Annotated in this window: 43 protein-coding genes, 1 tRNA gene and 1 pseudogene (2 of these 45 running past the window's edge); 23 read left to right on the plus strand and 22 right to left on the minus strand. The window is 37.9% G+C overall.

All coding sequences use genetic code 11. The features are described from left to right. A protein-coding gene (gene msrB, locus V5M36_RS09265; RefSeq protein WP_338564129.1) for a peptide-methionine (R)-S-oxide reductase MsrB crosses the window boundary here: on the minus strand, positions 1-218 show its 5' portion. The gene continues 202 nt to the left of window position 1, outside the view; the window shows 218 of its 420 coding nt (coding positions 1-218); the start codon lies at positions 216-218; its stop codon lies off the left edge, out of view. Positions 219-368: 150 nt separating this feature from the next. Here msrB and V5M36_RS09270 point away from each other — a divergent pair, with 150 nt between their 5' ends. The 11 genes from V5M36_RS09270 to V5M36_RS09325 all read left to right on the plus strand — a co-directional run bounded on the left by V5M36_RS09270 (position 369) and on the right by V5M36_RS09325 (position 17,671). Continuing rightward, complete coding sequence (locus V5M36_RS09270) at positions 369-1,604, plus strand: pyridoxal phosphate-dependent aminotransferase (RefSeq protein WP_338558203.1); 1,236 nt, start codon at positions 369-371, stop codon at positions 1,602-1,604. Positions 1,605-1,992: 388 nt separating this feature from the next. After that, on the plus strand, positions 1,993-3,051 hold the full coding sequence (locus V5M36_RS09275) for an asparaginase (RefSeq protein WP_445206266.1): 1,059 nt from the start codon (positions 1,993-1,995) through the stop codon (positions 3,049-3,051). A 615-nt stretch (positions 3,052-3,666) separates the two neighbouring features. After that, complete coding sequence (dnaE, locus tag V5M36_RS09280; RefSeq protein WP_338558206.1) at positions 3,667-7,233, plus strand: DNA polymerase III subunit alpha; 3,567 nt, start codon at positions 3,667-3,669, stop codon at positions 7,231-7,233. A gap of 15 nt (positions 7,234-7,248) precedes the next feature. Then, the gene (locus V5M36_RS09285) at positions 7,249-8,091 is read left to right on the plus strand and encodes an RNA methyltransferase (RefSeq protein ID WP_338558209.1); all 843 of its coding nucleotides are present in this window, start codon (positions 7,249-7,251) and stop codon (positions 8,089-8,091) included. Continuing rightward, a complete protein-coding gene (cysE, locus tag V5M36_RS09290) occupies positions 8,084-8,896 on the plus strand; it encodes a serine O-acetyltransferase (protein ID WP_338558212.1) in 813 nt (270 codons plus the stop codon). The genes V5M36_RS09285 and cysE overlap by 8 nt, the downstream gene beginning before the upstream one ends. Before the next feature lie 110 nt (positions 8,897-9,006). Continuing rightward, positions 9,007-9,927 (plus strand): ABUW_2363 family tetratricopeptide repeat lipoprotein, encoded by a 921-nt coding sequence (locus V5M36_RS09295; protein ID WP_338558215.1) that lies wholly within the window; start codon positions 9,007-9,009, stop codon positions 9,925-9,927. 116 nt (positions 9,928-10,043) lie between these two features. Beyond that, on the plus strand, positions 10,044-12,047 hold the full coding sequence (locus tag V5M36_RS09300) for an alpha/beta hydrolase (protein ID WP_338558217.1): 2,004 nt from the start codon (positions 10,044-10,046) through the stop codon (positions 12,045-12,047). Between the two features lie 264 nt (positions 12,048-12,311). Then, entirely contained in the window at positions 12,312-14,945 is a 2,634-nt protein-coding gene (mutS, locus tag V5M36_RS09305) for a DNA mismatch repair protein MutS (RefSeq protein ID WP_338558219.1), read from the plus strand. Positions 14,946-15,676: 731 nt separating this feature from the next. After that, entirely contained in the window at positions 15,677-16,000 is a 324-nt protein-coding gene (gene fdxA, locus V5M36_RS09315) for a ferredoxin FdxA (RefSeq protein ID WP_338558223.1), read from the plus strand. A 124-nt stretch (positions 16,001-16,124) separates the two neighbouring features. After that, positions 16,125-16,844: a peptidase M15 gene (locus V5M36_RS09320; protein ID WP_338558226.1), complete on the plus strand. Its 720-nt coding sequence runs from the start codon at positions 16,125-16,127 to the stop codon at positions 16,842-16,844. 161 nt (positions 16,845-17,005) lie between these two features. After that, positions 17,006-17,671, plus strand: a complete 666-nt coding sequence (locus V5M36_RS09325) for an O-methyltransferase (RefSeq protein ID WP_338558228.1) — start codon at positions 17,006-17,008, stop codon at positions 17,669-17,671. A 360-nt stretch (positions 17,672-18,031) separates the two neighbouring features. Here the strand turns inward: V5M36_RS09325 and V5M36_RS09330 are convergent, their stop codons facing one another. The 11 genes from V5M36_RS09330 to V5M36_RS09380 all read right to left on the minus strand — a co-directional run bounded on the left by V5M36_RS09330 (position 18,032) and on the right by V5M36_RS09380 (position 29,472). Next, positions 18,032-18,874 carry a universal stress protein gene (locus tag V5M36_RS09330; RefSeq protein WP_338558230.1) on the minus strand — a complete coding sequence of 281 codons (843 nt, stop codon included), beginning with the start codon at positions 18,872-18,874 and terminating at the stop codon, positions 18,032-18,034. Positions 18,875-18,995: 121 nt separating this feature from the next. Then, positions 18,996-19,613 carry an acyltransferase gene (locus V5M36_RS09335; protein ID WP_338558232.1) on the minus strand — a complete coding sequence of 206 codons (618 nt, stop codon included), beginning with the start codon at positions 19,611-19,613 and terminating at the stop codon, positions 18,996-18,998. Beyond that, entirely contained in the window at positions 19,606-20,202 is a 597-nt protein-coding gene (locus V5M36_RS09340; protein WP_338558234.1) for an IMPACT family protein, read from the minus strand. The genes V5M36_RS09335 and V5M36_RS09340 overlap by 8 nt, the downstream gene beginning before the upstream one ends. A gap of 128 nt (positions 20,203-20,330) precedes the next feature. Next, positions 20,331-21,518 carry an HlyD family type I secretion periplasmic adaptor subunit gene (locus tag V5M36_RS09345; protein WP_338558236.1) on the minus strand — a complete coding sequence of 396 codons (1,188 nt, stop codon included), beginning with the start codon at positions 21,516-21,518 and terminating at the stop codon, positions 20,331-20,333. Next, positions 21,515-23,650 carry a type I secretion system permease/ATPase gene (locus V5M36_RS09350; RefSeq protein ID WP_338558239.1) on the minus strand — a complete coding sequence of 712 codons (2,136 nt, stop codon included), beginning with the start codon at positions 23,648-23,650 and terminating at the stop codon, positions 21,515-21,517. Before V5M36_RS09350 ends, V5M36_RS09345 begins: the two co-directional genes overlap by 4 nt. After that, positions 23,647-25,092: a TolC family outer membrane protein gene (locus tag V5M36_RS09355; RefSeq protein WP_338564135.1), complete on the minus strand. Its 1,446-nt coding sequence runs from the start codon at positions 25,090-25,092 to the stop codon at positions 23,647-23,649. The genes V5M36_RS09350 and V5M36_RS09355 overlap by 4 nt, the downstream gene beginning before the upstream one ends. A 975-nt stretch (positions 25,093-26,067) precedes the next feature. Next, positions 26,068-26,814 (minus strand): LPS export ABC transporter ATP-binding protein, encoded by a 747-nt coding sequence (gene lptB, locus V5M36_RS09360; protein WP_338558241.1) that lies wholly within the window; start codon positions 26,812-26,814, stop codon positions 26,068-26,070. After that, positions 26,814-27,380, minus strand: coding sequence for a lipopolysaccharide transport periplasmic protein LptA (gene lptA / locus V5M36_RS09365; RefSeq protein ID WP_338558243.1), 567 nt, complete (start codon positions 27,378-27,380; stop codon positions 26,814-26,816). Before lptA ends, lptB begins: the two co-directional genes overlap by 1 nt. Further along, a complete protein-coding gene (gene lptC, locus V5M36_RS09370) occupies positions 27,367-27,912 on the minus strand; it encodes an LPS export ABC transporter periplasmic protein LptC (protein WP_338558245.1) in 546 nt (181 codons plus the stop codon). The genes lptA and lptC overlap by 14 nt, the downstream gene beginning before the upstream one ends. A gap of 39 nt (positions 27,913-27,951) precedes the next feature. Continuing rightward, the gene (locus tag V5M36_RS09375) at positions 27,952-28,491 is read right to left on the minus strand and encodes a KdsC family phosphatase (protein ID WP_338558247.1); all 540 of its coding nucleotides are present in this window, start codon (positions 28,489-28,491) and stop codon (positions 27,952-27,954) included. Between the two features lie 3 nt (positions 28,492-28,494). Further along, complete coding sequence (locus tag V5M36_RS09380) at positions 28,495-29,472, minus strand: KpsF/GutQ family sugar-phosphate isomerase (RefSeq protein WP_338558248.1); 978 nt, start codon at positions 29,470-29,472, stop codon at positions 28,495-28,497. A gap of 214 nt (positions 29,473-29,686) precedes the next feature. On the opposite strand from V5M36_RS09380, the gene cysS reads away from it, so the two are divergent. From cysS to V5M36_RS09400, 4 genes and pseudogenes are all read left to right on the plus strand, one after another. After that, positions 29,687-31,108, plus strand: coding sequence for a cysteine--tRNA ligase (gene cysS, locus V5M36_RS09385; protein WP_338558249.1), 1,422 nt, complete (start codon positions 29,687-29,689; stop codon positions 31,106-31,108). A 62-nt stretch (positions 31,109-31,170) separates the two neighbouring features. Beyond that, positions 31,171-31,246: transfer RNA gene (locus V5M36_RS09390), tRNA-Gly, on the plus strand. Positions 31,247-31,605: 359 nt separating this feature from the next. Beyond that, positions 31,606-32,220, plus strand: a pseudogene (locus V5M36_RS09395) (transposase). A gap of 1,504 nt (positions 32,221-33,724) precedes the next feature. After that, on the plus strand, positions 33,725-34,543 hold the full coding sequence (locus V5M36_RS09400) for a M48 family metallopeptidase (RefSeq protein ID WP_338558251.1): 819 nt from the start codon (positions 33,725-33,727) through the stop codon (positions 34,541-34,543). Positions 34,544-34,652: 109 nt separating this feature from the next. Here V5M36_RS09400 and V5M36_RS09405 read toward each other — a convergent pair whose 3' ends face one another. The 4 genes from V5M36_RS09405 to V5M36_RS09420 form a co-directional block, all read right to left on the minus strand. Next, positions 34,653-35,480, minus strand: a complete 828-nt coding sequence (locus V5M36_RS09405; protein ID WP_338558253.1) for an SDR family oxidoreductase — start codon at positions 35,478-35,480, stop codon at positions 34,653-34,655. Between the two features lie 843 nt (positions 35,481-36,323). Continuing rightward, positions 36,324-37,100, minus strand: coding sequence for a lysophospholipid acyltransferase family protein (locus V5M36_RS09410; protein WP_338558255.1), 777 nt, complete (start codon positions 37,098-37,100; stop codon positions 36,324-36,326). 26 nt (positions 37,101-37,126) lie between these two features. Continuing rightward, positions 37,127-38,242 (minus strand): beta-ketoacyl-ACP synthase III, encoded by a 1,116-nt coding sequence (locus V5M36_RS09415; protein ID WP_338558258.1) that lies wholly within the window; start codon positions 38,240-38,242, stop codon positions 37,127-37,129. A gap of 47 nt (positions 38,243-38,289) precedes the next feature. Next, positions 38,290-42,210 carry a DUF3418 domain-containing protein gene (locus V5M36_RS09420; protein WP_445206330.1) on the minus strand — a complete coding sequence of 1,307 codons (3,921 nt, stop codon included), beginning with the start codon at positions 42,208-42,210 and terminating at the stop codon, positions 38,290-38,292. Between the two features lie 321 nt (positions 42,211-42,531). Between V5M36_RS09420 and V5M36_RS09425 the strand changes: the two genes are divergently transcribed. Together V5M36_RS09425 and ahpC are read left to right on the plus strand one after the other, a co-directional pair. Next, positions 42,532-43,479: an IS30 family transposase gene (locus tag V5M36_RS09425; protein WP_338558263.1), complete on the plus strand. Its 948-nt coding sequence runs from the start codon at positions 42,532-42,534 to the stop codon at positions 43,477-43,479. A gap of 404 nt (positions 43,480-43,883) precedes the next feature. Then, entirely contained in the window at positions 43,884-44,447 is a 564-nt protein-coding gene (gene ahpC, locus V5M36_RS09430; protein WP_338558266.1) for an alkyl hydroperoxide reductase subunit C, read from the plus strand. A gap of 58 nt (positions 44,448-44,505) precedes the next feature. Here ahpC and V5M36_RS09435 read toward each other — a convergent pair whose 3' ends face one another. Both V5M36_RS09435 and V5M36_RS09440 read right to left on the minus strand, forming a co-directional pair. Continuing rightward, positions 44,506-45,669 (minus strand): low temperature requirement protein A, encoded by a 1,164-nt coding sequence (locus tag V5M36_RS09435; protein ID WP_338558268.1) that lies wholly within the window; start codon positions 45,667-45,669, stop codon positions 44,506-44,508. A 573-nt stretch (positions 45,670-46,242) separates the two neighbouring features. Next, the gene (locus V5M36_RS09440; RefSeq protein ID WP_338558270.1) at positions 46,243-46,458 is read right to left on the minus strand and encodes a DUF1653 domain-containing protein; all 216 of its coding nucleotides are present in this window, start codon (positions 46,456-46,458) and stop codon (positions 46,243-46,245) included. 297 nt (positions 46,459-46,755) lie between these two features. Between V5M36_RS09440 and ahpF the strand changes: the two genes are divergently transcribed. From ahpF to V5M36_RS09460, 4 genes are all read left to right on the plus strand, one after another. Beyond that, positions 46,756-48,321, plus strand: a complete 1,566-nt coding sequence (gene ahpF, locus V5M36_RS09445; protein ID WP_338558273.1) for an alkyl hydroperoxide reductase subunit F — start codon at positions 46,756-46,758, stop codon at positions 48,319-48,321. A 369-nt stretch (positions 48,322-48,690) separates the two neighbouring features. Next, on the plus strand, positions 48,691-49,023 hold the full coding sequence (locus tag V5M36_RS09450) for a hypothetical protein (protein WP_338558276.1): 333 nt from the start codon (positions 48,691-48,693) through the stop codon (positions 49,021-49,023). Between the two features lie 311 nt (positions 49,024-49,334). Continuing rightward, the gene (locus tag V5M36_RS09455) at positions 49,335-50,036 is read left to right on the plus strand and encodes a VIT1/CCC1 transporter family protein (RefSeq protein ID WP_338558279.1); all 702 of its coding nucleotides are present in this window, start codon (positions 49,335-49,337) and stop codon (positions 50,034-50,036) included. Between the two features lie 155 nt (positions 50,037-50,191). Continuing rightward, a complete protein-coding gene (locus tag V5M36_RS09460) occupies positions 50,192-51,403 on the plus strand; it encodes a YeeE/YedE family protein (protein ID WP_338558281.1) in 1,212 nt (403 codons plus the stop codon). Positions 51,404-51,893: 490 nt separating this feature from the next. Here V5M36_RS09460 and V5M36_RS09465 read toward each other — a convergent pair whose 3' ends face one another. From V5M36_RS09465 to V5M36_RS09475, 3 genes are all read right to left on the minus strand, one after another. Then, positions 51,894-53,186, minus strand: coding sequence for a dicarboxylate/amino acid:cation symporter (locus V5M36_RS09465; protein ID WP_338558284.1), 1,293 nt, complete (start codon positions 53,184-53,186; stop codon positions 51,894-51,896). Positions 53,187-53,834: 648 nt separating this feature from the next. Next, positions 53,835-54,614, minus strand: coding sequence for a TIGR03915 family putative DNA repair protein (locus tag V5M36_RS09470; RefSeq protein ID WP_338558287.1), 780 nt, complete (start codon positions 54,612-54,614; stop codon positions 53,835-53,837). Continuing rightward, positions 54,615-55,874: a putative DNA modification/repair radical SAM protein gene (locus tag V5M36_RS09475; RefSeq protein WP_338558289.1), complete on the minus strand. Its 1,260-nt coding sequence runs from the start codon at positions 55,872-55,874 to the stop codon at positions 54,615-54,617. It abuts the gene before it with no gap. Between the two features lie 203 nt (positions 55,875-56,077). Between V5M36_RS09475 and V5M36_RS09480 the strand changes: the two genes are divergently transcribed. Both V5M36_RS09480 and V5M36_RS09485 read left to right on the plus strand, forming a co-directional pair. After that, positions 56,078-57,124: an NAD(P)H-dependent flavin oxidoreductase gene (locus V5M36_RS09480; RefSeq protein WP_338558291.1), complete on the plus strand. Its 1,047-nt coding sequence runs from the start codon at positions 56,078-56,080 to the stop codon at positions 57,122-57,124. Between the two features lie 45 nt (positions 57,125-57,169). After that, positions 57,170-57,412, plus strand: coding sequence for a hypothetical protein (locus V5M36_RS09485; RefSeq protein WP_338558293.1), 243 nt, complete (start codon positions 57,170-57,172; stop codon positions 57,410-57,412). Between the two features lie 86 nt (positions 57,413-57,498). Here V5M36_RS09485 and dusB read toward each other — a convergent pair whose 3' ends face one another. Further along, positions 57,499-57,671 carry the end of a tRNA dihydrouridine synthase DusB gene (dusB, locus tag V5M36_RS09490; protein WP_338558295.1) on the minus strand. It continues 850 nt past the right edge of the window, so only the last 173 of its 1,023 coding nucleotides appear in the window; its start codon lies off the right edge, out of view; it ends in the stop codon at positions 57,499-57,501.

Consider the following 57,671-nt stretch of genomic DNA (forward strand, 5'->3'; position numbering starts at 1 on the left):
GCTCGATAAAAGCTGGGCCAACCACAACCGCTGTCGTATTTTGTTTCTGAAGAAAATAACGCTTCTCCACAACAACGGCAGATATATGTACCATCTTGCTTGGTATTCCAAAACTTACCAGTGAATGCTGCTTCCGTACCTTTCTGACGGGTAACCCGATATTCCTCAGGCGATAACTCTCTTTGCCACTCTCGGTCTGTTTTATTGAGTTTTCCCATGATTAACTCCTTTAAATCTTTGACATTCAGTGTCATGCTTCAGTACCTTCATATTTACGCTAGAGCTCACTAAATTTCTAGCTAAATTTCTACATAGATTGTGATAATTGGTAATCTATATTCACTCACCCAGAATAATTGGATGGAAATATGTCCGTTTTAGGTAACACATCACCACGACAAATAAAAAAATCGTCAAAGCTCGAGCATGTTTGCTACGACATTCGTGGACCTGTGTTACGCGCCGCCAACGAAATGGAAGAAGCAGGACATAAGATTATTAAGTTGAATATTGGCAATCCTGCTCCTTTCGGTTTTGAAGCACCCCAAGAAATTATCAATGATGTTGCTTTGAATTTACCGAATGCGATTGGTTATACCGACTCTAAAGGTATCTTCCCTGCGCGTAAGGCAGTTTGTCAGTATTACCAACAGAAAGGCATTTTTGATATGGACGTCAATGACGTATATATCGGCAATGGTGTCTCTGAACTGATTGTAATGTCTATGCAAGGTTTATTGGATGATGGCGATGAAATGCTGGTTCCAATGCCTGACTATCCGTTGTGGACTGCGGCTGTAAACTTATCAGGTGGTACTGCGATTCACTATAAATGTGATGAAGAAGACAACTGGTATCCGGACATTCAAGACATGGAAAACAAAATCACGCCAAATACGCGTGGTATTGTGATTATTAATCCGAATAATCCGACTGGCGCTGTTTATCCACGCCATGTTTTAGAAAAAATAGTCGCTTTGGCGAAAAAATATGATCTGATTTTATTTGCAGATGAAATTTATGACAAAATCGTTTATGACGGTATTGAACATGTCTCTGTAGCCGCACTCGCAGGCAATCTACTGTGCGTATCATTCAACGGGTTATCTAAATCTTACCGAATCGCTGGTTTCCGTTCGGGTTGGATGGCAATCACAGGCGATAAATCCCGTGCTGCAGATTATATTGAAGGTTTAGACATGTTGGCCTCTATGCGTTTATGCGCTAACCATCAAGCCCAATATGCCATTCAAACTGCTCTTGGAGGTTATCAATCGATTAATGATTTGATTCGTCCAGGCGGCCGTCTTTATGAACAACGTAATATTGCTTGGCAAATGCTCAATGAGATTCCTGGCGTATCTTGTGTTAAACCTGAAGGTGCAATGTATTGCTTCCCTAAACTTGACCCAGAAATTTATCCGATTCAGGATGATGAACAGTTGATGCTAGATTTCCTAAAAGCAGAAAAAGTGCTTTTAGTTCAAGGGACAGGTTTTAACTGGCCAACACCCGATCATTTCCGAGTGGTATTCTTACCTGCTGAAAATGAACTTCGAGAAGCGATTAATCGTCTGGATCGATTCTTGTCGAAAATGCGTTAATCATGACTTGATTGATTCTTGAGTATGCCCTGAATGATTCTTGAATGAATGTTGAGTGAGTATTGAAAAGCTTAGACTTTAGGGTTTAAGCTTTTTTTAAATAAATTTTATTAATTCATAATTTCAAATTTACATAATCTATTTAAAACAGCTTTATCCGCTTAGACACGAGCACTATCAATTTAAATGATCTAACGCAGATTCCTATTTATTATTAGATATATTCAATTTCATATGATTCGTTTACCTTACGACATGGCATAGAAAATGCTTTAACTTGAAGCTAAAGATATATTTGAACTTAAAGTTGAATGCATTAAAACGAGATGCTTAGTTTGAAAGCTAAAAATTGAATGTTAAAACCAAAAGAAACTTTAAAGGATGAATCATGAAAAAAACACTAAGCGTACTGACACTTTCTCTTGGTCTACTTTTACCCTTAAGCAGTTTTGCAAAAAATAATGTGGTCGTGGTCGCGACTGGCGGTACGATTGCTGGTGCTGGCGCAAGCTCGACCAATAGCGCAACGTATACCGCTGCGAAAGTCCCTGTAGATGCATTACTGACCGCTGTACCGCAAATTCAAGATTTAGCAAATGTCAGTGGCGTACAAGCCATGCAAGTTGCCTCTGAAAGTATTACAGATAAAGAGCTTCTCTCATTGGCACGACAAGTAAACGACTTAGTTAAAAAACCTGATGTGAATGGTGTGGTCATTACTCATGGTACAGATACCTTAGAAGAAACTGCTTTCTTTTTAAATTTGGTCATTCATACAGACAAACCTATTGTCTTGGTGGGCTCAATGCGTCCTTCGACAGCTCTGTCTGCTGATGGCCCTTTGAATTTATACAGCGCTGTGGCCCTTGCAGCTGACGATACGGCGAAAGGCAAAGGTGTTTTCATTTTAATGAACGACAGTATTTTTGCTGCCCGTGACGTGACCAAAGCAATTAACTTACATACCCACTCTTTTGGTAGTCAATGGGGCGCTTTAGGGACCTTAATTGAAGGAAAGTCTTATTGGTTTAGACAGTCTGTAAAACGCTTCAATAATCGCTCAGAATTTAACATTGAGAACATCAAAGGTGATGCTTTACCGCTGGTACAAATTGTTTATGGTTCGAGCAATATGGTTCCTGATGCTTATACTGCCTATGCTAAAGCGGGTGCAAAAGCGATCATTCATGCAGGTACAGGAAATGGCTCAGTCGCTAAAAACATTGTGCCAACACTGAACGAATTACAAAAAAATGGCGTTCAAATCATTCGATCTTCACGCGTTCCTCAAGGGTTCGTATTACGTAATGCTGAACAACCTGATGATAAATATGGTTGGGTGGTTGCGCATGATTTAAATCCACAAAAAGCAAAACTTTTGGCAGCCTTAGCGCTCACTAAAACCAAAGATGCTAAAGAAATTCAACGTATGTTCTGGGACTACTAATCTGTCTAAAATAGAAATGTTTCATACATTTCATTTAGCACATTAAATTCTTATTTAGCGTATTTAGTCCATTTTCAAATGCATTACTGCTCAACTCAGCCGTAATGCATTAAAATAATCTCTTTAGACACATGATTAGAATTAGACTTATTTAAAACTAAATCTTTGCATGAGTCATTTTTTAAAAACAAGTTCACCATCAGTCTTCTCTCAATAATCAATTATTCTAATCCTCTCCAAAATAGAAATAGAAATAGAAATAGAAATAGAAATTCACATATAAATTCATCGCCACTTAGAGAACTTTTTAGATTGATGAAAGAGGCCTATTGATACATTTTGTTTTGAATCGTTTTATGTCTACAATTTCAGTTCATACTTAAAAATAATCATTTTTTGTTTTAAGAATTATCGACTCACCGCAATTAAGAATCATACAAGCAATTAAATTAATCATTCGAGATTTGTCAGATTGTGCTTTCATTTTGAATAAATGTACGCAAAATATTCAAAGACTTCTTTTGGTTCAGCTAAAAATTATAAAACAGCGGTTTTGCAGTCACGGAACAACGAGAGCATGTTAAAATAGACTTAGACTTAGCGAAGGATTCATTTATGCAGTTTGTACATCTTGGTATTCATACAGAATTTTCGATTACAGAATCGATTGTACGTATACCCGAGTTAATGAAATCTGCATTAAAAGATGAAATGCCGGCTTTGGCGATCAATGATTTGTCGAACCTACATGCGGCCGTTAAGTTTTATACAAAATGCTTAAACAGTGGCATTAAACCTATTTTAGGCAGCACGATTCGCTTAAATGATGAATCTCATCGTGTCACTTTATTAGCCATGAACAATACAGGCTGGCGTAGTTTGACCGAAGTTGTTTCACGAGGTTTTATCGAAGGCCAACAACTCAGTATTCCGTGTGTTCAAAAACAATGGGTCCTCGAGCAATCTTCAGATCTTATCGTCATGTTGGGCATTAAAAGTGACGTTGGTGAAATGCTTTGTTCGGGTAATCCACAAAAAGCAGAACCGCTACTAGAAGAATGGATCGAAAAGTTTGGTAATCGTGTCTATCTTGCTTTAACACGAACAAACCGCCCTCAAGAAGAAGATTTTATTCATGAAGCAGTAAAACTCGCTGAAAAATATCGTATTGGTGTTGTCGCACATAATGATGTGCACTTTATCCATGCTGAAGATTATGAAGCGCATGAAGCTCGTGTCTGTATCGCAGATGGTTTTGTACTCGGTGATAATCGCCGTCCCCGTACTTATAGTTCAGAACAGTACTTCAAAACATCTGAACAGATGATTGAATTATTTTCAGATATTCCGAGTGCGATTGAAAATACAATACAAATTGCCAAGCGTTGTAATACCACTCTTCGATTAGGCTTTAATGACTTACCTGATTATCCAATTCCTGAAGGTCATACGATCGATACATTTTTTGCCCATGTGTCGCAAGAAGGTTTGGAAGAACGTTTAAACTTTCTCTATCCTCCAGAACATCGCGATGAAGATTGGGCAGAAATTCGTAAACCTTATGATGAACGTTTGGCATACGAAATTAATATCATTAATGAAATGGGCTTCCCAGGCTATTTTCTCATTGTCATGGACTTCATCGGATGGTCTAAGAACAATGGCGTTCCTGTAGGTCCTGGCCGTGGTTCAGGCGCAGGCTCATTGGTGGCCTATAGCCTAAAAATTACTGACCTTGATCCTTTACGTTATGACCTGCTGTTCGAACGTTTCTTAAACCCTGAACGTGTTTCAATGCCCGATTTTGACATCGACTTTTGTATCGCAGGTCGCGATAAAGTTATCGATTATGTGGCACGTCACTATGGTCGTGATGCAGTTTCTCAGATTGCCACTTTCGGTACGATGGCTGCAAAAGGTGCGATTCGTGATGTTGCACGTGTACTCGGCAAGTCTTATGGTTTGGCAGATCGAATTTCAAAAATGATTCCAACCAAACCATTAGGTTTGACTTTGCAAGAATCGATTGAGGCTGAGCCACAACTTAAAGATATCGTGACCAACCCGTCCAACCCTGACAATGATGATGCTGCTGAAATTTGGGAAATGGCATTAAAACTGGAAGGTATTACACGTAATACCGGTAAACATGCGGGCGGTGTGGTCATTGCACCAACCAAAATTACTGATTATTCGGCAGTCATGTGTGAGGCAGATGGCTCAAGCCGTGTGGCTCAATTCGATAAAGATGACGTTGAGGCTGCAGGTCTAGTCAAATTTGACTTCTTGGGTCTACGAAATCTCACCGTCATTGAAGATGCGGTTCAGCATATTAATGCACGTTTAAAATCAGACACGCCACTGGATATTGCTCGAATTGAATTAGATGATCCTAAAGCGTATTCGATTTTCGCGGATGCCAATACAACCGCGGTTTTCCAGTTTGAATCCGTGGGCATGAAAAAAATGCTCAAGGAAGCCAAGCCAAGTAAATTTGAAGAAATTATTGCCTTTGTGTCCTTGTATCGTCCAGGACCTATGGATCTTATTCCTGACTTTATTCACCGTATGCATGGGGGTCAGTTTGAATACTTACATCCCTTACTGGAAGGTGTTTTAGAACCAACGTACGGCATTATGGTTTACCAAGAACAGGTGATGCAAGCTGCGCAATATTGTGCTGGCTATACGCTTGGTGGCGCGGACATGCTACGTCGTGCCATGGGTAAAAAGAAACCAGAGGAAATGGTTAAGCAACGCCAAATCTTTATTGAAGGTGCTGCGCTTAAAGAAATTGATGAAGGTACTGCTAACCATATTTTCGATTATATGGAAAAATTCGCAGGCTACGGTTTTAACAAATCACATGCTGCAGCCTATGCATTGGTTGCCTATCAAACCGCTTGGTTAAAAGCTTATTACCCTGCTGAATTTATGTCAGCCGTCCTCACCTCTGAAATGCAGAACACTGACAGTATCGTGTTCTTGATTGACGACTGTCGAAATAACGGTCTAGAAGTATTACCGCCTTCAGTCAATATGTCGATTTATCAGTTCCATGCCATTGATGTGGATACCATTGTCTATGGACTTGGGGCGATTAAAGGCGTGGGTGAGGCAGCGATGCAGTCCGTAATTGACTCTCGTAATCAACAAGGTCCTTTTAAAGATATTTTTGACTTTTGTCATCGTATTGATCTGAAAAAAATTAATAAGAGAACCTTAGAAGCCTTGATTAGATCGGGTGCTTTAGATTGTTTGGGCATGGAACGTGCCACGATTATGGCTCAGCTTCCTGAAGCCGTCCAAGCAGCGGATCAAGCGCGGAGTAATCGTGAGTCAGGTATTATGGATTTGTTTGGTGAAGTTGAAGAAGTTCAACGTAAACCAACCAAACCTGTCAAACCTTGGTCAGATGAAGTTCGCCTAAAAGGTGAAAAAGACACGCTAGGTCTGTATTTAACGGGTCACCCGATTGATGTTTATCGCACAGAACTCAAATCATTTGTGTCCTTAAAAATTAATGAACTTACGCCTACTCGTCGCGGTGTAACCACAGTATTTGCCGGGTTGGTGGTTGATATTGCAAACTTCCCAAATCGCATGATGGTCACTCTGGATGACGGAACAGCTCGAATTGAAATTTCAGCCAACCATGAGCGCTTCCAACGTTTCAAAGATATTATCGTCAATGAAAAAGTGGTTGTCATTGAGGGTGAGATTTATGAACGTGAAGGTTATGATCGACCAATGGGTCGTCTGACCAAGGCGTTTACTCTTGATGAGATTCGTCAAAAACGTGCTAACTGTATTCAAATTAAATTAAACCAAGAACATTTTAGTAAATCTTTAAATCAAGATTTACTCAAAATGATTAAGCCTTTTTGTGATGTGGATATGTGTAATCATATTCCCCTCCATCTTCTCCTCGACTATCCATATGCCACTGCTGATTTTCACTTAGGTCCAAATTGGAATGTTGCACCCTTAGATGCACTCCTCAGCCAATTGCGTGACTACTTCGGTAAAGACGCTTTACATGTGGAATATCAAGTCAAATCCAAAGCTGCAAAAAATAAAGCGATGGAATCACGTCCTACGACCATTGCTCCACCTCCCAGTGACATGAGCATGGACGACGCAATCGAGCTGTACCAATCTGAAGTCAGCCAATACTCTTAATCGTTTGGAATACCTATGAATATTATTGATAATGCTGCTGTTTTAGCGCATTTGGCCCATGTACGAATTGTCATGGTCAACACCACATTACCTGCAAATATTGGCAGTGCATTACGTGCGATGAAAACGATGGGCTTGGTTAAATTGGTCTTGGTTGCACCAAAAACGTATCCACATCCAGATATTGATGCTCTGGCTGCTGGTGCAACAGATTTGATCGATCAAATTGAAATTGTTAATACTTTAGAAGAAGCAATTGAAGATTGTCATTTAGTTTTTGGCACCAGTGCACGGAGTCGCACCATTCCTTGGCCATTATTAGATGCTCGTCCTGCTGCACAAAAATCGATGGATGCAGTTATTCACCATCAACAAAAAATTGCAGTCATCTTTGGCCGTGAAGACCGCGGACTCACCAATGAAGAGTTAGCCATGGCCAACTACCATGTCACAATTCCAGTGAATAATGAGTATGGCGTACTCAATGTAGCACAAGCGATACAAATCATTTGCTACGAAATGCGCATGGCAACTGTTGAAACCATGGATACTGTTGTAGATACAGAAGCGAATATGCAAGTGACTGATAGCGACAATATGCACTGGGATGAACCGCTGGTGAATCACGGTCAGATGGAACAGTTTTATCCTCATATGGAAAAAATGTTGTCTGATATCGAATTTTTAGATCCAGAAAACCCAAGATTACTGCCATTACGCTTGCGTCGATTATTCGGACGTATACAATTGGATCGTATGGAATACCATTTACTTAGAGGCATTTTTACACGTGTTCAAGCCTTAAATAATGGCACATGGAAAAAGTCCAAATCTGAAGAGAAAACTAACGATGCTTAAACAGCTTAAAGAAGACATTAGCGCTGTGTTCGCTCGAGATCCTGCGGCGCGCAATACATTTGAAGTTTTAACCACCTATCCTGGCATTCATGCGCTGATTATGCATCGTGTTGCACATGAACTATGGGTTAAAGAGTGTAAAACTTCTGCACGTATGCTGTCCTCTTTCAGCCGTTTTGCAACAGGCATAGAAATACATCCAGGTGCAAAAATTGGTCGCCGTTTCTTTATTGATCACGGCATGGGCGTTGTGATCGGAGAAACTGCCGAAATTGGTGATGATGTCACGCTTTACCATGGTGTTACGCTCGGTGGAACAACGTGGAATAAAGGTAAACGACATCCCACTCTCGAAGATGGCGTAGTGGTTGGCGCAGGCGCTAAAATCTTAGGGCCATTTACGGTACATAAAAATGCCAAAGTTGGCTCTAACGCAGTCGTGACCAAAGAAGTACCTGAAGGTGTCACTGCTGTAGGCAACCCTGCACGCTTTATTTTCAAAGATAAAAAAGTTGAAAATGAACAAGAAAGTCGCCGCCGTGATTATGCTGAAAGCATCGGTTTTGAACCGTATGCAACTACGCAAGATCAATCAGATCCGATGATTGAAGGAATGCGTGTACTGCTAGATCGCATACAGCAAAATGAACATAGCATGAACAATATGTGCCAACGTTTGTCACTTCTTGACCCAACATTTAAAAATCCTCAGCAGTCTCAACAACCATTTAGTGCTGAAGAGTTGAAAATTTTGGATGAAGTCAGACGTGAATGCGAGGCTCAAACCACAAAAAGCAATATTTAATGTATAAGTTTGAATAACAAAGAGCATTTCAAGTTGCATGTTCGACATTCTTTTCTTAGACTGAAGAGCATCCATATCTCGATATATAAAACAAAATATTGGAATCACTTATGACGATTAAACCTTTACTATGTGCAATTCTAGCGTCATCATTGCTTACAGCGTGTGCGACGACAAGCACACCAACAAACAAAGTAAAAAACAATGATCCTATCGTCTACACTGAACCGGATTTAACTGCCCCATTTTATGCTTTAAACCCTTTCGATTATTCGAAACCGCCTGTGTTTGAACTTGAGTTGAAAAAGGCTGCTGCTCAACCTGTTCAAAAACTGGAAGTGACCGATCCAAACAATCCCAATAAAAAGCTTATTTTAGACACCAATAAATTAATTATTCCGACAGTGAATAATTCTAGTCGTGCGATGAAATATGCTGCTTTAGCGGGTCAAAACGAAATTGATATCACTGAAATTGATGACTTTCTGCAGATGGTTGAAGGTAAAGCACGTCATTACCCACCTCGTTTTACAGACCGTCAAGAACGTAAAGGTTTTGAAAGCAAGCTAAAAGAAGTTTCGAGCCAGCTTGATGCTCTTGCAGCAAATGACAAAGCTTCTTTCGATATTCTCGTCCGTGCGTTTAAAGCCAGTATTTTAGGTCGTAACTTAGATTTAGGTTCTGCTTACACCACTAAATCTTTGAAATATGCACAACAAATTCTGAAGATCAATAAAGATGACGCTGAAGCAAACTTCTGGTTTGGTTTCTCTTTATCTGAAGGCGGTGGTCAAAAAGAAGCAATTCCTTACATCGACAAAGCCATTAAAGCAGGCGTACAAGAAGCTTATTTAGTTTCTGCAAATAACTTCATTGCGCTTTCTCAGAAAAAAAATGCGATTCAAACTTTGAAAAATTACAAAGTTAAATATCCTGATGAAGCTCAAGTGGCGGATCGCTTGATTGAAGAAATTGAAAAGCAAGGTCGTTATAATGTTTGGCAAATCCTGAACAATCCTGCTAAATCTTAATAAACCGCAAAATGCATCTCAAAATAGGCTGATAATTCAGCCTATTTTTTTATATTTATTTTTATATTTTCAAAAATAAAGTATGATTTTCAAACACTTTTAATTCGATTTTAAGTATGTCGCAACTGAAGAAAAATACGCTACTCGCCCTTCTCTTTTCTTTTCCAATATTGATCAGTGGCTGCCAAGTCGTCAGTGTTAAAAATCAAGCACTCAATGTCTCTATTGCAAATGAGCGAGATAGTATTTTAACTCGTAAAAAAATGAGTGAGGCCAGTTTAAATGTCCTCTCGATGACAGGCCGAGAAGCTAAAGCGTGTACCGACAATCCTTCAGAATGTATCGCTGATCTTGACCAAATTTCTGAAATTCAAGATGAGCAACTTCTCTCTACCGCCAGTGAAGCTTATCTAACCAAAGTATTAGAGCTCAGTAACTCTTCACAATGTAATGTTAGTTTAATCAATAAGTATCAATCTGAAGACAAACAAAAGAATCATCAACAACAATATCATCAATGTCTTGACCAACAAATGGCACTGCTCGATAAAAGTATTCGATATAGTTATGCGTATTTATTTAAAACGCAACGCCAGCCGCAAGAACGCCTCTTTGACAATAGACAAGTACAAATTCGAGACTTTTATAACCAGGCTTTGGCAAAGCTCATCACCAATTACGGTTTGAGATATACTGGTGAAAAAGTACCCAATGAAATTAAAATTGGCAAAAGTACCTATTTAATCAATTATGATCACTATCCTGAGATTGCAAATCAAAAACTTGAGAGTTTACTCAGTAGCTATAACTTAAACTTTTCCGGTCTCCGCTCGATTAACCGTAGAGATGGTTTTGGATCTGAATTTATTGCGACATTGCCCGCACCTGAATATAAAGATACTGGCAAATACATCGTCGATCCTTTAAATCACGCTTATGAAGGTGGAAAGAATCCAAATATTCATCATCCACGCTATTTATCAGTGACCATGACGGCAGTACCAAAATCTGCTGGCAGTGTAGATGACATCATTAACAATCCATATTTTCAACTGAATATTTATGATCCTTATAGTGTAGAAAAGCTCAAAATTGCCAATAAAGAGTATCCATTGGCAGCCAATTTTTCAGCTCCTTATGGACTATGGCTTGCAGAAAACAACTTAGGTACAGCAGCGTATTTAAGCTTAATCGATCGTGATAACAGTATCACCATGCCGCATTTGTATATGCTTGAACCCTATAATCCTAAAAAGAAAATTATCGTTTTAGTGCATGGTCTTGCAAGCAGTCCTGAAGCGTGGATCCGTTTAACCAATGACATTATGGGTGATGTGGTTTTACGTGAACATTATCAAGTTTGGCAGGTGTTCTATTCAACCAATATGCCTATCTTGGAAAGTCGCTTCCAAATTAATGCCGTGATTAATCAAGCATTTTCGAGTTTAGACTCAAATACAGCTTCAGCAAAAGATGCTGTATTGATTGGCCACAGTATGGGAGGAATAATTGCTCGCCTACTGGTCAGTGATGCAGACCTAACAACTCCTGCTTTAAAAATATTGAAATCACAGTCATTGAATCGCTTTAAGGACGAACCATTATTTAAAGCACGTCTCAACATGAAACCTGTGAAAAACTTCGATCGCGCTATTTTCATTGCTGCTCCTCATCGCGGTACGGACTATGCTGATCGCTGGTTTACACGTGCCGCTCGAAAAATCATAAAATTACCAGGTGCTTTCTTGGGTGCATTTGCAGACTCCCTCATTGAAAAAGACATCAATATGCAACATTTCGTGAAAGAGTTAGGTCATGGCCTTATTGAAAACGGTCCAAGTGACTTAAGTCATAACTCAAGATTTACTAAACTAACTGAAAATGTTGTACCGACCAAAGACATCACCTTTCACTCTATTTTGGGTAATCTGACCGATAGTGATGATCCAAATCTTATTAATGATGGTGTTGTACCCTATAAAAGTGCACATTTAAAAGGCGCAGCTTCTGAAATTATTATCAAAGGTGGACACTCTATTCAGGAAACGCCTGAGGCAGTCTTAGAATTAAGACGTATTTTAAGATTACATTTGATCGAGCATGGTATTTATAAACCCTAATTTTTGTTCATATTCATCTCTGGACATTACAATTCAAAACCTCTGCTGGCAGAGGTTTTTTTGATTGGCACAAAATATTCAATATTAAATGGAATTGTATTTTTTAAAGTCATTCATTGCTGAGTTTTACATTTTCAACGATTTTACATTTAACAGAAGATGTTAGAATTCAATTTAATCAAGACGAATTAATTAGCTTTAACGGGATAACATGTTGATACAGACTCATGATAATTTATGCGTATTCCAAGGATTTCAATTTTAATGAATACAGCAAATATTTCTCCCGACCTAAGTACGCTTACGCCAATGATGCAACAGTACATGTCCATGAAAGTGCAACATCCGCACTCACTGATGTTCTATCGTATGGGCGACTTTTATGAGCTTTTTTTTGAAGATGCGCATAAAGCTGCAAAAATTCTAGGCATTACTCTTACACATCGTGGTAAAGCGAATGGTGAACCGATTCCGATGGCAGGTGTTCCCTATCACGCAGCTGAAGGCTATTTGGCGCGTCTCGTTAAGAAAGGCGAAACGGTTGTTATCTGTGAACAAATCGGCGAAGTGACGGGTAAAGGTCCTGTAGAGCGCGGCGTGGTTCGAATACTCACACCTGGTACGCTTACAGATGATGCACTGCTCAATGCACATCAAAGTTCAAATCTTGTGGCGCTGTGTTTCCATCAAAACCAAATTGGTCTAGCACTTTTAGACCTCAGTGCTGGCATTTTTAAAGTTCAACAACAAGACTATAAACCAGAACAACTGCCTTTAGAATTGGCACGTTTAATGCCAAGCGAAATTTTGATTGATGAAGATTTGACTGATCCAAACATTATTGAGCAAATCAAAAAAAATATTGAATGTCCGATTACCAGACGTCCAAATGTTGATTTCAGTGTGAACAATGCGCTGAAAACACTATGTGATCAATTTGCTGTTTCGACTTTGGCTGGATTTGGGATTGATCATCTCCCGCTGGCTAAAGCCGCAGCCGCTGCTTTAATTCATTATGCTAAAGAAACGCAAAAAACAGCTTTACCTCATATACGCTCAATTAAACTTGAACAAAGTAGTGACTTTATTGCGCTCGATCCTGTAACTCGTCGTAATTTAGAAATTATCAATCCTTTGTTTGAGCATGGGACTTCATTGTTTAACTTAATCAATGATTGCCAAACAGCAATGGGCGGACGTTTATTAAGTCGGACGTTAATGCAACCGATGCGTGATACGGCTATTTTAGATCAGCGTTTGGATGCGATTGAAGTCTTACTTAAAGGCTATCACGAATCACCATTAAGACTTGTACTCAAAGAAATCAGTGATATTGAACGCGTATTAAGCCGTATCGCTCTAGGTAGTGCACGTCCACGAGATTTGGTTCAGTTACGTCAAGCCTGTGCGCAAATCCCTTATTTACGTCATGCGCTGCAACCGATTCTAGAGAAAGAACAATCTGTCTTAATTCAACAACTGAATGAGGAATTGGGTGATTTCCAAGGCTTATATCAAAGATTATTTGCTGCAATTGTGGAAAATCCACCTGTCGTTTTACGTGATGGAAATGTGATTGCAGAAGGTTTTGACACAGAACTCGATGAATTACGTAAAATTAGAGATCATGCTGGGCAATTCCTGATTGACCTTGAAATTAAAGAGCGTGAAGCCACAGGCATCAATACACTCAAAATTGGTTATAACCGCGTGAGTGGTTACTATATTGAGCTTTCACGGTCTCAATCAGAACAGGCTCCAGAACATTATATTCGTCGTCAGACCTTAAAAAATGCTGAGCGCTACATTACTCCTGAATTAAAATCTTTCGAAGATAAAGTATTATCCAGTGAATCCCGAGCACTGGCGCGTGAAAAATTATTATTTGAAATGCTTCTTGATGAATTGCGTGAAGATATTGCTCAATTACAAATGATGAGCAGTGCGATTGCGCAAATCGATTTAATCAGTAATTTTGCCCATCAAGCTCGCTTACACAACTGGAATCGACCTGAATATAGCCCAGAAATTGGTATTCACATTCAGTCAGGCCGTCATCCTGTGGTTGAGTCATTAATTAAAACACCATATACCCCCAATCATACCCAACTTGATTACCAGCATCGTATGGCAATCATTACTGGTCCAAACATGGGTGGTAAATCGACCTTTATGCGTCAAACAGCTATCATAAGCTTATTGGCATATTGCGGTAGTTATGTTCCAGCTCAAGCCGCTAAACTTGGACCGATTGATCGAATTTTTACTCGTATTGGTTCTGCGGATGATTTGTCTTCTGGTAAATCTACTTTTATGGTGGAAATGACCGAGACTTCGCAAATTCTTCATCACGCCACTAATCAATCTTTAGTATTGATGGATGAGGTTGGTCGAGGTACAAGTACTTATGATGGTTTATCTTTAGCATGGGCATGCGTACTTGATCTAAGCAACCGAATTAAATGTTTATGTTTATTCGCTACACATTATTTCGAACTCACAGAACTTGGCAAAGAAACTGCCATATATAATCTACACGTGGCAGCCAAAGAACTGAATGGAAATTTAATTTTATTACATAAAGTTCAACAAGGCCCAGCCAGTCAAAGTCATGGTTTACAAGTTGCTAAACTTGCAGGCATTCCAGCCACCGTGATTAAAGATGCTCAACATCGCTTAAAAATACTGGAGAAACAACAGCTCAAACAACCCGTTTCAATTCAAAATGATTTATTTGCAATGGATCAATCAAATGAGCCTGAAGTCATTGAGCGTATTATCGAAGTTGAGAAAGAATCTCCTGCATTAGAAATGCTGAAAAATTTAGAGGTTGATAATCTTTCACCACGTGAAGCCTTACAACAATTGTATGCTTTAAAAGACCTATTACTGATGTAATTTAAAGAGCTAAATATAAAAAACCTCGCATAATGCGAGGTTTTTGTATTTATTTTTTTATAAATATAGTCTTAAAACTGAGATTTTTATAGCTCAGGTTTTAATGACTCAGACTCAAATTTCAGAATTGAATTATTTGCGATAATTGCAACAGAAACAAAACATCTACTCAAACAGTTTTCTAAGTTGTCGTCTTCTTCTTATCAATCCCAAAATCTCTTTACGCTCATTAATTTCATCCAAACTAAAAGGCAACTGTAGTTGCAGCTCTTGATCGGCCAATGTGCTGTTCTCTATCAGATAGCTGTCTTGTGCTGTACTCCACCTGCTAGGTGGAAATTCAGGCTTTCGATATGGTCTTTTTTTCATACCCGCATTATATCAATGCTGCGTTATGAATTGTGTTGTCACTTTTATAAGATTTAGTGTCATCAATTGATAAGTTTACTGTTGAACTGCCGTTTTAATTCAACATTTTATTCAACGCATTGTTGAGCTTTTAATTTAACGATCAAAATCATTTGAAGTTCAACCAACGATACTAATAAAATACAATTTAAATATTTCAAATCATCAGATTTAGGCTTTTAACGGGCTATATCAAAAAATGAATTGTATTTCACACATATAAATAACAAATATCAATAAAAGGAATTGTTTGTTGAGTGCATTTTTGCCTAAAATACAGCATTCGTAAATTAGAACCATATTTTTTAGGTAGAGCTGTCGCCATGACCTTTGTTGTCACTGAAAATTGTATTAAATGTAAGTACCAAGACTGTGTTGAAGTTTGTCCAGTTGACTGTTTCTACGAAGGTCCAAACTTTCTTGTAATCAATCCAGATGAATGTATCGATTGCGCGCTATGTGAACCTGAGTGCCCGGCAAACGCTATCTTCTCTGAGGATGAACTTCCAGAAGGTCAGGAAGTATTTATTGAATTAAATGCTGAACTTGCAGAAAAGTGGCCAAATATTACACAAATTGGTGAACAGCCTGCAGACCGTGAAGAATGGAATGGTAAAGCAGATAAGCTTCAGTATTTAGAGAAATAAACTTAAAAGATCAGCTTCGGCTGATCTTTTTTATACCTAAAGGGTACATATATTTGCAATTTATGTGAATTCCATACCATAAATTAGACTAAAATAACATTATTTGATTTAGTACATATTTATAATGAGAGAAATTTTGAAGGGCCTAATATCAGTCAGTGTAATTGCATTGACTGCTATCGCTTGTACGTCCACCCCTCAAAAAGGTCAAAGAGTGTTTACGCCTACTGGCCAACGAATTTTTATACCACAAGAAAAAATAATAATTGAACGCCCAGCTCGACCTAAAGTTATGCCAAACTCTTACCGTAATTGGATCATGATGGATCAAAATCAATCCACTGTTCGAGAGTATGAGCGTTATTTAGAACGAAATAATGTTGGAAATATCATTCCAAGTTTTGAATTATTAAAATCTGCACGAGATTGGCAGCGTTGTGGTAAATCAGAATATATGATTCCAAGTCGTGAAATTTGGGAAAATCAATTACCGACACTTAAAGTATTTAAATATCTTGTTGCATCCAATGTACTGACTGATTTTGAAGTAACCTCTGTATATCGTGATTTACCACTCAATCAATGTGCAGGTGGCGCAGGTTCCTCTCGACATTTATTCAATTCTGCAATCGACTTTAGAATTGGACCTGAGTATCCGCAACCAGAAGATTATGCATATATTGAAAATTCAAAATTCAAACTGTGTCAGTTTTGGAAAAACTACGGGCAGAGTTTAAATATGGGCTTAGGATTGTATGCGTCAGGTCAAATTCACATTGATACACAAGGCTTCCGTACTTGGGGACCAGACTTAACTCGAAATACCTCATTGTGTAACTATTGATGTTGATGCTCCTATAGATCTGGAGACTTTAACAATTAATCCATATTTTTTAAATTTTTCAATCAGAATGTATATAAAAAAGTAGTTATCTTCGCCTACATAAATTGCACTCAGATTTGAAACGATTACAATGCATATAACAAAACTTAGGTGCCAGTACTATGCAACAATTGTGGTCAGACATCGATGCATATATCGAGTCGAAATTAATTCCTGAAGACCCTATTCTGATTCAAACCTTAAAGAATACTGAAGATAAGGGTTTTCCTGACCATCTCGCAATTGCAGCAAATCAAGGCATGCTTTTACAAATGTTAATTCAGATGAACAAATGTAAACGTGTATTAGAGTTAGGCACTTTTGCAGCATACAGTACAATATGGCTTGCACGTGCACTCCCTGAAGATGGCTATATTCTGACGATTGAGGGACGAGATACACATGCAGCACTTGGCCAAGAAAATATTGACCGTGCTCATTTAGCTCAAACGATTGAACTTAAAGTCGGTCGTGCAGCAGACATACTTAGAGCCTTACCTGAAGACTTCGAGCCTTTCGACTTCATCTTTATAGATGCAGATAAACAAAGTTATCCTGAATATCTAGAGTTAAGCTTAAAACTTTCACACTCAGGAAGTATTATTGTCTTAGATAATGTGATTCGTGCAGGTGAAATAACCAATGCGCGAAATGTTAAACCGAGCATCGAAGGTATTCGTGAAATGTATGAGTTGATGCAAAATCATCCTCGCTTACTGTGCAGCACTGCCCTTCAAACTGTAGGCAGTAAAGGCCATGATGGATTTGCTATCGCAATTGTAAAATAATTTTTATCTCACAATGATTGTTTGAAAATCTTTATTGAATTTTAAACAAATAAAAGCCTCATTTATAAAAATGAGGCTTTTATGCTTTAGACGCTTTTTATACGTATTTTTATACGCAAAACTCTTCTGTTCATGGATCTAAAACTTATCCCCGTTTCTTGTTTGTATAGTTGTGGATAAGTTTATTTTTTACACATAAATGATTGAATTTTTTATATATAATATACAAGATTATAAAATAATCAAAATCGATTCAGGTTTATTTAGCATATAATTCCTTCAGTTAATGATCTCTATATATTGCCCTTTCTATTTAAGTTAAAATTGAAATTAACATGTAAAAAGACAAACTATTTTTCATTATTTCGCTACTAAAAGCGGAACTGTAGAATTACGGAATATATTGGTCGTAATACTTCCCAAGAAAAATTGTTTTACCTTACTACGGCTATACGCGCCCAGAACAATTAATTGTATTTGATGCTTTTGTTGATATTCCATAATGTTTTCTGCAACATCACCGTAGCGATATTCAACCACGACATTCACACCTGCATCTTTCAAAAATTGCGATGGCGTATTTAAGACTTCAGGGTGATCTCCGACATAAAGCAAATGGCACTGAAGTAATCTTAATAAATCACTTTTTGCGACACGTTGCATCATCTCTTTACATGTTGGAGAATCTTCATACGCAAAAATAAACCGTGTCGGTGGTTTAAACGTTTCTCCAACTGTCATCACTGTACATTTTGCACCGCGGATAAAATTCTCTACATTGCTGCCAAGGCTTTTGTTTTTTTCAGCAGAACGTTCTCCTACACGACCGATCAAAGCAATATCATTCACATTGAAAATATTAAAACTTTGTTCGAGAAAGTCTCCCTTTTCCTGAATTTGCTGTGCAGTAATGCCATATTTATCTTGGATCATTTCTGAAATATGACTTAATAAGTTATTGCTATAATCCAATGCCAGTTCACTTTGTTTTTGTTCCAGCTCGGCTAACTCTTTAAGCAACATTGCATTGCTTTCAAAACCGATCACACCACTAATTTCTCCCAAGTGATAACTCGCTGGATAATAGTCGAGAACCTGTAGTAAAACGAGTTCTCGTCCAGTCTGTTGAGCAATCCAGGCTGCTGCTTCTGCGACAGCGTTAATACAGGGTGAAGAATCGATACATGCTATTACACGGTTCATATTAATCTCTCTGTAAAATAAGATTATTTCGTTATAAATTAAACTAGCATAACTTTTTTAAGATTTGATCACTTTTGTGTAATTTTTATATCCAATATGAATAAAATCAGCAACTAAAGTTTTATTCACGATATCGAATTCTTTGTGCAGGGTTACCAGCAACCACTTCTCGCTCTAAAATATCTTTGGTCACCATGCTATTCATACCCACTACAGCATGTTTACCTATTTTCACACCATCTTTGATTCCCACATGCGCACCGAGCCAAACATCTTCTTCTATTTCGATCCCTCTTGATCGTACCGCTTGTTTATAAATAGGTTCAGCTAAATCCATACCATGATCAAAAGCATAAAGATGACAATAGGCAGCCATCCGAACTTGGTCATGTAATCGAATCCCAACTCGACCACCATCCAATATACAGTGGTGATTAATTGCAACTTCATTGCCAATCGTCAGAGGCCCGTGTAATGTGCAATCGGCTGCAATAAAACTATTGTCACCGATGATAATTTTACGTCCAGGTTCAGCAAAAATATGTGCTAATGGAGATATAAAACAATTTTTTCCAATTTCAACTGTTTCCATGTCCATGAGATAGTTCTGATACTCTTCTTGCCATTGTTCTGCCCAGCCTCTATTTTTGGGTTTTAATGACCAATATAACCATGGCATATAATTGAGACGATGTTTGTGTTGTTCACGATATTTCAATAATAAATCTGACTCAGTCATGGCTTTCATCCAAAAATTTCAATTGTTCACGACCACGTGTGATGTCTTGCAACCTGAGTTTAAACGATTCAATTTCATCGATTTTCAACTTAGCCAGCACAGTTACACCAGATTCATCATATTGTTCAGAATATTCCACCTGCAATTGATTTAACTCATATTGAAAAATTGCCCACTCATTAAATAAACAGTGAAAAGTAATTTCTTTTTTGAATATTAATTCAATCTTTTCAGCGAGCAGTAAACACTGTCCTGCACTCCCACCATAGGCGCGCACCAGCCCTCCTGTACCCAATTTAATACCGCCATACCATCGATTGACCAATACAATAACATTGCTAAGCTCATTGCCTTCAATCGTCGCTAAAATCGGTCTACCAGCAGTTCCTGAGGGCTCTCCATCATCATTGAATCGTACATTAGGTCCAATTTTCCATGCCCAGCATTGATGCGTTGTAATGATGTCCAAATGTCTAGCTAAAAAAGCTTTTACCATCTGTTCATTTTCAACTGGCGCAGCGATTGCTTGAAAGCGACTCTTTTTAATCTCTTCTTCGTAGTAAGTTTCTGAGGCAAGGGTAAAAGGCATATTCTTTTAAAAAGCAATAAATCACAGGACATAGTATAACGAGAAATAAATTTAAAAATAAAAAAACCCAACGCTCTAGAGGGTTGGGTTCGTATAAAACTAGATTAATGTTTAAAACAATGTCAGTGTTATCTTTCGCGTAAAGCTTCTTTGGCTTTGTTGAATGGTTTTAACAAGTAATCCACGATTGTTTTCTGGCCTGTTTTAATATCAACAGACGCGACCATACCTGGTGTAATCGCAAACTCTTTACCCGCTTTGTTATGTAATTTATCCGTATTTGTGCGGATGTAAACTCGATAATAGAATTGATCTTGTTTAACTTCATCACGCAAAGTATCTGGAGAAATAACTGTAACCTTTCCTTTCAAACCGCCAAAGATCGAATAATCATACGCTGTGATTTTTACCAAAGCTTCTTGACCCGGATGAATAAATGCAATGTCTCTAGGCGATATACGCGCTTCGATCAGCAATTGTTCATCCAATGGAACAATAGTCATCAATTTACCATTTTGTGGAATCACACCACCCAATGTCATGACATCAATTTCTTTTACGATACCGCGTACAGGCGCTTTAAAAATCGTCCGGTTTAAACTATCAGACTTACCTTTAATGACTTGTTGTTGTGTTTCAACATCAGTATTGGCTTTAGACAATTCTTCTCGTGCCTTTACATAATATTGATTACGAATGTCATTAATTTGATTGGTCAACTCATTGGCTTGGCGCTTTAAACGTAGGACTTCAACTTCACTGGCAGCACCTTTTGCAACCAGTGGCTCAGTCATACGTAATTCTTGATCAACCAGATTCAAGGCCAGTTTTAAACCTGCAATAGATTCTTCCATATTGGCACGGCGTGATTCATAAAGCTGAGTTTCAGCTTTAACCAAACCTGGTTCTTTCAATACAAAATCAGGAAAATTTATTGCCCCGCCATTTACTTCAGCACGTAGACGCGCTGCAGTCGCTTGTGATGACATCAATAATGATTCAGATTCACCAACATTCGATGCAAAGCGTGTCGGATCAAGTTGTGCCAAAACTTGGTCTTTTTTAACAATATCACCTTCTTTGACATCGAGTCGCGTTAGAATACCACCCTCTAATGATTGGATGACCTGCTCTTTCGACGTTGGAACAACTTTACCCGTACCTTGAGATACTTCTTCTAGTTTAAAGAACCATGCCCAAATAAGCAGTACCGACAAACCGATACAAATGATCCAAATCGTGATCGTAACTTTCGGTAAAGGTGGCTCTAACTGAGAAACTTTCAGTGAACGTTTTAAATTTGGTTCTTCGCTCATGATTTAGCTCCTGAATTAGATGATTGCGGATTTGAATTATTCAGGATTTGATCACGAGGTCCATCCATCACAACACGGCCTTCATTGACCACTATAATACGATCAACCAGTTCTAATACTGCTCGACGATGAGTGGCCACAATTAAAGTACGATGCCCTAACCAAGTCTTCATGTGATCGATCAGTAACTTTTCAGATACATCATCAATTGAAGCTGTAGGTTCATCGAGTAATAAAATATTAGGCTGACATATCAGTAGACGTGACAATAATAACGCTTGGCGTTGACCACCAGAAAAACCGACGCCACCTTCTAAAATAATATGATCTAAACCTTCTTTCTTCTCTTGAATAAACGCCAAGGCACCTGTTACAGACAAAGCTTTTAGCAGATCTTCATCAGTTGCTAAAGGAGCACCTAGCGTTAAATTTTCACGCACAGTACCAAAGAATAAATGAGCACTTTGATTTAACAATCCAACATCACGACGTACATCAGAAGGATCAAGCAAAGTAATATCGATATCATCCAATGTTACTTTACCTTGAACTGCGGTCTGCATACCTGATAACAACTGAAGGATTGTTGATTTACCCGCGCCATTACGACCCAAGATTGCAATTTTCTCACCCGGATTAATCACGAGTTTAGGTATGATGACACTTGGCTTAGGATCATCTTCACCATATTTGAAAACGACACCACTCAACTCATATTTTCCATTGATCACAGATCTTTGAATGAGTTGCGTACGGTCTGGATGATCGACGTTTTTAGCCATCAACTCATCTAAACCTTCTTTTGCAGTCTTCGCTTGTTGATAACGACCTAAAACACCCGTTACTTGGGCAATAGGTGCAAGCATACGAGAGGATAAAATCGAACAGGCAACCAATGCACCTGTCGTCATATCACCGTCCATAACAGCAAAACATCCGACTAAAACGACAATCGCAAAAGTTAAACCTTGTAATTTTTGTGTCCAGAGTCCGAGAACGCCAACAATTTTACGTTGCTTCATACTGATCGACGCAGAAACGTCATTCATATGATTCCATTGGTTTTGGAAGCGAGATTCAGCACGTAATAATTTAATATCCTCAATACCTTGTACAGCTTCGACCAAAATTGCATTACGAATAGAGGATTCGCGCATGCCTTCTTTTGCCAACTGCGCTAATTTCTTTTGCGCCAATAAACCCGGGATAATCATTAAGGGCACAATCACTATAATGACCCAGAATAAATTCCCACCGATCATCCAGAAAATACCTAAGAACAAAAAGAAGAAAGGCAAATCTGCAAAAGCGGTAATCGTTGTAGATGTGACCAATTCACGGACACCTTCCAACTCACGCACCTGTGAAATAAATGTTCCTGTTGATTTAGAACGTTCACTGTTTTTGATGCGCAAGGCATGTCCGAAGACTTTATCTGAAATACGTAGATCGGCGCGCTTTCCAATCATGTCGGATAAAATGAGGCGTGAATACTTCAGTGCAAATTCAAAAATCGCAGCGATGAGTACACCACCCGCCAGCACCCATAAGGTCGGAATAGACTGTGAGGGAATAACGCGGTCATAAACGTTCATCGAGAATACGATCGTTGCCAATGCCAAAATATTTGCCAACATCGAGGCAAACATAATATCGACATAGCGTTTCCAATCTTTTAGAACAATTTCCCAAAACCAACTTTTTTCATAGGGCTTTATATATTCATCGATTCGAGCATCTGGCACCGATGTTTCAGGACGCAAGATATAGACTGAATCAATTGCTTGAGAAAGCGTTTCAGTCGTGAAGGTTTGAGATAAACCCTCATCACCACTGAGCTGCACACTGACATTACCTTCAGAGTCTGCTTTATCAATAACGCCAACTTGACCATCTTTAAAGCCAACAAGAACCGGTAGTCGCCAAGGATTCAAAATATCAGCACTGAATTCGACTTTGCGTAAATGCAAACCGACCTGACGGGTCATAATGGTCAGGACATCATCCAGAGATTGATTTTGATTCCAATTCAACTCCAAACGAATTCGTTCAGAAGAGGTTTCAATACGATAGTGCTTGGCAATGGCCATAACACCCTGTAACCATGGTTGATAATTTATTTTTGTATTCATGGTTGTAACTCTACCCCTTGAATGGTGAGGTTATTAAGCTGATAGACATCTCTTGTCTTTCCTGCCGCGGCAATATACTGCACCAAATTTTCATAAATATCATATCTTGCTGTTTCAATTTGTTGATTCGCACTGTGAATGGCTTGTTCAGCGTTAAGTAAATCAACAGCTGTACGCGTTCCTAATTTATATTGCTCTTGATAAAGCTCTTTAGTTCTGACCGTTGTTGCTTGTTGGGAGGCTAAAACTTGCATTTGACGTTGCTTATTTTCGACTTGTTCTTGCGTTGAACGAATGAGGTCTATCGTTTCTAAATAAACAGAATTAATCCGCGCTTTTGCAGCTTCTTCCGCAAAGCTTGCAGCACGTGTCTGTGAAGCGACCGCTCCACCTTGATAAAAGTTGCTTGTCGCTTCAAACATAATGGCACTATCACTACCATTATCCACATTGTTGTTCGGATTACGCCCATTCAATGCTTGACTCAGGGATCCTTTGATATTCAACGTTGGATAGCGACTTAATTCAGTTTGCTTTTTCTCTGAACTGGCAACATCCGCTTGCGCTTTCGCCAACATCATTTTTGGAATTTTATTAAACTCGGGATCTTTATATATATCTGAACGTGCAATTAAGCTGTCTGGAATTTTCCATTCCGTGTTAGAGATATCTGCACCCAATAAAGTTCGGAGTCGTTGCTTGAATATTTTAAGTTGGGTTTCTTGCACGATCAAATTTGACTGTGCCGCCTCTAAATAAGATTGAGCTTGAATTGGATCGGCTTGACTACTGATCCCTGCTTTTGCTCGAAGATTGGCAATTTCTGCAATACGTGAAATGCCTTTAATTTGCTCTCTCGCAATACGGGTAATCTCTTCATAACGCCTGATATTTACAATCGCATTGGCAACTTCTAAGGAAATCTGGTCAATTGTAACAAGTACTTGAGCTTGATTCGTCAGTAGTCGAGCTTCTTGTGTTGAGACTCCGCTTTTAATTTTACCGAAGTCAAACAACATTTGACTCGCGTTTAAACTCAGTAACTGACGTCCTCGTTCACCAGAAGTCATATCACCCGTAGAAACACCACCACTGAGTTGCGGATAATAACCTGCACGTGCCACATCAATATTGGCATTTTGCGATGCTAAATCTGAAATACTCTGACTAATCTCTGGATGCTTTGAGACGGCGAGCTTAACTGCTTCATCAAGCGTTAAAACTTTTGAACCAATTTTACGTGATGATGACTGAATACCCGGTTGAGGTTTTCCAGAAATAATAGGAAGCGATTGACTCGGATCAGGTCTATATTCAAAGTTACTTAATTCATTCAGTTGAACCTTACGGAACTCATCAGAAGATTTAGGTTTAAATACACTTTGAAGATTATCTTTTAAAGAAGATAAACCCTTTTTCTTCTTGTTACTTGGTGCAACAATATTTGCTTCATCTTTTTTATTTTTTTTCAGGCTTGAGGCCGCAGTCGCTGTCGATGGTGGTATTACAGTTGTTGTTAATGGCGACACCGTTGCAGTCAATGGCGTTAAAGAAGTTGTCGACAATGGTGCAACTGTTGTTGATGCTGTTGCTAATACTGGAATTGGTACTGGCGTTACAGCAGGTTTAAATGCCATATTATTGGGTACTATGATGGGTTTATTTTTCGTTAATTTTTCAATTTGAGTTTTTTTCCCAGACGCTTGCATCGGACTAGATTGAGACGGAAGCATATTAGCCGAATCAGCTTTCGTCGCATTATTTGAATTGAAGGTGACTTTAGGTTTTATTTGAGCTGTTTCGATATTATTATTTTGAATACTACTTGCAGCCTCTGATTGATCAATTGCACTTGACGACTTCGTCATCTTATTTTTTATTGAAGCAAATGAAAATTTAGATTTTTTTTCAAACGTAGAGGGTTCAATCACATCTGAAGCGTTTTCATAAACAATATTCGGCTTCGGCACTCTAGAGACTGCTGTAGGCTTTGCATCTTTATTGGTATCTGTCTTAGTACTCAAGGTAGAGACTTGAGACGTATCCATCAAACTTTGTGCATTATTTTTTGTTGATTTAACCGTAATTTTGGGTTTTGGATATCGACTTTGTGATACTTTTAACTTGTCTTTATCCTCAATCACATCGACTTTCGGTTGATTAGCATATACTGGTGAAACATACATACTAATTAAAAAGAATGCGATATACCCCATATCTTTTTGGTTTATTTTATGTTTAATCACATGGATTCTCTCGGTTAACCATCTGCTACTTTTCGTCTCAGAATTTAACTTATTTTACATACGTTTTTATATATTGTTCTGAAGTAATTTAAAATTTAAACTCAGATTTAGCCAATTTACAGTGTATAAACCTATAAAACAATATTATTCTACAGGTGTCACACTAAAATCCTAAACTGTGAAATCATCACCCAAATATACTTTACGAACTGTCTCATCTGCAAGCACTGCCTCTGGTGTACCTTCGGCAATGACAGCGCCTTCACTTACAATATAAGCATGCTCGCAAATGGCTAGAGTTTCTCTCACATTATGATCTGTGATTAATACGCCAATACCACGATCTTTCAAGGTGCGGATAATGTCTTTGATATCACCTACAGAAATCGGATCAACACCAGCAAAAGGTTCGTCAAGGAGCATAAATTTAGGGTCTGCGGCCAATGCACGTGCAATTTCAGCACGTCGACGCTCACCACCAGACACACTCATTCCTAGAGAATCTTTAATATGTGTAATCTTAAAGTCTTCTAATAATTCTTTTAGACGTTCAAGTCGCTGTGCTTTTGTTAAATCTTTGCGCGTTTCAAGAATGGCCATGATGTTATCAGAAATAGTCAGCTTTCTAAAAATAGACGCTTCTTGTGGCAAATAACCAATGCCCTGTCTTGCACGTTCATGCATGGCTAAATCTGAAATATCGAGATCATCTAGACGAATTTCACCTCTATCCATTTGCACAAGACCGACCACCATGTAGAAACTGGTGGTTTTACCTGCACCATTAGGACCGAGCAAACCGACGATCTGACCACTCTGCATCCTAAATGAAACATCTTTCACGACCCAACGCTTACTATAAACTTTGGCCAGATGTTTAATGGTTAATGTTTGAATGACTTTTTCAGAATGAGGCATTAATCACGCGCTCCTGGGAAAGTACGTGTATTTGAAGGTGGAATAATAATTTGCACACGACCTTTAGAGGCACCTGAGCCGCCCGAACCACCACCAGAGACTTCAATATCACCTTTATTCATACTGTATTTTAATGAGTTACCACGAATACTTGCCCCATCTTGATAAAGATAAGCATTTCCAGTCAAATTCAAAATACCTGTTTCAGCATTATATACAATCTTCTGAGCTTCACCGCGGGCAATTCCTCGATTTGTCTCTAGTTGCTGCTGAAACTTAGCCGGAGAACCTGAGGCATTGACTGTGCTAATTTGTTTATTCGAATTTAAGTTTGCAACAATCGATGCAGCATTAATCTTCAGCGTACCTTGTTCAATTACAACATTACCCGTATAGGTCGTGATACCCGTTTTATCATTGTAGGTTGCACGGTCGGCAATAAGTGAAATTTCTTTATTACGATCACTTGGTAGCGCAAATGTCATTGCTGAAATTGCACATAAACTCAGACCGAATAGCGATCTCGTTAATGAAGAAAGTGTTCTTGATTGTTTAATTTGGCGCATACTTTCCTCGAATATTGGTAAATTCGTACTGACCATCATTTAAATTCGCTTCTAAACCCTGACTTACAAATTCAGCATTCGGCGCTTCGACAGTGACTTCTTTCGACGTTTCCATTGTTCTTAGTTTTGGATATCCCGTGAGTTCTGAAGTACGAAAAATCATTTCACCTTGTTGTCCAATCTGGGTCGCTTTAACATCACCAGATAGAATCACTTTATCATTATCATCATAACCTAGAGCTTGTTTCGCATAGAAGGTTGAATCAACGATATTATTCGTATACATGTTGGCATTTAAGTTGGTCAGTTTAGACGTCTCATTCTTCATGTCCTGTTCTAAATTGTCGACTGTTGCTCTGATGTAAAGCTGACCTTTATCATCCGTTTGCAATAAATGGACACCCTTCGCAGAGTACGTCATATTTTGCGCAGCTGTTGCATCTAGCTTTTTGCCTTTACCACTATAATAGTAATAACCACCGCTTATCGCGGCGATCATTACAGCGGTGATATATAAGACTCTAGTATCCATAAATCATCAACTATTTAGAACTCAAAACAAGCAGCATTATTATTGTGGAGTCGAGGTATATTGATCAAGTAAATCTCGATATACACCTTTGGCCATCAACAACATGTCACAAATCTCACGCACAGCGCCTCGTCCACCATAAGCCTGTGTAACTAAGTCTGCGCGTCGACGAACTTCAACATGACCATTAGGCACGGTAACTTTCATTCCTGCAATGGCAAAGGCAGACAAATCTGGCCAATCATCACCCATGTATAAACAATCTTCAGGATTGATATTCATGAGTTTACATGCTTCTTTTAAAGCAACACCCTTGTCTTCACGACCTTGAAACACCAGATCAACACCGAGATCAGACATTCGCTTTTCAACTATTTTACTTTGACGCCCAGTAATGATGATGACTTTGATTCCTGCTTTCTGAACCAATTTCATGCCCAAACCATCACGGATATCAAATGATTTAATTTCATCACCTGAATTCGTCAAAGTCACAAAACCATCACTTAAAATTCCATCTACATCCAACACTAAAGCTTCAACATGGCGTGCTTGTTCTAACAATACATACGATGCCATTACTTAATTTACCCCTGCTTGAATCAGATCATGCATGCTAATTACACCAATCACTTGTTTTAATTCATTTACCACGACAAATTGATTAATTTTTTTACTGTGCATTTGCTCTAAGGCTTCGACAGCACGCGCTTCTTGAGAAATCGTCGATGGATTTTTCACCATCACCGCTGAAACCTTTAAATTCACATCGAAACCTTGATGTTTATCGATCAAGCGACGTAAGTCACCGTCTGTAAATATGCCCAATAGAACATCATTTTCATCCACAATTGTGGTTAAACCTAGTCGTTTATTGGATATTTCGTAGAGAACTTTGTTCATTGCTGTATCTGGCGAGACCTTAGGCAAATCATTTCCTGTATGCATTAGATGCTTAACGTGTAATAACAAACGCTTACCTAATGCCCCTGCTGGATGTGACATCGCAAAATCATCTGCAGTAAAGCCTCGAGCATCTAATAAAGCAACAGCCAAGGCATCACCCAATGCTAAGGTCGCAGTCGTACTTGACGTCGGCGCTAAACCCAATGGACAAGCTTCTTGGATATTGCCCAAAGTCAGAGCGACTTCTGCATTTTGTGGCATTGGGCCCTTATCATCACCTGATATTGTGATTAATGGCACTTCTAAATGCTTGATCAACGGCATTAACATCATTATTTCATCACTCTTTCCAGAGTTTGAAATTGCTATGAGCACATCACCATGCACCAACATTCCTAAGTCACCATGACCTGCCTCGCCAGGATGCATAAAAAAGGATGGTGTTCCAGTTGATGCAAAAGTTGCCGCCATTTTACGACCAATATGTCCGGACTTGCCCATTCCTGTGATAACCAAACGCCCTCGGCAACGTAAAATAATTTCACAGGCACGACTAAAACGTTCATCAATTTGGGTAGACAAGATTTGTAAGGCTTGTTCTTCAATGCGTAATGTTTCCAAAGCTACTTTCTGGAAATCAATTTGATTTGGCATATGTTTTAAGTTCAATGTCGATTTACCTAGTCTTTAATGAGGATCTCTCATTTAAAGCACTCAATATTTTTGCGAATTTTATCATATCTATGCAAATGTCAGGTTTCCTAAATGTATATATTTCACTTGCATATAAATATTGCGTATAAAACTTTATGAAATATATCGCTTCAGTTATGATAAAGCACCTTTTTTTGAAGTATTTTGAAGCGCTATGCAACCTTTTGTCCTATACAACTCAGAGCAACGTAAGAAAGTTGAATTTGTACCTCGCAAAGAAGGTCATATCGACATGTATGTTTGCGGAATGACTGTTTATGACTACTGTCATATTGGACATGCTCGGGTCATGGTTGCATTTGACTACATTATTCGCTTCTTGCGCAGTCAAGGTTGGAACGTCAACTACGTCCGCAACATCACAGATATTGACGATAAAATTATTGCACGTGCCAATGAGAATGGTGAAAGCATCACGGCCTTAACTGACCGTTTTATTCAAGCCATGAATGATGATGCTGCAAACTTAGGCTGTTTGGAACCTAATGAAGCACCTCGTGCGACTGAATATATTGATCAAATGCAAAACATGATTGGTACTTTGGTCAACAATGGGACAGCTTACCCATCGCAAAATGGCGATGTATATTTCCAAGTTGAAAAATTTTCTAAATATGGGCGTTTGTCAGGCCGTAAACTTGAAGATATGCAAGCAGGTGCATCAGAGCGTGTCGATGTCGAAGTGCAGAAGAAACACCCTTTTGATTTTGTGCTTTGGAAACACGCCAAAGAAAATGAACCCTCGTGGGCGTCACCTTGGGGCAATGGACGACCAGGCTGGCATATTGAATGCTCTGCTATGTCAACTTGCTGCCTAGGCAATCATTTTGATATTCATGGTGGTGGTTCGGATTTAACCTTCCCTCACCATGAGAATGAAATTGCACAAAGTGAAGCAGCAACAGGTGAACAATACGTTAATTACTGGATGCATGTCGGCTTTATTAATGTCGATGGTGAAAAAATGTCTAAATCTTTAGGCAATTTCTTTACGATTCGCGATGTTATGGAAAAATTCCACCCTGAAGTGATTCGCTACTTTATCGTGTCTTCTCATTACCGTAGCCCAGTGAATTTCTCTGATACTGCTTTAAAAGAAGCAAAAAATACTTTATCGCGTTTTTATCATTCCTTTAAAGCATACCAAGCAGTTTATGCCGAGAAAACAGTCGATCAGTTAGATGATACATTCGTAGAACGCTTTAACGCCGCTATGCGCGATGATTTCAATACTTCTGAAGCGATCGCAGTATTGTTTGAAATTAATAAAGAATTGAATCGTGCTGTGAAGGAAGAACAATCTGAACAGGCGACGGTTTTCTACTCCACTTTGCGTCATTTGACCAATATCCTTGGATTGGTTCAACACAATGTTGAGGATTTCTTAAAATCTGACATTGGCCAAGATGCTTTGGAGTTATCAGAAACGCAAATTGCAGATTTCATTCAGCAACGTGTTGATGCAAAAAAAGCAAAAGAATTTGCGAGAGCAGATGAAATTCGTCAATCGCTTCTCGATCAAGGCATTGTTTTAGAAGATACACGTCAAGGCACGATTTGGCGTCGTGCTGATTAATTAAACAAACAAACCGGTAGAGAGTTGACTCTTCGCAGAAATTCTCTATAATTTACTTCATTGCGGGAATAGCTCAGTTGGTAGAGCATAACCTTGCCAAGGTTGGGGTCGAGAGTTCGAGTCTCTTTTCCCGCTCCAAATTCGAAAAAGCCCTTATCTTACGATAAGGGCTTTTTTTATGACCAAGATTTATATAAATCCACACAATGGTCACACCCGCTTAATTGTCGCAGTGAATACTCAAACTAAATTAAAAACAACCCCTCATAGCGATAAAATTCTAGATTAAACTTTTACATAAAATTTGATCTTATGCTTGAAAGCATCTCAAAGTATAAAACTGACATTGAATGCCTTTAAAGCAAAATAGACTCAGTGGAAGCGCTTAAAAATAGACTTCTTTAATGGTTCATTACACGCCACACACTCATCATTACTATGCCCTCAACTCAACTCAGCTTGTAATGGTTTAATAAAGTTGGACACCCAATTAGGTGATAACGTATTCACCAAAGAGGTGCTCAATAACAACAAGACGAATATTCACTCCAGAATTTAAATTAGAGGCAGCTAGCCTTGTGCTTGATCAAGGCTATTCAATTTCTCAAGCCTGTCGTGCTTTAGATGTTGGACAAACAGCATTAAAACGTTGGGTCGATCAACTTCAACTGGAACGCACAGGTCAAGCCCCAACAGTCACTGCTTTAACTCCCGAGCAAAGAGAAATACAGCAACTTAAAGCTCGTATTCATCAACTCGAACAGGAGAAGATGATTCTAAAAAAGGCTACAGCTCTCTTAATGTCAGACGAATTCAAACACATGTTGATCGATCAATTAAGAAAGCGAAGCTCTGTTAAATTACGATGTCACGCATTTGGTGTACTTTGTTAAGGTAACTGTTGGGACAATGCCCCAACAGAACGGCTATTTAGAAGTCTTAAGACTGAGTGGGTTCCTAAACTTGGATATGGTTCAATTGAAGAAGCGACACTAGATGTCGGTATGTATCTGATGGAATACTACAATCAGATACGACCTCATCATTTTAATGATGGTATCAGTCCTTATGAAGCTGAAAATAAACTTAAAACTGTGTCCAATATTTGTTGATCACTACATCTTCTTTTATCTTTTATCTTTTATCTTTTATCTTTTCTAGATACTCATCTCGTTAAATCTCCACTTAAAGCATCATTAAGCCATCTGATCTATGCAAATGACTTGGTATCGTGACCAACACTCCTATGAACACAGGTACTGCTATTTGAGCTTATCGCACCATGATGATCTTGAGGTCAATTAAGTATAAATCACTAGATCTACAACGATGCGAATTGAAAGTTTATGGTAACTCCAATGTGATTTTTCAAAATTTAACGGCTCTATCTAATTTAACGCTTGTTGCAGTTACCTCGAATAAAGCGTGGTGCATCACCTTGAATAACATGATTTGAATCAGATTTAAACAATGATTAAATTTGACTAATAATTTTTTTAATCGCTTTACGCTATATACAAATAGCCTATCTAAAAAGAATAAGACCCATGATGAAAATATTTTTAAATAAAGAAAATTTTTTTAAGAGCATTTGATAAACATTTTTGGATTTAATATTCCAAAAATTTACAAAAACACATAATGTTTTTTAATTTTCATTAATTAATATTATTGTGACACAATAGTCATTATTAATTAAAAATATGACATAACTTAAATTTAGATAATATTAGCAAAAATATTTATATATTATTTATATGTCACAATACAAAAAAACGATTAATATAAAAATCCGTTCTACTCGTTATATTTGATTTGATTTTTTATACTCAATACTACAATCAAAAACATCAAAATAATTTTTAAATTCTATAAAGTATATGCCCCCAACAACTCACTTTTAATAAAGAGTAGATCTAAAAAACCTAGCTCTTTTTAATCTTTTCAATCATGAAAAACCCAGTATAAAGATTCGCTCTAACAGTCTCAATGATTGGAATATTAAAAAACTCTAAGAATTAACGATCAATATGATCTAGATATAGCAAATTCTTCCTATAGATGCATACTCAGCCTAAAATAAAATAATTCAAAATAATACAAATACTTAAATAAAAAAAACCAAATATATTTTCTTTATTGGCTTTTCATAAAGTCATAATATTTCTTATAAAATCATACAAATACTATTTTCAAACTAATAAATAAAAGATTCTTAAATCTCAAGATCTACACATCACTGTCTAAAGACTTCATTCATTTTTTAAATAACGTAATTGAATATTTAAATCACACATTCAGTTCTTGCTATAAATTTCATTCAATCAAAATCTGAGTGACTAATTTTCATGACCATATTTTTTTAAAAACTAAATAATAGAAGTGCTATTTTTTTAAAAATTTAATTTTAAAAAAAATAAATAAATATTTTTTTGTGACGCAATTCACAGTGCAAATATACAAACACTATTTAGTTCAAGTTAATAATCAAAATAATCATTGTTAAGTTAAATTAAAATATGGACAATAAATATACAAAATCTAGTTCTACTATTAATTACTAATTGTTTACTGGAAACACATGTTTTTAAGCTAACTATTCTATTAGGTGTCATTATGAAATTTACAACTCTTGGTGCATTAACGATTTTATCTTTAGCTTTCACAGGATGTGTAAGTACAACATCAATGGGCACAGTTGGGTCTGATCGTAAACAACTTATGATTATTCCGGAGTCTGTTTGGAATAATGCTGCAAATCGTAGTTTTAATAAGTTTGAGAAAAAAGCCAAAAATAAATCAGTATATTTGGTTGACCCTCGTTTAGATAAAATTATGGCCCGCTTGATTCCTCATGCGAATGATTATTTAGTTGATAACCGAAAGAAAATTAATTGGAAAATTAATGGAAACTTGAGTAGTAAACTGAATGCTCACTCTTTTCCAAGTGGTCAAATTGTTGTCAATACTGCGGTCTATCTGTTTGAAGATTTAAGTGATGATGAATTAGCCACCTTAATTTCGCATGAAATGGCTCATATTATTCGAAGTCATAGCCGTGAAAAAGCGTCTGTATATGCTGCAACAAACTTGAGTTTAATGGGCGCAACGATGGGTGTGGGTTATGGTCTGAGTGTCGCAAGTAGTTTAGGTGGAAACTATGGCGTGAATAGCTCTCATAGCCGTCACCTAGAAGAAGAAGCCGATATCATTGGTCTCGATTTGATGGTCAGAGCTGGTTTTGATCACACAGCAACATTAAGCTTTTGGGATAAGTTCGAAGCAAAATTATCAAAAAGAAATGTCGATTCTAAAATACCTACATTTTTATCCAGTCACCCTACTTCCGCTCAACGTAAAAGTGTTTTAAAGCAACACATTATGACTATCGATCTACAAACAACACAACCTTCTATATACACTGCAAAGAATTAATTCTTGAGCAAAGTTAGTTTTAGACAATACACTTTATTTTTATGAATAAAAAAGCGCTATATAGCGCTTTTTTATCTCTTATATTGAGCTCTTGATAATTTTTTTAATTTTATGGGTCTACAAATAAATCGACCATCAATTCGTCATCAGAAGCTTCAACTCGATATTTTTCAAAATCCTGAACGCCACTTTCTCTTAGAATTTCTTCATCGATTAATAATCGCCCTGTAATCGATCTATTTTGACTGCTGATAATTGCATAAGCTGCATCCGCCATAATTGCTGGAGTTCTCGCCTTGCTGAATAGCTCTCGCCCGCCTAAAGAAAACTCAATCGCCGCAGTTGCAATAATGGTACGAGGCCATAAGCCATTCACACTCACACCATAGCGCTCAAACTCTTGATTCATCCCCATGGTCAACATACTCATACCATACTTACTAATCGTATAAGGTGAATGTACGGCAAACCATGACTCTTTCAAATTGATAGGTGGCGATAGGCTGAGAATATGTGGATTCTCGCTTTTCTTTAAATAAGGTAATGCAGCCTGACTACAGACCATTACAGCCCGAGTATTGACCTGATACATCAAGTCAAAACGTGTTGGATCTAAATTCTCAACACCATTTAAACTAATTGCACCTGCATTATTTATGAGGATATCAATTCCACCAAAATGTTCAGCAGCTTGCTTCATTGCTGCAGCAACAGCATCTTGATCACGCACATCGAGTTGAAGAGGTAATGCTCGCCCTCCCGCTGCCTCAATTTCTTCAGCAACTGAATAGATCGTTCCGCCTAACTTTGGATGCGCTGTCGTGGTTTTGGCTGCAACGACAATATTCGCACCATCTTGAGCTGCTTTTAATGCAATCTCACGGCCGATACCTCTACTTGCGCCTGTAATAAATAGCGTTTTCCCTTTAAGCAACATACATCCCTCATTCTTATTTATCTAATTAACACCCTCTCACTGTACAAAATAAAAGCAAAAACTCAAAATTAGATTTTGAACCAGAAAGTCGCCAAACATCAGATTATGCTATTTCTTTTCCTATAAATGTTTGAATGCCGTAATTTAAACAATATAAATATATAATATTTATCGTTATTTTCTAGGTTTTTAAGATAGCAATTTATACCAGTTTGAAGCGAGATGATGATTCAATAAGACTATTCATCTTTAAGCGTCACTCGTTAAAGAAATCTGTTTCAATCAGATTTATTATCAACAGACCATTTTCTAACAATTCAATGTATCAATATATCTATTCAGCTTTACAATGAGCCTCCTTGCTATCTTACATAAACATCTAAACCAACAAACGACTACAAGACTCATAAAATACTTTTTTAGGGCTCATTCTTCTTTTCACTATTTGGAAAAAAATGATCATTAAGCTATGCAATCCATTGGGCAAAGCAGAAATGACAGGTACAAAATCAAAAATATGTTTAATGAAATAGTCGAAAACAATGTTTATAAAGATCAGAAATTAAAAATTCAAGCAATTAAGGGTTTCTCACAACGCTATGACTTTGAATTTTGAACTTAAAATTTGAAGAAAAAAAAAGCCCTAAGAGGAGTATATTCTTTGGGCTTAGTAAACTAAATTTGTGTAGGACTTAAATATATCTCATTTTTTTCACAATTTATAATTATTTTTAAATTTACTAAATATAATTATTAATTTCATAGACTTAATTTGCACAAAAACAATAAAATGAGAAAGATTCACACCCTCATTTCAAGTTCATAGCTCAGTAATGATTGTTATTAATTTAGCAGTTCAGTTTTTCTTAACTGTTTAAGTGCATCTATTTCGTTGTAAATTTGTTGTTGCAACTGATCTCTAAAAACCTTTAGCTGTTCATCTGTTCTCACTTCAGCAAGACTTAAACGAGGTAGAAACTTAAAGTAGAAAGGAATTCTTTTGGGAATAATATTTTTCGGTATCGAAGGGATCACATCCCCCTGTCTTAATAGTTTGCCAATTTTGGGCACACTTAATATTTTTTTAAACCAGCTCTTTTCCAACAAAATATTAGCATCATAAGCTAAATCAAAAACATCATCCCCGCCCAAGGCAGCAAACGGCGCAATTTCATAATTAAATATTTGTGCTAATTTCAAGAAACCATAGCGCTGTTTCCAGATGAGTTGGTATTGTTCGCCTTTACGCTTTACCACTTCTCTACCACCACCAGGGAAAACTAAAATCGAATACCCTTGTCGCATTGCTTCTTGCGCGTATTCTTGTAAGCCTTGTACAGCACCCATTTTTTTGACCATATCACGCCAAAGTGGGACCTTAAAATGCACATGATCGGCTAAACTCACAATCGCTATTTTATGCTCTGTAAATAAATAATCAATGAATATAGGTGAATCTAAAACACCATAAATCGTGTGATTACCGACATACATTGCAGGTTTCTGCGTATTTAAATTTTCAGTACCGATAAATGTTGGTTTAAAATAAAAGCGCTGCAATGCACTCCCCAGTCGAATCATTTTCGAGTTGTGCTCGATATGCAGCGCTTTTTGAGTCATTTTGATCTACTTATTTAAGTTAGCTTTTAAGCCACTCGTTTTTGAACGAGAATTGAACCCACTGAATAGCCTGCACCAAATGAACAAAGTACACCGTACTCACCATCATTCACTTGATCCGCTGTACGATGCAGCGCAATAATGACACCAGCAGATGAAGTATTGGCAAATTCATCTAGAATAATCGGCACAAGCGCTGGATCTGCTTCAGCAGCGGCTTTCCCCACCACCAATTTCAAAATCAACTCATTCATGCTGGCATTGGCTTGATGTAACCAAAACCGCTTCACATTACTCGGCTCAATTTGGTTCTTTTCAAGTTGCTGCGTAATCATTTTAGCGACCAATGGACAAACTTCTTTAAACACTTTGCGTCCATCTTGACGAAATTGCTTATCATCAGCAGTCGCATTTTCACTAAAATTCAAGAAACCAAAGTTATTACGAATATTATTAGAGAATTGCGTAAACAGCTGTGTATCTAATATTTCAAAACCCGTTTTCGTTTCTGTATCTTCAATAATAGATGCGGTCGCAACATCACCAAAAATAAAGTGACAATCACGTGAGCGGTAATCTGTATGACCAGATGTGATTTCAACGTTGATCAATAGCACACGGCGCGCACCGCATTTTATTGCATCATAAGATTGCTTTAGACCGAACGTCGCAGCTGAACATGCCACATTCATGTCATAAGCATAGCCTTGAATCCCTAATGCCGTTTGAATTTCAATGGCTACAGCTGGATAAGCACGTTGTAAATTTGAACATGCCAAGATTACAACATCAATATCTTCAGCTGTAACGCCTGCATTTTCCATCGCTTGTTTGGCAGCAATAACACCCCATTCAGCTTGTAGTGAAAGTTCATCATTGCTACGTTCGGATAGATTTGGACGTAATCTTTTTGGATCCAGCACACCTGATTTTTCAACCACATAACGTGCTTTTACACCCGATGCTTTTTCAATAAATTCAGCGCTAGAACCACGGCGAGCTTCAATCTCACCTGCTGCAATCTTTTCAGCATTTTCATGATTAAAAAGTTCTACATAAGCATTTAAACTTTCAACTAACTCTTCATTGGTCACAACTTCAGTGGGATGATACAAGCCAGTACCTGTAATACGTATGCCCATGTAAAACTCCTTCTTAAATTCACTAGAATTTCAAAACTAATACTATATTAACTGATTCCGAGACGTTCCCATACTTTTTGTATACGCGTTGAAGAAATAGGCATCTTGGTTTTCATGGGTTGTGAGAATAAAGAAATACGAAGCTCCTCAACCATAAAATAGACATCTTTCATACGCGGCTCTTTGGGATGTTTAAACAACTTGTCCATCCATGGATCGACTTGTTTAATCGCATCATCATCACGCTGTAAATTATTCGATAAACGCTCTAAACGCATCAGCAAAGCTTTTAGGTAACGCGGAAACTCAACCCACACATCCACAGGCTTACTATATACAAAATGAGCTAAATCCATCAAATCCAGTTGATCTTCCATATCATCAATATTCTTGGCATAAATATTTTGATTGAGCACCAACAGTTGCTGCCGAATTTGCTGCCACTGAATATAAATATCGCTCATGATTTTCAGGGTTTCCTGACCATGCGTTAAAAACTCTTTCTTCACCTTCACCAGTAGCGTTTGGTAATCAGACTCATTAAAAGGTAATTCTGTAATCGACTTTTGTAGTGTGGCATAAACCAACATTTGTTCAAGCTTGGCTTTGTCTCCTAAGGGAGAATAAGCCAGCGCCATAGATTTAGAGATTTGCTTTTTCAACTGACGAATCAAATCACCCAATTGCAGATGGACTAATCGAATTACCCCTTCGCGGTGCTTTAAATTCGCTTCACTTTGGTCATTAAAGGTTTGAATTACGACACCAGATTCATCTTTAGCATCGAGTTCTTCAAATTTTTTACTGGCCACCAAAGCTTGGTATTGCTTAACCAAAACGCCTGTCACTTTTTGGGAGGTTTCAAACACAAATTGTTCTGGGAAATTTGTGAACTCACCTTTTAACTGTTTAACTGGACTATGCGTTTCAGCGCGGCAACGTGCCTTTAACTCTGCCAGATCACGACCCTTTTCAATCAATTTACCTTTTTCATCAATGACTTTAATATAAGGCAATAGATATTGATCAATACGTTCAAATGAAAAATCTTTCTCAGTAATTTGATCGCCACGTAACGCAAAAGCTAAATACTGAAATATATGCTGATTCAGATGTACTGCATCAATACCTTTGATGAGTTTACGTGCGGTATCTGGAATAGGCACCAGATTACGACGCTTATCTTTGGTCAAGGCTTTGAGTAAAGCCTCAATTAAATCCTGACGCCAGCCTGGAATACCCCAAGACCAAATATTTTCATCCACTTGTGCCAAAGCTTGGATAGGAATTTTAACCGTTGCACCATCTTCATCATGACTTGGATCAAAACGATAGCTCGCCGCCAAGCGCAAAGCACCGTTATGTAAATAGTCTGGAAATTGTTGTGTCGTAGGACGATCATCCATCCACAATGAATCCTCCTCAATAAATAAATATCGAGGCTGACTTGGTTCAACAGTGGCGCGCCAATCTTCAAAACTTCGTCGACTTGCAATCTCTGGAGGTACTTTTGCTGCATAAAACTGATAAATCGTTTCTTCATCAACCACCAGATCTCGTCGACGTAACTTATCTTCTACACGCTCAACCTCTTCGAGTTTAAGTAAGTTATGCTTTAAAAATGGCGGCGTAATACCAAGATTACCCGTTGTTAGCGCATCTCGAAGAAATATTTCATGTGCCGCTTCTTGGTCAACTTTCTCATAGTTCATCAAAAGCTTAGGTTGAACGATCAAACCAAATAACGAAATTTGATCATAAGCATTCACGATACCCGCTTTTTTTGACCAATGTGGTTCAAAGTAATGATGTTTGAGTAAATCACCTGCAGCGAGCAAAATCCATTCAGGTTCAATTTTCGCCAGCGTTCTTAGATAGACTTGAGATGTTTCGACCATCTCGAATGCCATAACCCAAGGCGTGTTGCTCTTGTGCAATGTTGACGCTGGAAAAATCCGTGCTTTTTGTTGACGCACTGCCATAAAGACATTGCGTTCATCCGTTTTATTGGCAATAAAAGATAAAAGCCCAGTTAGCAAAGCCCGATGTAAATTTTCATAATTGGCATTTTTACTATTAAAAGAAAGTTTTAACCCTTCAGCCAGTTCGGACAATTGCTCATGTGTCTTTTTCCACTCACGTATACGCAACCAACTTAAAAAATGCTGACGTGCAAAATTACGTCGCTTATTTTCATTCATTGTTTCGCGGTTCTGCTGCAAGGTATCCCACAACTTGATATAAAATAAAAAGTCAGATTCACCTTCTTTAAATAATGCATGCTTCTGATCAGCTTGCATTTGTTTATCAGCAGGACGTTCACGCGGATCTTGTACGGCCAAAGCAGAGACAATGATAAGCACTTCTTTCAATACCCCAAAGTGCGCTCCACCCAAAATCATACGCGCTAAACGCGGATCGATCGGCATCTTCGCCATCATTTGACCGATTTTGGTTAAAGCATCTTGCTTTACAGGTAAATTAGATTGTTTGGTTTTATTGGATTTTTCTGTTTGAAAATTTTCATTTCCAGTAATTTGAATGGTTGAATTCGACGGAGAAACTTTTTTCTCACTCATCGCACCCAACTCAATCAAGAGCTTACGACCGTCATTTACCAGACGATGATCAGGTGGCTCAATAAAGTCGAAATCTTCAAGCGAACCCAAATTCAAACTTTGCATCTGTAAAATAACGGATGCTAAGTTGGTTCGCTTAATTTCAGGTTCGGTAAACTCAGGACGGCCCAAGAAATCGTCTTCACTATAAAGACGGATACAGACACCTGGCGCAATACGGCCACAGCGCCCTTTACGTTGATTGGCTGCGGCTTGTGAAATCGCTTCAATAGGTAAACGTTGTACACGGGAACGATAGCTATAGCGTGAAATACGCGCAAAACCACTGTCAATAACGTAGCGAATATTGGGAACCGTCAGTGCAGTTTCAGCAACGTTAGTGGCAATGATGATCCTTCGACCACCACCTCCTGCATTAAAAATACGCTGCTGTTCTGCGATCGCAAGTCGCGCATAAAGTGGGAGAATTTCGGTGTGTTTTGGACCAAACTTCTGTAAGGTTTCTTGTAATTCTCGAATTTCAAGTTCAGTGCTTGCAAAAATTAGAATATCTGCATGTTCAGGATGACCTTTTTCTTGGGCATCTTGAAAGCATTCTTCTACGGCTTGAACAACGGCTCTCGGTAAGTTTTCTTCAAAATCATCAAATTCATCGTCATCACTTCCAACAATACTCATTTCTGAGATCGGACGATAACGTAACTCTACAGGGAAACTACGGCCTTCAACTTCGAAAACAGGTGCATTATTGAAATAAGCACTAAAACGATTTACGTCCAACGTTGCAGACGTCACAATGACCTTCAAATCTGGACGTTTCGGCAACAACTGCTTCAAATAGCCCATAATGAAATCAATATTGAGTGATCGCTCATGCGCCTCATCAATAATAATCGTATCGTATTTAGTTAAAAAACGATCATGGCCAAGCTCAGCAAGCAAAATACCATCGGTCATTAAACGAACCAATGAATCCTGTGACCCCTGCTCATTAAAGCGAATTTTAAAACTGATCGATTCGCCGAGTTTTTCACCCACCTCTTCAGCTATACGCTGAGAAACTGTGCGGGCTGCCAAACGACGTGGCTGCGTATGACCAATCATGCCTGTCAAACCACGCCCAGCAAGCATCGCAATTTGTGGCAACTGCGTGGTCTTACCCGAACCTGTTTCGCCTGCCACAATAACCACTTGGTTCTGCTGAATGGCTTCAATCAGTTTGTCTTTATATTGCGTTACAGGTAAATCTTGGTTCAGTTTAATCTGAGGGATACTGTCCAGACGTGAACGTACCTTTAAATTGGATTTTTCAAATAATTCTTGGTACTGCTTCGGATTAGCATCTTTACCTTTACGCAGTCGATTTAAACGATGACGGTCGCGAGCCATGACCCATTGATCTACATTTAAATGACTTACCACAGATAACTTACCCTAAAAGCGAAAACGACTGGCATATTTTACGCTGTAACAAGGTACAGGCATAGTCTTTCACCAACAAAACATTTGACTTAAAACAACGCTGAGTTTCATGTTATTTCATTATTGCTTTGGAATTAATGCAAATAAAGATTAAAGGCATTTTTATTTTATGTTTTTTTATTTCTTAGATTCTTAAATGAAGTGCAACAGAGATTAAATTATTGGAAAGAAGCAAGATGAGATAGCATTTTGCTTCCGACCGACCAAAGTCAAAGTCAAAGTTGCATCATGAACTATACTCATCTTACTCAAGAAGAACGATATCAGATTTATACCCTGTTACGTGAAGGTTTTTCCAAACGCTATATCGCTTGGCGTTTAAATCGTTCACCAGCAACGATCTCTAGAGAAATCACCCGAAATAAAGCTAGAAATGGTTACTTCGCTAAACATGCACATAAAGTCGCTTTAAAACGTCATCGCTCCAATCCTAAAAGAATCCCATCTCATATTTGGGCGCTTGTCATTTCTTACCTAAACCTACAATGGAGCCCTGAACAAATTGCTTCTCACGTAGCGGTCAGTCTGCATTCTATTTACAGGTTTATAAAACAGAATAAAAGCAATGGTGGCGTGCTTTTCCACAACCTACGTTTCAGAAATCAAAGAAAGAGAAAATATGGTTCTCCTGAAACCCGCGGTCAGCTCACTCATCGTAAAAGCATTCATAAAAGACCGCATGAGGTTGAGCAACGGACTTGCTTTGGTGACTTGGAGATAGATACGATCGTAGGTAAAAATCATCAACAATCTTTAGTTTCAATTGTAGATCGAAGAACAGGCTATCTTTGGCTAACAAAGTGCAATACACGTAAGGCTGAAGACATAAGCAGAGCGACCATCAATCTACTCACCCCCATCAAAGACCAATTGAAAACAATAACTGCAGACAATGGCAAAGAGTTCAGTTTGCATGAGCATATTGCTCAAGAACTTGATTTGGATTGGTATTTCGCAGATCCCTACAGTGCTTGGCAACGAGGTACAAATGAAAACACCAATGGATTAATCAGACAATACATAAGGAAAGGTAGTGATTTAAATCATTACACGGATGAGTATATTTCAGAAATCACTCAACGTTTGAATCAACGTCCAAGAAAAAGACTCGGCTTTAAAAGTCCGAGTCAGGTATTATGCCAACAACATGGTGTTGCACTTCAAACGATAATCTAAGTTTTAAGAATTTATTAAGGGATTTTTCTTTTAGAGATATTTGTTTAGGAGTACTCGCGATAGAGCTTTAATTTTGAACAACCATAAACGCTTAATCGAGATATATCTCTAATTTAGATATGAATTTCCTTTATTTTTATAATTTTTTTAAATTCAACACTTGAAATATCAATACAATGACGCCATGTTTAACACCGAATCTTTGCTTAACTGCATTTGTCATCAAACCATCATTTCTTTGATGTTGAATGACAATCCAAATGCACTGATTAAAATGAAACACCTCGTATCGCATTGGGTTCGGTTTTTCCGATTCTAGTAATGCAAAAATACTGTTTCAGCAATAACAGAAGTTTCGATAATCTACTGAACATTGAAAACAATCCTCAATCATGGAGACAATGATGAGCTTAATTAATACTGAAGTTAAACCATTCGCAGCAACTGCTTACCACAACGGTCAATTTGTTGACGTGACTGAAGCTGATCTTAAAGGCAAATGGTCTGTAGTATTCTTCTATCCAGCTGACTTTACTTTTGTTTGCCCAACTGAACTTGGCGACCTTGCTGACAACTATGCAGAATTCCAAAAATTAAACGTGGAAATCTACGGTGTTTCAACTGACACTCATTTCACGCACAAAGCTTGGCACGATACTTCTGAAGTTATTGGTAAAATCCAATACCCATTAATCGGCGATCCAACTTGGACTTTATCTAAAAACTTCGAAGTTTTAATCGAAGCTGCTGGCCTTGCTGATCGTGGTACTTTCGTTATCGATCCAGAAGGTAAAATCCAAATCGTTGAAATCAATGCTGGTGGTATTGGCCGTGATGCTTCTGAACTTCTTCGTAAAGTTAAAGCAGCTCAGTACGTACATGCTCACCCAGGTGAAGTTTGCCCAGCTAAATGGCAAGAAGGCGATGCAACACTTGCTCCTTCAATCGATCTAGTTGGTAAAATCTAATTTTTATTAGATGAAACTGATTTAAAAAAACCACGCTTTTAGCGTGGTTTTTTTAGTTTTAGTTGCTGGATTTCATCAGCCAATTGGCTAAAACTAATCGTAAAGCATAAACTATAGCCATCAGTAAAACTGCGTAACCTATATGGGGAATAACAAATGGAATAACAAAAATGATAAGGACTGAAATTGGATAGAACCAATGCCCGAAACCTGTCAAATGCTCGCGATTCTGTAACATCCACAAGCTACAGGTATAAATAATTAATAATCCAGCAATAATACAACCATCATAAGTATTGCTGACATCAGCATGTTGCGTTACCACATCTGCAGCAGCTGATAATGCTGCACCGAGCATCGCAATACTAATAAAAATAAAGAAATGTCCATAGCCCCAAATAAAAGTTTTACTATGACTATTTAATTGATCGTGCATTGAACGATCAAAATATGCCCACCACATAGTAAACATCATGATCACCCCACCAATCGTTAAAAAGATTAGCTCCGTGTTAATGACTTGGGTCTTAAAAGCATCAGAAATGGCATTAAAACTCGCCACAATAGACTCACCAAATACAATAATCGTAAGGAGTGAGTAACGCTCTGCTATATGTTCAGGATGCCATGGCGTTGTACCTTTTTTTTCCGCAAAATATGGGATGCAGAGCTCAGCAATCACTAAAAGCAAAAAGATATAAATACCGAAATCAATCGGGGCAAAGTGGAAAAACATCCATGCCAATTGCACCAATGAAATACCGATGACATATCTAAAAATAGTGGGTTTGCGTTCTGGATCATGTCGAGATGCACGTAACCACTGGGCAATTAGAACCGTCCGCATTATCACGTAACCGACAATAATCACATCAAAATTTTGATGTTCAAATGCGTCTGGAATACCCGCAGCAATGACCAATGCACCCAGCATTTGAATCATCGTCATGATTCTATAGAGAGCATCGTCATTATCATATGCTGATGCAAACCAAGTGAAGTTCATCCATGCCCACCACAAGGCAAAAAACACCATTAAATAGAGTGGCATTGCACTCCAAAAATGATTCTCAACAATCGCGTGATGTAATTCTACTCCTGCAGTCGCAATGGCAACCACAAAAATTAAGTCGAATAATAATTCTAATGATGTAGCAACGCGATGTGGCTCTTCTCGGTCTCGAGAATGCATGGGTTTTAGAAACTGCCCTATAAAAGACATGATTGTTCCTTATGGATTAAAAAGAGACTACGCCCTTTAGATATGAATATTTATTTTATAAGATCAATGACTTTCCCCGAAAATATATTGTAAATATACAATCGGCTAATACATTTTCAAAATTTAGCTCTGTTATGTTTTACAAAGAATATGAGCTGCATCTATCAGCGTCATAATGGCGTGACTTTTTTATCATTTCAGTAGTAGATCAGTTTCAAAAAATTTGAATTTTAATAATGGATTCCAACCAGTTGATAATCCATTTCAATCATAATACGTTCACTTATGAGAACAACGCTTGTTGTTTCCTTTTAAAAATATAATGAAACTTCAAGCTATCTAAATATTTAAAAACAAGAGCACTGCCGAATTGTTCAATCTTTTACCTGCTTTTATTTATCAAACTATTATTCGTAGCCAAAATAAATTATGTTTATTCAACATTATTTAGAATGTGATCTCAGCTGCAAACGTATTACTCTGCAATAAAAAAAAGCCATCCATGGTTAGGATAGCTTAAAACTTTAACCTTAAACCTTAAACCTTAAAGATCTCTTTTCTTAAGAATTATTTTTATGCTGTAACTTGTATTAGCTTAAAACGTTGAATTTCACGATCATCATGTGTCGTTATGGTTTCTTGGAACATCGTCAAAGGTCGCACCCAAATCGAGTAATCGCCGTATAAACACTGATAAACCACTAATTTTTCTTCAGTTTCACTATGAGTGGCTACATGCAGTACTTGATATAACTGCCCTTTATAATGTTGATAAATACCCTTTTCCATGAATCCAATCATCAAATTTAAAAAATGTAATCATATTCTAAATTAAATTTCAATTAAAATAATTATTTCTTCGATCCTGAGATCCCTTGTCGAGATGTAAATTAGATCTGTTCCAAGAGATCTAAAAAATACAATATTTTTCATCCTAATGAAGCTTTAAGTAAATGGTTGATTTAAATTGCGGTTCATATCCATTTTTCCGATGATAACAATAAAAACAAACTGTTTTAACTATCTTGTCTTTTCACATAAGATAGCCTCATTCAATAAATATTGACTCCTTTGGAGACGTTAGTCATGTTAGATCAAAATACTTCTGCGCAATTAAAAACACTTCTTGAACGTCTTGAAAGCCCAATCGAAATCGTGGCTTCACTAAATGGATCTGATAAATCTGACAAAATTAAAGAATTGGTGAGCGAAGTTGCCGCTCTTTCTGATCAAGTGACCGCTCGTTTTGATGGTCAGCATAAACGTGCACCAAGCTTTGGTATTGCGAAAGTTGGAGAACAACCTCGAGTTCACTTTGCAGGTCTACCGATGGGACATGAGTTCACATCTTTAATCCTTGCTTTGTTACAAGTGTCTGGTTATGCACCAAAAGTGTCTGATGAAGTATTGGCGCAAATTAAAGATCTCAACGTCAAAGCTGATTTTGATGTCTTCGTATCGCTTAGCTGTCACAACTGTCCAGATGTGGTTCAAGCACTGAACTTAATTGCGATTAATAACCCTGGTACAACAGCAACCATGATTGATGGTGCATTCTTCCAAGAAGAAGTTGAAGAACGTAAAATTATGGCTGTACCGATGTTATTTCAAAACGATGAACATATCGGTCAAGGTCGTATGACTTTGGAAGAAATCATCGCGAAATTAGACACCGGCGCTGCTGAAAAAGATGCCATCAAATTAAATGCCAAAGCGGCTTTTGATGTGCTGGTGATTGGTGGTGGTCCTGCGGGGAATACTTCAGCAATCTATGCAGCACGTAAAGGCATCAAAACAGGTATCGTTGCTGAACGCATGGGCGGTCAAGTGATGGATACCATGGATATTGAAAACTTCACTTCGGTACAAAAGACCCAAGGGCCTAAGTTCGCTGCTGAAATGGAAGCACATGTGCGTGAGTATGGTGTGGACATCATGAACTTACAACGTGTGTCTGCCATCAAAGGTGCAGACGAAACCAGCAATGGTTTGGTTGAAGTGACTTTGGAAAATGGTGCCAAACTTGAATCTAAAACGATCATCTTATCGACAGGTGCACGTTGGAGAGAAATGAATGTACCGGGTGAGAAAGAATATAAAACTCGTGGTGTCGCTTATTGCCCACATTGTGATGGTCCACTGTTCAAAGGCAAACGTGTTGCAGTGATTGGGGGTGGTAACTCTGGTGTAGAAGCTGCAATTGATCTGGCGGGTATTGTTGAACATGTGACTTTGATTGAGTTTGATACCAAACTTCGTGCTGACCAAGTGCTACAAGACAAATTGAATAGCTTGCCAAACACCACGGTGATTATGAATGCACTTTCAACTGAAGTGGTTGGTGATGGTTCACAAGTGACTGCATTGAAATATAAAGATCGTGCGACAGATGAAATCAATACGGTTGAATTGGCAGGGATCTTTGTGCAAATCGGTTTATTACCCAACACAGATTTCTTAAAATCATCAAAGGTTGAATTATCAAACCGTGGTGAGATCATCATCAACGATCGTAACGAAACCAATGTGAAAGGTGTATTTGCTGCGGGTGACTGTACCACTGTTCCTTATAAGCAAATCATTATCGCTACAGGTGAAGGTGCGAAGGCGTCACTCTCTGCTTTTGATTATATGATTCGTTCTGGGCAGTAATTGTTCTCATGTGTTAATGCTTAAAGAGGTAATAGATCTCTTTCATAAGTCGAAAAATGATCATTGAGTAGCCATAAATTGATAGGTAAAAATCCCTTCTCCCTTTGGGAGAAGGTTAGGATGAGGGAATGCTTATAATGAGTGTATTGGATGAATAATGACTTTTGAAAGAAGTCTAATGTTTAATCATTGTTTTTACATAACTTAATCTTGATTTAATCTTATTAACTCAAGCTTACAAATGTGATTGTTTGTTTACAAACCTTTAAATACTTTACATTTTTAATCAGTTCTATGTGATCAATCTGTATATATTATTTGAATCCAAGTGACTTGGATTCAAATAATATATACAGAAGGTAGATGAAAATGAATAAATTTATGATTGCTTTAGGTTTAACTGCAACTGTTGCACTTGTGGGATGTAATAAAGACAAAGCACCTGAAACAGGCGCAACAACTGGCGAACATTTAAATAATGCAGCCACTCAAGCCAGCGAAGATATCAGTCATGCCACGGACAACACAGCAATGGCAGTCGATAATGCTGCAAATGAAGCTGCTCATGCTGCAGAAAATGCTGCCGTACATGCAGAAAGTGCTGCACATGATGCAAAAGTAGCAGCGAAAGAAGCGACTGCCAATGCCTCAGCAGCGATTGAACAAGGCGCTAGCGATGTTAGAAAAAAAGTAGAAGAGTAATCTTTACTGACTTAAAAAGCCCTATTTCATATAGGGCTTTTTATTTATCGAATTTATTCATCTAATTTGTTTACTTTGATTAGATCTCTTTCATAACTCGAAAAATGATCATTGAGTGGCCATAAATTGATAGGTGAAAATCCCTTCTCCCTTTGGGAGAAGGTTAGGATGAGGGAATACTCATGATGAGTGTTATTGTATGAATAATTCCTTTTGAAAGAAGTCTATTATTTATTCAACTAAAAATGCTTGATTTAAAGTGAGCACTTCTTATATGGTTGCTCAACGTACGTTATTACTCTAATTATAAAATGTCGATTTCACAGCATCAACAACCTCATTATATTCACCGCACAGGTTGGTTACGCGCCTCAGTTCTAGGGGCAAATGATGGCATCATTTCCGTCACTAGTTTAGTTTTAGGCATGGCTGCAAGCGGTGCCTCGTCTCACACCTTATTTATTAGTTGTGTTGCTGGTTTGATTGCAGGTGCAGTATCAATGGCTGCTGGAGAATATATTTCAGTTAAATCACAGTCTGATATAGAAGAAGCAGACTTAAAATTTGAAACGCTTGAATTGGCTAAGAATCCTAGTCTAGAACTTCAAGAGCTCACTCGAATTTATATTAGACGTGGGCTTCAGCCGCAACTCGCAGAAGAAGTTGCGATTCAGCTCACCGCGCATGATGCGTTAGATGCACATGCAAGAGATGAGATTGGTATTAACGAAATGACGGCTGCACAACCTATTTTGGCGGCTTGGTCATCGGCACTCTCTTTTTCATTAGGCGCATTTTTCCCACTCATAGCAATTTTACTCAGTTCAGAGCAATACTTGAGCTTAACTGTTGGAATTGTTGGTGTTCTCTCTCTCACCTTATTGGGAGCTGTATCGAGCTATTTTGCTGGAACGTCATTACTCAAAGGAAGTTTAAGAGTGACTGTCTGGGGAATACTGGCCATGCTGTTTTCATCTTGGATTGGTTCTTTTTTTAATATTCAGATTGGATGATTTTTTAAATGAGCAGACAAGCTCATTATCAATTTAATAAATATATAAAATCAATTAAATTCAGCTACTTTATACATTTTCATTGATTATAAAGGCCCATTTTTGAAGGAGATCCCTTAAAATAGCACTTTATATATTTTCTATTATTTTCTCCCATGTCTATTATTGTCGCTAAATCAGATCGATCAAATATATCGGTTTGGGTCGCCATTCTCTTTATATTGGTTGGTACTATCGGTACTTATCAAGTTGTAGGACTTAATCAAGCATTATTATTCTTGATTGGCGGTGCACTTGGTATGACGCTATATCACGCTTCATTTGGATTTACTTCAAGTTGGCGTGTATTTATCAAGGAGCGCCGCGGACGAGGTTTACGCGCTCAAATGATTATGCTTGGCGTGGCTGTGTTGTTATTCTTTCCTGCACTGGGTGCAGGTGAGTTATTTGGCAACCCCGTCAAAGGTAATGTTAGCCCCGTTTCTATGTCTGTCATGATTGGTGCCTTTATTTTTGGTATTGGTATGCAGCTTGGTGGGGGGTGTGCATCTGGAACACTTTACACAGTAGGTGGCGGTAGTTCTCGAATGCTCATTACATTATTCTTCTTTTGTACAGGCTCATTAATCGCAACTACGCATCTAGATTGGTGGTTTAACCTCCCCCATCTTGCTCCGATTTCTGTTGTAGAAAGTTTAGGTGTTAGTACTGCACTGATTATCAATTTTGTACTCTTTGGTCTCATCGCACTTGCGACAGTCTATTTTGAGAAGAGACGTCATGGTTCACTTGAAGTTGAACCTACAAGCGAATACCGAGGTTGGAAGCGTTTCATTCAAGGACCTTGGCCACTTGTTTGGGGCGGCATTATTCTCACTTTGCTGAATTTTGCAACTTTAGCATTGGCAGGTCGTCCTTGGGGTGTGACATCTGCGCTTGCAGTATGGGCAGCAAAAGTCGCTACATTGAGTGGCGTCGATGTCGCATCTTGGGCTTACTGGCAAACACCAGCAAATGCAAAAGCATTGTCTGAGTCACTTTGGTTTGACGTGACCTCAATGATGAACTTCGGCATTATGTTGGGAGCATTATTGGCAGCAAGTTTGGCAGGTAAATTTGCACCCAGCTTAAATATTCCAAAGCGTTCTATTATTGCTGCGGTGATTGGCGGCCTTATGCTCGGCTATGGTGCTCGTTTGGCTTATGGTTGTAACATTGGAGCATACTTTAGTGGTATTGCTTCAGGTAGCATACACGGCTGGTTATGGCTCATTTTCGCCTTCATTGGTAATGGCGTAGGTGTAAAGCTTCGTCCTATATTCTTTCCAAATAAAAAACCACAAGCTGAGAAATTAACAGGCTGTTAATTTCAATCGTAAAATTCAAAAAACCTATCTTCATGATGGGTTTTTTTATGCCAAATTTACCTTAAGAATATCGATAATAGATCTCTTTCATAAGGCAAAAATGATCATTAATTAGCAACACATTGATTTTTAAAAATCCCTTCTCCCTTTGGGAGAAAGGTTAGGATGAGGGAATACTCACGATGAGTGTGTGGTGTGAATAATGAGTTTTGAAAGAAGTTTAATATACGCTTCTTGCATGCATTGCATATTGAGATAAATAGAAACTCAATAATGTAATATTTTCAAATAAATCCTCAAATTGAAAATAGATTCTATGTCACAACTTCATACTTAATTTGGTGATTGGTGATTGGTGATTGGTGATTGGTGATTGGTGATTGGTGATTGGTGATTGGTGATTGGTGATTGGTGATTGGTGATTGGTGATTGGTGATTGGTGAAGCATAAAAAAGCCCATCATCAGATGGGCTTTTTTAATGAAACAATATTATGCTTTCTTTTTCAAAGTCGCATCTAATTGTTCTTTGTCTAATGCATTGTCCCAACGTGCAATAACGATTGCAGCACAAGCATTACCGACCAAGTTAGTTAATGCGCGGCATTCTGACATGAAACGATCAATACCTAAAATCAAGGCCATACCTGCAACAGGAAGTGCTGGTACAACAGACAATGTCGCTGCAAGAGTAATAAAACCTGCACCTGTCACACCCGCCGCACCTTTAGAACTCACCATTGCTACAAGTAAAATGGTTAATTGTTCCCAGATGGTCAAATCAATATTACATGCTTGAGCAATAAACAGCGCTGCCATGGTCATATAGATATTGGTACCGTCAAGGTTAAATGAATAACCTGTTGGAATAACCAAACCAACCACAGACTTTTCACAACCCGCTTTTTCCATTTTGCTCATGAGCGTTGGTAGAGCAGCTTCAGAAGAACTGGTACCCAACACCAACCACAACTCATCTTTGATATAACGAATCAAATCTATAATAGAGAAACCGTTATAACGTGCTACAGCACCCAAAATGATCAGAACAAACAACAGCGAAGTGATATAGAAGGTCAAAATTAATAACAACAAGTTACCAATACTTGAGATACCAAATGCGCCAATCGTATACGCCATAGCACCAAATGCGCCAATAGGTGCAAGCTTCATCAGCATGCCCACCAAGTAGAATACTGGTGCCGTAAGATTGGTTAATAATTCAGTAATCGGTTTACCTTTTTCACCTACAGCTGCAACAGCCAAGCCGAAAAGTACAGCGACAAAAAGCACTTGCAGAATATCACCACCGACCAAAGGACTGACTAAAGTCTTCGGAATGATGTTCATGAAGAAATCTACAACCGTTGCATCATGTGCTTTTTCAACATATGTTGCGACTTTATCACCCTGTAAAGCAGCTGGATCAATATTTAAGCCTTTACCAGGTTGAACTAGATTTGCCACGATCATACCAACGATCAGTGCCAGAGTAGAGAACGTGATGAAGTAAAGCATTGCCTTACCCGTAACACGCCCCACAGCACCCATATTGCTCATTCCAGCAATACCCGTTGCAACCGTTAAGAAAATGACGGGAGCAATGATCATTTTTACGATTTTAATGAAGGCATCACCAAGGGGCTTAAGACTAGCACCAAGCTCAGGCATAAAATGACCAAGTAATACACCCGCAATAATGGCGAAGATGACTTGAACATAAAGAATTTGATAAAATTTTTGCTTCTTGGGTGGCTGCGATTGCTCGTCAACTTGAATATCCATAGAAGACCCTTTTAAACTCATAAACAAAAAAAACATTTAACGCGATAATATTAATATCATCAAAATAAATGAGTGGATTAGATTCACAGCGGAAATAAGCTCGCAATTCTAAAGAAAACGCTTTTAAAATAGCAACCCTTTATCTAATCAATTAGTCTAATAATCAAAATTAAATGCTCTTTTGTTTTATATATTTATTTTAATATGAGCTTAATTTGGTTTAAAAACCAACAATAAAAATTAAATTTAAGTTATTGATTAAATTCATTTTATTTTTAAAAATTATTAATAGCTCATTATATGAACATATTTTTTATATTTTAAATCACATACGCATTATAAATATTACTAAATACCCCAGAAGTATATTGACATTTATTAGTATATTTTAGTCATTGAAATTATTTGTAATTTATAAATTATATTTATTATGTATAAAAAATAAACACTATTATTAAAATCAAAAAAAGTAATAAATCACAATTGACGTTTTAATAGAGTTAACTATGCAAGATATTACAACCGATCAACATTCGATCAATAATCGATCAAAAAATCATGATTATAATTTTAGTGAAAATATTTTCAATTTTTATTATTATTTTATCTTGTCTAAATAATTTTTAGGCGATTGGATATGCATTAAAATTAGATTATTTTTTCATTCATATAGCGCCAATAGCGCTTTGGCACATATTGCACATGCAACTTCACATTTTTCCGCGCTTGAATATTAACGCTATTAAAGTAGTCTTTCCAAAGCTGATCATAAAGAATTTCCTCATCATCCAACTCAACATTAAAACTTTGACTTGCCCCTATCGCTAGCTGCGCGTCAACCTCATATGCATTCATTTGAATTTGATGAATTTTATCGAGATCATAATAAATACCAAATTTACGCTTTTCATCATAAATCAACCATTTCTGATCTTGGTATCGACTTTTAAAATGTCGCTCGATTAAGGGTAAAACATTAAAATCTGGACGAACTAGACTGAGAAATAAACCATCTTGGCATTTCTTAAAACGCACAAAAGCTTCCATGCGATGCTTTTCACGTCCGACTTGTTTTGCCCACTGCGCTAAAGCAAGAACATCTCGGTGTCCATAATCCTTATCAACAGACTTACTGGATTTAAATACATAGACACTAAAATCAAAAAGTGCTTGAAACGCGACTATTTGCTCAGACAAAAACGTGTAGTAAAAATTACGAATACCTTGAGTCGATACTTTTTGCTTTAATCCTTGCCAGACACGATTAGCTTGCTCTTCATTGGACTGTACATCAATGCTTTCATCAAACAGCGTGTGTTGAATATGATCTGCACTGACAACTTCCACGTCAAACTCTTTAAATTGAAAAGCCCGAAATACACAGCTCAATAGACCCGTCATTGTTCCATCAAAAATGTACTTTGCCATTTAAAATGCAAACCCTAGCTGTGGTGACAATTGCGTTTGATATTTAGAGTGCCCGCTTTGTAAAATTTTCTGACGTATTTGGCTTGGTAGCAGCTCCTTACTATGCTGAGCCGTATCGGCACAACGAATAAAATGCTGCGCACGGTTATATGCAACTCCGATTCTTTTGAGTTGATCAATATGAATTTTACCAAATCGTCTAGCCTGAATAATCTTTTTCGCAGAGCGAACACCCACTCCAGGTATTCTTAAAATCATACGGTAATCCGCTTGATTGATATCAACTGGAAACTGCTCAGGATGTCTCAAGGCCCAGCTCAGCTTTGGATCGATATCCAATTCTAAATTCGGATGTTGATCATCGACAATCTCAGTGGCATCAAAACCATAGAAACGCATTAACCAATCTGATTGATAAAGTCGATTTTCACGCAATAAAGGAGGTGCCGAACCCACCGCTGGCAATGCAGCATCTTCTGCATTGATCGGAATATAGCCCGAGTAATACACTCTTTTTAATTTATAATCTTTATAGTGCTTATCTGCCATTAAAATAACATCACGATCAGTCTCCAAATGTGCCCCGACCACCATTTGCGTGGTTTGACCTGCTGGCACAAATTTAGGAACAGATTTTATTAATTTACGCTCATCTTTAAACTGAATTAATCGATCACGCACAATTCCCAAATCCTTTTGCACTTCGGCATGAGATTTTTCGGGCGCAAATTTAACCAAGCCCTCTTCGGTTGGCATTTCTAAGTTGATACTCATTCGATCCACATATAAACCAGCTTCATGAATGATTTCTTCAGAAGCACCAGGAATGGTTTTTAAATGAATGTAGCCATTAAAATTTTCTTCTAATCGTAGCTTTTTGACCACTTGAAGCATGCGCTCCATGGTGAAATCCGCGGATTTAAAAATACCTGAACTTAGAAAAAGCCCTTCTATATAGTTACGTCTATAAAAGTTAATGGTTAAATCGACGACTTCCTGCACAGTAAAGGCAGCACGCTTTACATCATTCGAACGACGCGAAACACAATATGAGCAATCAAAAATACAGACATTGGAGAAAAGAATTTTGAGTAAAGAAACACAACGTCCATCTTCGGTATAGCTGTGACAAATTCCAGAACCTGTATTTCCTAAACCTTTGTCTTTATTTTTTCGATTACTCCCACTAGATGAACAAGACACATCATATTTTGCTGCATCTGCCAATATTTGTAACTTTTCACGAATACGATCAGACATAAGAATTTCAACTGTGGGAGTTAAACGACGTTGTATTATAATTTCAACCGATAAAATTTTGATGTTCGTTATCTTTCACGCGACAACGCGTGTCGTTTTATTTTGACTTTTAATTTACTCACCATTTATTCAATAAATAGTGAATATAATTTGCTATAGGTCGCGAGCTTAGGCACATTCAAGTTATATCAAGGAGTCAAGATATGTCTTTAATCGAAAAACTTGCGATACAACATCCTATTTTACTTGCACCTATGGCAGGTGTTTCTACAGCAGCGCTTGCTGCAGAAGTGTCTAATCGAGGTGGTTTAGGCGCGTTAGGTTTGGGTGCCGCAACTCCTGCTTCAGCAAAAGAACAAATTTTGGAAACACAAAAATTAACAGATAGACCATTTCAGGTTAATTTTTTCTGCCATCAATCCACACCAATTGACTCCTCTCGCAATCAACAATGGATTGAATATTTACAACCGCAATTTGAAAAATTAGGCAAAAATCCACCTGCCGACTTAACGTGTATTTACAACAGTTTTTTAGACAATGATGATTACTTAAATATCATCCTTGAAACTAAACCTCATGCTGCGAGTTTTCATTTTGGTATACCGCATCCTCAACAGCTCAAAGCTTTAAAAGAAGCAGGTATTGTCACACTTGTGTCTGCGACCAATTTAGCCGAAGCAAAAGCGATTGAGGCTGCTGGTGTAGATATTATTGTCGCACAAGGTATAGAAGCAGGTGGTCATCGAGGTATTTTTAATGAGAATTTTGATAGTGCTATAAAAACTGCAGATTTGGTTAAACTAATATCTGCCAATTGCACAATTCCGATCGTTGCGGCTGGCGGTATTATGAATGGCTTCCAAGCGCAATACCTCATCAATTTAGGTGCATCAGGCGTACAATTAGGCACTGCATTTGTTCAATGTAAAACCTCTAGTGCCAATGCAGCATATCGTCATATGCTTTTTCAAAAGCCACTGACCCAAATTACCTCGAGTATTTCTGGGCGCCCGGCGCGTGGCATAATCAATGATTGGGCGAAAGAGATCGATTTACCCAGCCGTCCAAATGTTGCACCCTATCCATACGCTTATGATATAGGCAAAAAATTAAATGCCGCTGCAGTAGAAAATGGTCATCATGAATTTGGTGCATTTTGGGCTGGAAGCAATGTAGCGCAAATCAGAGCATTAGAAGCTACCGATTTAATGAACCAATTGATTTTAGAAATGAATCAATATGACTAACTAAATTTTAAAACCCTATATTCAAGCTCAATAAAAACACATACAATGAAATGTAATTTTTTGTTGAGTTTTGGTATGGGTATTGTTTTACTTGTTTTGGCTGCATTAGGCTTCACTGCTGACAGCTATTCTCATTATCAAGCCAATAAAAAGGATCAGTCCCTTGAAGTAACTGATCCTGCAAAAGTCAATAGTGACAATTCTTTAGATTCTATGACAATTGAACAGGAATCCACGACCGATACTGTATTCAGTTCTGAAATCTTAATCGGTGAAAATAATCGATGATTTTAGTCTTTAGTGTCTTTAAATATTAACGCTCTTAAAATTTCAATCGTCTCAAAGATTTAATGCTCTCAAAATTTTAAAACGCTTTAAGTCTCATCAGTAATCAACTGCTCGGCCTGTACATCACTCATCGAATACCCTTGATCAAGCAGTAAATTAAAATATTGTTCAACGACTTTTGCTTGATCCACAGTGCTTTCTACTTTGTACATACTCTGTCTAAACTCATTACTTGAGCGCAGACCTTTGGTGTACCAAG

Source organism: Acinetobacter sp. KS-LM10, assembly GCF_036896575.1.
Taxonomy (GTDB): Bacteria; Pseudomonadota; Gammaproteobacteria; order Pseudomonadales; family Moraxellaceae; genus Acinetobacter; species Acinetobacter avistercoris.

What these genes read in the sequence shown, in the direction of transcription:
- V5M36_RS09270 (WP_338558203.1), top strand. Translation starts at nt 369, where the DNA reads ATGTCCGTTTTAGGTAACACATCACCACGACAAATAAAAAAATCGTCA.
- V5M36_RS09275 (WP_445206266.1), top strand. Translation starts at nt 1,993, where the DNA reads ATGAAAAAAACACTAAGCGTACTGACACTTTCTCTTGGTCTACTTTTA.
- dnaE (WP_338558206.1), top strand. Translation starts at nt 3,667, where the DNA reads ATGCAGTTTGTACATCTTGGTATTCATACAGAATTTTCGATTACAGAA.
- V5M36_RS09285 (WP_338558209.1), top strand. Translation starts at nt 7,249, where the DNA reads ATGAATATTATTGATAATGCTGCTGTTTTAGCGCATTTGGCCCATGTA.
- cysE (WP_338558212.1), top strand. Translation starts at nt 8,084, where the DNA reads ATGCTTAAACAGCTTAAAGAAGACATTAGCGCTGTGTTCGCTCGAGAT.
- V5M36_RS09295 (WP_338558215.1), top strand. Translation starts at nt 9,007, where the DNA reads ATGACGATTAAACCTTTACTATGTGCAATTCTAGCGTCATCATTGCTT.
- V5M36_RS09300 (WP_338558217.1), top strand. Translation starts at nt 10,044, where the DNA reads ATGTCGCAACTGAAGAAAAATACGCTACTCGCCCTTCTCTTTTCTTTT.
- mutS (WP_338558219.1), top strand. Translation starts at nt 12,312, where the DNA reads ATGAATACAGCAAATATTTCTCCCGACCTAAGTACGCTTACGCCAATG.
- fdxA (WP_338558223.1), top strand. Translation starts at nt 15,677, where the DNA reads ATGACCTTTGTTGTCACTGAAAATTGTATTAAATGTAAGTACCAAGAC.
- V5M36_RS09320 (WP_338558226.1), top strand. Translation starts at nt 16,125, where the DNA reads ATGAGAGAAATTTTGAAGGGCCTAATATCAGTCAGTGTAATTGCATTG.
- V5M36_RS09325 (WP_338558228.1), top strand. Translation starts at nt 17,006, where the DNA reads ATGCAACAATTGTGGTCAGACATCGATGCATATATCGAGTCGAAATTA.
- V5M36_RS09330 (WP_338558230.1), bottom strand. Translation starts at nt 18,874, where the DNA reads ATGAACCGTGTAATAGCATGTATCGATTCTTCACCCTGTATTAACGCT.
- V5M36_RS09335 (WP_338558232.1), bottom strand. Translation starts at nt 19,613, where the DNA reads ATGACTGAGTCAGATTTATTATTGAAATATCGTGAACAACACAAACAT.
- V5M36_RS09340 (WP_338558234.1), bottom strand. Translation starts at nt 20,202, where the DNA reads ATGCCTTTTACCCTTGCCTCAGAAACTTACTACGAAGAAGAGATTAAA.
- V5M36_RS09345 (WP_338558236.1), bottom strand. Translation starts at nt 21,518, where the DNA reads ATGAGCGAAGAACCAAATTTAAAACGTTCACTGAAAGTTTCTCAGTTA.
- V5M36_RS09350 (WP_338558239.1), bottom strand. Translation starts at nt 23,650, where the DNA reads ATGAATACAAAAATAAATTATCAACCATGGTTACAGGGTGTTATGGCC.
- lptB (WP_338558241.1), bottom strand. Translation starts at nt 26,814, where the DNA reads ATGCCTCATTCTGAAAAAGTCATTCAAACATTAACCATTAAACATCTG.
- lptA (WP_338558243.1), bottom strand. Translation starts at nt 27,380, where the DNA reads ATGCGCCAAATTAAACAATCAAGAACACTTTCTTCATTAACGAGATCG.
- lptC (WP_338558245.1), bottom strand. Translation starts at nt 27,912, where the DNA reads ATGGATACTAGAGTCTTATATATCACCGCTGTAATGATCGCCGCGATA.
- V5M36_RS09375 (WP_338558247.1), bottom strand. Translation starts at nt 28,491, where the DNA reads ATGGCATCGTATGTATTGTTAGAACAAGCACGCCATGTTGAAGCTTTA.
- V5M36_RS09380 (WP_338558248.1), bottom strand. Translation starts at nt 29,472, where the DNA reads ATGCCAAATCAAATTGATTTCCAGAAAGTAGCTTTGGAAACATTACGC.
- cysS (WP_338558249.1), top strand. Translation starts at nt 29,687, where the DNA reads ATGCAACCTTTTGTCCTATACAACTCAGAGCAACGTAAGAAAGTTGAA.
- V5M36_RS09400 (WP_338558251.1), top strand. Translation starts at nt 33,725, where the DNA reads ATGAAATTTACAACTCTTGGTGCATTAACGATTTTATCTTTAGCTTTC.
- V5M36_RS09405 (WP_338558253.1), bottom strand. Translation starts at nt 35,480, where the DNA reads ATGTTGCTTAAAGGGAAAACGCTATTTATTACAGGCGCAAGTAGAGGT.
- V5M36_RS09410 (WP_338558255.1), bottom strand. Translation starts at nt 37,100, where the DNA reads ATGACTCAAAAAGCGCTGCATATCGAGCACAACTCGAAAATGATTCGA.
- V5M36_RS09415 (WP_338558258.1), bottom strand. Translation starts at nt 38,242, where the DNA reads ATGGGCATACGTATTACAGGTACTGGCTTGTATCATCCCACTGAAGTT.
- V5M36_RS09420 (WP_445206330.1), bottom strand. Translation starts at nt 42,210, where the DNA reads ATGGCTCGCGACCGTCATCGTTTAAATCGACTGCGTAAAGGTAAAGAT.
- V5M36_RS09425 (WP_338558263.1), top strand. Translation starts at nt 42,532, where the DNA reads ATGAACTATACTCATCTTACTCAAGAAGAACGATATCAGATTTATACC.
- ahpC (WP_338558266.1), top strand. Translation starts at nt 43,884, where the DNA reads ATGAGCTTAATTAATACTGAAGTTAAACCATTCGCAGCAACTGCTTAC.
- V5M36_RS09435 (WP_338558268.1), bottom strand. Translation starts at nt 45,669, where the DNA reads ATGTCTTTTATAGGGCAGTTTCTAAAACCCATGCATTCTCGAGACCGA.
- V5M36_RS09440 (WP_338558270.1), bottom strand. Translation starts at nt 46,458, where the DNA reads ATGGAAAAGGGTATTTATCAACATTATAAAGGGCAGTTATATCAAGTA.
- ahpF (WP_338558273.1), top strand. Translation starts at nt 46,756, where the DNA reads ATGTTAGATCAAAATACTTCTGCGCAATTAAAAACACTTCTTGAACGT.
- V5M36_RS09450 (WP_338558276.1), top strand. Translation starts at nt 48,691, where the DNA reads ATGAATAAATTTATGATTGCTTTAGGTTTAACTGCAACTGTTGCACTT.
- V5M36_RS09455 (WP_338558279.1), top strand. Translation starts at nt 49,335, where the DNA reads ATGTCGATTTCACAGCATCAACAACCTCATTATATTCACCGCACAGGT.
- V5M36_RS09460 (WP_338558281.1), top strand. Translation starts at nt 50,192, where the DNA reads ATGTCTATTATTGTCGCTAAATCAGATCGATCAAATATATCGGTTTGG.
- V5M36_RS09465 (WP_338558284.1), bottom strand. Translation starts at nt 53,186, where the DNA reads ATGGATATTCAAGTTGACGAGCAATCGCAGCCACCCAAGAAGCAAAAA.
- V5M36_RS09470 (WP_338558287.1), bottom strand. Translation starts at nt 54,614, where the DNA reads ATGGCAAAGTACATTTTTGATGGAACAATGACGGGTCTATTGAGCTGT.
- V5M36_RS09475 (WP_338558289.1), bottom strand. Translation starts at nt 55,874, where the DNA reads ATGTCTGATCGTATTCGTGAAAAGTTACAAATATTGGCAGATGCAGCA.
- V5M36_RS09480 (WP_338558291.1), top strand. Translation starts at nt 56,078, where the DNA reads ATGTCTTTAATCGAAAAACTTGCGATACAACATCCTATTTTACTTGCA.
- V5M36_RS09485 (WP_338558293.1), top strand. Translation starts at nt 57,170, where the DNA reads ATGAAATGTAATTTTTTGTTGAGTTTTGGTATGGGTATTGTTTTACTT.